The sequence below is a fragment of the Flavobacterium sp. W22_SRS_FK3 genome (assembly GCF_052113665.1).
Classification (GTDB): domain Bacteria; phylum Bacteroidota; class Bacteroidia; order Flavobacteriales; family Flavobacteriaceae; genus Flavobacterium.
On the sequence record NZ_JBGQOF010000025.1, the window covers coordinates 1 to 46,670 of the forward strand.

34 protein-coding genes, 1 tRNA gene and 1 pseudogene are annotated in these 46,670 nt (G+C 31.0%); 17 read left to right on the top strand and 19 right to left on the bottom strand.

The window, feature by feature from the left end; translation table 11 throughout:
• The 5 genes from ACEN2I_RS17620 to ACEN2I_RS17640 form a co-directional block, all read left to right on the top strand.
• Positions 1-1,214, top strand: a 1,214-nt coding sequence (locus ACEN2I_RS17620; protein ID WP_441767417.1) for a gliding motility-associated C-terminal domain-containing protein, incomplete at its 5' end; no start/stop codon positions are given.
• A gap of 93 nt (positions 1,215-1,307) precedes the next feature.
• Positions 1,308-1,472, top strand: a complete 165-nt coding sequence (locus ACEN2I_RS17625) for a hypothetical protein (protein WP_441767418.1) — start codon at positions 1,308-1,310, stop codon at positions 1,470-1,472.
• A gap of 171 nt (positions 1,473-1,643) precedes the next feature.
• A complete protein-coding gene (locus tag ACEN2I_RS17630) occupies positions 1,644-2,048 on the top strand; it encodes a hypothetical protein (RefSeq protein WP_441767419.1) in 405 nt (134 codons plus the stop codon).
• A 571-nt stretch (positions 2,049-2,619) separates the two neighbouring features.
• Positions 2,620-4,338 carry a tetratricopeptide repeat protein gene (locus tag ACEN2I_RS17635; RefSeq protein ID WP_441767420.1) on the top strand — a complete coding sequence of 573 codons (1,719 nt, stop codon included), beginning with the start codon at positions 2,620-2,622 and terminating at the stop codon, positions 4,336-4,338.
• 335 nt (positions 4,339-4,673) lie between these two features.
• The gene (locus ACEN2I_RS17640; protein WP_441767421.1) at positions 4,674-5,273 is read left to right on the top strand and encodes a TetR/AcrR family transcriptional regulator; all 600 of its coding nucleotides are present in this window, start codon (positions 4,674-4,676) and stop codon (positions 5,271-5,273) included.
• Positions 5,274-5,673: 400 nt separating this feature from the next.
• On the opposite strand, the gene ACEN2I_RS17645 is transcribed toward ACEN2I_RS17640, so the two are convergent.
• Complete coding sequence (locus tag ACEN2I_RS17645) at positions 5,674-7,590, bottom strand: OmpA family protein (RefSeq protein WP_441767422.1); 1,917 nt, start codon at positions 7,588-7,590, stop codon at positions 5,674-5,676.
• 1,582 nt (positions 7,591-9,172) lie between these two features.
• Here ACEN2I_RS17645 and ACEN2I_RS17650 point away from each other — a divergent pair.
• Entirely contained in the window at positions 9,173-10,099 is a 927-nt protein-coding gene (locus tag ACEN2I_RS17650) for a helix-turn-helix transcriptional regulator (protein WP_441767423.1), read from the top strand.
• Between the two features lie 587 nt (positions 10,100-10,686).
• Here the strand turns inward: ACEN2I_RS17650 and ACEN2I_RS17655 are convergent.
• Both ACEN2I_RS17655 and ACEN2I_RS17660 read right to left on the bottom strand, forming a co-directional pair.
• A complete protein-coding gene (locus ACEN2I_RS17655; RefSeq protein WP_441767424.1) occupies positions 10,687-11,427 on the bottom strand; it encodes a LytR/AlgR family response regulator transcription factor in 741 nt (246 codons plus the stop codon).
• Between the two features lie 199 nt (positions 11,428-11,626).
• Complete coding sequence (locus tag ACEN2I_RS17660; protein ID WP_441767425.1) at positions 11,627-12,583, bottom strand: PorP/SprF family type IX secretion system membrane protein; 957 nt, start codon at positions 12,581-12,583, stop codon at positions 11,627-11,629.
• Between the two features lie 1,721 nt (positions 12,584-14,304).
• On the opposite strand from ACEN2I_RS17660, the gene ACEN2I_RS17665 reads away from it, so the two are divergent.
• The 4 genes and pseudogenes from ACEN2I_RS17665 to ACEN2I_RS17680 all read left to right on the top strand — a co-directional run bounded on the left by ACEN2I_RS17665 (position 14,305) and on the right by ACEN2I_RS17680 (position 17,553).
• Positions 14,305-14,538 carry a hypothetical protein gene (locus ACEN2I_RS17665; RefSeq protein WP_441767426.1) on the top strand — a complete coding sequence of 78 codons (234 nt, stop codon included), beginning with the start codon at positions 14,305-14,307 and terminating at the stop codon, positions 14,536-14,538.
• Positions 14,539-15,130: 592 nt separating this feature from the next.
• Entirely contained in the window at positions 15,131-15,367 is a 237-nt protein-coding gene (locus ACEN2I_RS17670; protein WP_441767427.1) for a Pvc16 family protein, read from the top strand.
• A 728-nt stretch (positions 15,368-16,095) separates the two neighbouring features.
• Positions 16,096-16,404, top strand: coding sequence for a hypothetical protein (locus tag ACEN2I_RS17675; protein WP_441767428.1), 309 nt, complete (start codon positions 16,096-16,098; stop codon positions 16,402-16,404).
• A 248-nt stretch (positions 16,405-16,652) separates the two neighbouring features.
• Positions 16,653-17,553 (top strand): annotated as a pseudogene (locus ACEN2I_RS17680) (IS1595 family transposase).
• A 12-nt stretch (positions 17,554-17,565) separates the two neighbouring features.
• Here ACEN2I_RS17680 and ACEN2I_RS17685 read toward each other — a convergent pair.
• On the bottom strand, positions 17,566-17,835 hold the full coding sequence (locus ACEN2I_RS17685; protein WP_441767429.1) for a hypothetical protein: 270 nt from the start codon (positions 17,833-17,835) through the stop codon (positions 17,566-17,568).
• Positions 17,836-18,659: 824 nt separating this feature from the next.
• On the opposite strand from ACEN2I_RS17685, the gene ACEN2I_RS17690 reads away from it, so the two are divergent.
• Entirely contained in the window at positions 18,660-18,920 is a 261-nt protein-coding gene (locus ACEN2I_RS17690) for a hypothetical protein (RefSeq protein ID WP_441767430.1), read from the top strand.
• Between the two features lie 288 nt (positions 18,921-19,208).
• On the opposite strand, the gene ACEN2I_RS17695 is transcribed toward ACEN2I_RS17690, so the two are convergent.
• Positions 19,209-19,457, bottom strand: coding sequence for a hypothetical protein (locus tag ACEN2I_RS17695; RefSeq protein ID WP_441767431.1), 249 nt, complete (start codon positions 19,455-19,457; stop codon positions 19,209-19,211).
• A 791-nt stretch (positions 19,458-20,248) separates the two neighbouring features.
• The gene (locus ACEN2I_RS17700) at positions 20,249-20,701 is read right to left on the bottom strand and encodes a lipocalin family protein (protein ID WP_441767432.1); all 453 of its coding nucleotides are present in this window, start codon (positions 20,699-20,701) and stop codon (positions 20,249-20,251) included.
• Positions 20,702-21,688: 987 nt separating this feature from the next.
• Here ACEN2I_RS17700 and ACEN2I_RS17705 point away from each other — a divergent pair.
• On the top strand, positions 21,689-22,912 hold the full coding sequence (locus ACEN2I_RS17705) for a phage integrase SAM-like domain-containing protein (protein WP_441767433.1): 1,224 nt from the start codon (positions 21,689-21,691) through the stop codon (positions 22,910-22,912).
• 1,181 nt (positions 22,913-24,093) lie between these two features.
• Here ACEN2I_RS17705 and ACEN2I_RS17710 read toward each other — a convergent pair.
• From ACEN2I_RS17710 to ACEN2I_RS17745, 8 genes are all read right to left on the bottom strand, one after another.
• Positions 24,094-25,041, bottom strand: coding sequence for a HipA domain-containing protein (locus ACEN2I_RS17710; RefSeq protein WP_441767434.1), 948 nt, complete (start codon positions 25,039-25,041; stop codon positions 24,094-24,096).
• Positions 25,034-25,369, bottom strand: a complete 336-nt coding sequence (locus ACEN2I_RS17715; RefSeq protein ID WP_095384031.1) for a HipA N-terminal domain-containing protein — start codon at positions 25,367-25,369, stop codon at positions 25,034-25,036. The genes ACEN2I_RS17710 and ACEN2I_RS17715 overlap by 8 nt, the downstream gene beginning before the upstream one ends.
• Complete coding sequence (locus tag ACEN2I_RS17720) at positions 25,344-25,568, bottom strand: helix-turn-helix domain-containing protein (protein ID WP_095384033.1); 225 nt, start codon at positions 25,566-25,568, stop codon at positions 25,344-25,346. Before ACEN2I_RS17720 ends, ACEN2I_RS17715 begins: the two co-directional genes overlap by 26 nt.
• Before the next feature lie 551 nt (positions 25,569-26,119).
• Positions 26,120-26,662, bottom strand: coding sequence for a hypothetical protein (locus ACEN2I_RS17725; RefSeq protein WP_441767435.1), 543 nt, complete (start codon positions 26,660-26,662; stop codon positions 26,120-26,122).
• Positions 26,663-26,689: 27 nt separating this feature from the next.
• Positions 26,690-27,337, bottom strand: a complete 648-nt coding sequence (locus tag ACEN2I_RS17730; protein ID WP_441767436.1) for an N-acetylmuramoyl-L-alanine amidase family protein — start codon at positions 27,335-27,337, stop codon at positions 26,690-26,692.
• A 136-nt stretch (positions 27,338-27,473) separates the two neighbouring features.
• A complete protein-coding gene (locus tag ACEN2I_RS17735) occupies positions 27,474-37,037 on the bottom strand; it encodes a hypothetical protein (RefSeq protein WP_441767437.1) in 9,564 nt (3,187 codons plus the stop codon).
• Positions 37,038-37,049: 12 nt separating this feature from the next.
• The gene (locus ACEN2I_RS17740; RefSeq protein WP_441767438.1) at positions 37,050-38,447 is read right to left on the bottom strand and encodes a hypothetical protein; all 1,398 of its coding nucleotides are present in this window, start codon (positions 38,445-38,447) and stop codon (positions 37,050-37,052) included.
• Between the two features lie 374 nt (positions 38,448-38,821).
• Positions 38,822-39,262 carry a hypothetical protein gene (locus tag ACEN2I_RS17745; RefSeq protein ID WP_441767439.1) on the bottom strand — a complete coding sequence of 147 codons (441 nt, stop codon included), beginning with the start codon at positions 39,260-39,262 and terminating at the stop codon, positions 38,822-38,824.
• Between the two features lie 537 nt (positions 39,263-39,799).
• Between ACEN2I_RS17745 and ACEN2I_RS17750 the strand changes: the two genes are divergently transcribed.
• Positions 39,800-39,887: transfer RNA gene (locus tag ACEN2I_RS17750), tRNA-Ser, on the top strand.
• A 173-nt stretch (positions 39,888-40,060) separates the two neighbouring features.
• On the opposite strand, the gene ACEN2I_RS17755 is transcribed toward ACEN2I_RS17750, so the two are convergent.
• The 3 genes from ACEN2I_RS17755 to mobA form a co-directional block, all read right to left on the bottom strand.
• Positions 40,061-40,342 carry a helix-turn-helix domain-containing protein gene (locus ACEN2I_RS17755; RefSeq protein ID WP_441767440.1) on the bottom strand — a complete coding sequence of 94 codons (282 nt, stop codon included), beginning with the start codon at positions 40,340-40,342 and terminating at the stop codon, positions 40,061-40,063.
• A gap of 43 nt (positions 40,343-40,385) precedes the next feature.
• A complete protein-coding gene (locus tag ACEN2I_RS17760; RefSeq protein ID WP_441767441.1) occupies positions 40,386-40,811 on the bottom strand; it encodes a hypothetical protein in 426 nt (141 codons plus the stop codon).
• A 244-nt stretch (positions 40,812-41,055) separates the two neighbouring features.
• Positions 41,056-41,487, bottom strand: coding sequence for a conjugal transfer protein MobA (mobA, locus tag ACEN2I_RS17765; protein WP_441767442.1), 432 nt, complete (start codon positions 41,485-41,487; stop codon positions 41,056-41,058).
• 234 nt (positions 41,488-41,721) lie between these two features.
• On the opposite strand from mobA, the gene ACEN2I_RS17770 reads away from it, so the two are divergent.
• Positions 41,722-42,015, top strand: coding sequence for a DUF6922 domain-containing protein (locus ACEN2I_RS17770; RefSeq protein ID WP_441767443.1), 294 nt, complete (start codon positions 41,722-41,724; stop codon positions 42,013-42,015).
• Positions 42,016-42,719: 704 nt separating this feature from the next.
• On the opposite strand, the gene ACEN2I_RS17775 is transcribed toward ACEN2I_RS17770, so the two are convergent.
• Positions 42,720-42,950 carry a hypothetical protein gene (locus ACEN2I_RS17775; protein WP_441767444.1) on the bottom strand — a complete coding sequence of 77 codons (231 nt, stop codon included), beginning with the start codon at positions 42,948-42,950 and terminating at the stop codon, positions 42,720-42,722.
• Between the two features lie 397 nt (positions 42,951-43,347).
• Between ACEN2I_RS17775 and ACEN2I_RS17780 the strand changes: the two genes are divergently transcribed.
• Both ACEN2I_RS17780 and ACEN2I_RS17785 read left to right on the top strand, forming a co-directional pair.
• On the top strand, positions 43,348-44,868 hold the full coding sequence (locus tag ACEN2I_RS17780; protein WP_441767445.1) for a MauE/DoxX family redox-associated membrane protein: 1,521 nt from the start codon (positions 43,348-43,350) through the stop codon (positions 44,866-44,868).
• Positions 44,869-44,962: 94 nt separating this feature from the next.
• Positions 44,963-45,232: a hypothetical protein gene (locus ACEN2I_RS17785; RefSeq protein ID WP_441767446.1), complete on the top strand. Its 270-nt coding sequence runs from the start codon at positions 44,963-44,965 to the stop codon at positions 45,230-45,232.
• 52 nt (positions 45,233-45,284) lie between these two features.
• On the opposite strand, the gene ACEN2I_RS17790 is transcribed toward ACEN2I_RS17785, so the two are convergent.
• Complete coding sequence (locus tag ACEN2I_RS17790) at positions 45,285-45,770, bottom strand: alpha/beta hydrolase family protein (protein WP_441767448.1); 486 nt, start codon at positions 45,768-45,770, stop codon at positions 45,285-45,287.
• A 450-nt stretch (positions 45,771-46,220) separates the two neighbouring features.
• Between ACEN2I_RS17790 and ACEN2I_RS17795 the strand changes: the two genes are divergently transcribed.
• Entirely contained in the window at positions 46,221-46,535 is a 315-nt protein-coding gene (locus ACEN2I_RS17795; protein WP_441767447.1) for a DUF3892 domain-containing protein, read from the top strand.
• The last annotated feature ends 135 nt before the right edge of the window (positions 46,536-46,670 follow it).

Below are 46,670 nucleotides of genomic sequence, written 5' to 3' on the forward strand. Positions count from 1 at the left end.
CCTACACCCTTACCAATATGGATACGGGAGTTGTTGTGGCTCAGGATGCCAGTAAGGGAACTATAGAAGGCCTGTCTCTTCCAGAGGGTAGTTATGAGCTTGTAGCCTCTCTTGGTGCATGTATCTCTGAAGCCTCTGAGTTCGATATCGTGGTGCCAGTTGTACCGGCAGAAGAACCTATTACTACTACTGTAGCTGCGGGTTGTGATGGCACAGGAGGTTCGTTTACGATTACCAACTTTAAAGATACTTTGATCTATAAATTAGATGGAGTAGAGATTGCTGACGCATCGGGATCTATCCCTGCTTCAGTAGGCATTCATGCCCTTGAGGTGTTTAATGTTTCGGGATGTAGCAGCAGTGCTACGGTTACTATCGTTCAGGATGTAGCCCCTGTATCTCCTGTTGTGGCTGTTAACCAGCCTGTATGTGGAGAGACAACCGGCACTGTAGCTATCAATGGAGCTGATGCGTCTAATTTCACCTACACCCTTACCAATATGGATACGGGAGTTGTTGTGGCTCAGGATGCCAGTAAGGGAAGCATAGGAAGTATAGGAACTATAGAAGGTTTGTCTCTTCCAGCGGGTCATTATGAGCTTGTAGCCTCTCTTGGCGCATGTAGCTCGGAAGCCTTTGAGTTCGAGATAGTGGTATATCCAACTCCACCACAATTTTCTTCTAATATTCCATCACAAATAACAACATCCTGTGATAAAATTCCTGAAGTAATTCAGCCTGATCTTGAAATTGAACAAGAAGATGTTATATTTACATTTGAGGAGAGAGAAATCAGTAATAATGATTGTTCTCAAATACTTGAACGTATTTGGACGGTTAGTGATCGTTGTGGCAACACAGACTCTTTTACTCAAATTGTTAATGTATATTGTAAGCTAGAAATATTCAATGGCCTATCCGTAAATGGAGATAATTTTAATGAAAAATTCATTTTAAAAGGCATAGAATGTTATCCTGGTAACAATGTTAAAATTTTTAATAGATGGGGCATTTTAGTTTTTGAGATAGATGATTATGACAATGTAGATAAGAGTTTTAAAGGTATTTCGGAAGGAAGATTAACTATTAAACAAAATGAGAAGTTGCCATCGGGAACGTACTTTTATATTATTAAATATCCATTAATAATTGATTCAATATCTAATAAAAAAGAAATAATAGAACAATCTGGGTATATTTATTTAAAAGACTGATTCATAAATTAAGACTATTAAAATTCTGATTAAAATAGCGAGGATGTTTCCTCGCTATTTTTTTATAGTCCAAAAAGAAAAAAGAAAGCAATAATGGCACGTAAAAAATTGCGAACCATCGGTAATCGTGTTGTTCGAGAGCTGGAACGCAAGCTGCCTGAAGAAATTTTGAAACAATACGAAACGGAATTTAGTAATTACAAAAAAGTGCTCACACAGCAAAGAAATAGCAAGGATAAAATTTATAGTTTACACTAGCCTCAAACAGCTTGTATTGCAATAGGTAAAGCCCATAAAGCTTAAGAGTTTGGAACAAAAGTAGCCGTAACAAGAGGTCGAAATACAGGTATAATTACCTCAATCAAACGCTTTTCGGGCAACTCTCACGATAGTAAAACACTTGAAGAGTCATTAGCACAAAGCTAGCGAGTGAGAGAACTAATTGACGGAACCAGACCAACAATAGCAAGTACGGACAGGGGATTTAGAGGCCTTACACAAGTTAACAACACTCTAATAGAAATACCCAAAAACACAAAAGAAAAATCAAGATACAAACAAGAAGTTGCCGGAAAAAGACTTAGAGCAAGAGCAGCAATAGAACCAACGATAGCATATTTAAAGAGAAACCACGCTTTACGATTAAATTTTCTTAAAGGCGTGGCTGGAGATATTCATAATGCACTTTTATCAGGCATTGGGTATAATATAAAAATGAGATTTAATCAAATCAAAGCACAAATTGTTTTTTGGCTCAATTTTTTAATTCTATTTTTTGCAAATGTATTTTTTAAAATAAATCTAAAAACTGAAAAAGCGGGTTTTAAGGAGTAACTAAATAGATAGAACTAAAAATGAATAACTCAATTGATTTATTTTTACTTTATCCTTATTTTAGGAATAATCAAACCAATATTTGTTTCCTTACTATGTCCTATACATGATTTATAATCGATTTATATATTAAATAATAGACACGGACAAGTATACATAAGGTTACAGTATATAAATTTGTAGGGCACCATTTGATCAAAAATGATTTTTAATTCAAAAACAAGTAGAATTCTAAACTATTTGAAGAATGTTTTCTTGTATCCATAAATGACGAACGGGATCAAAAGCCAAATTGTTTATTATTTAATTTTTGTAAAGAGCGATTATAAGTGATTGTCTATTAATTTTTTGAAAAAAATAGTCCACCTTATGTCTTGATTATTTGATTTTTTGTACTCTTTTTGTCTACTAGCGCTCAAGAAAATTCTTCCGCCATCAATCTACCTTTGTTCCCTTAAGAATTCTATCCTTATCTAATCCAATAAGGTCTTTTTTAATTTAACATATGGTGAACTCTACTTTTTTAATTACAAAAAATCTCGGATTAATGAAGCTGGGATTGTGTTTAATAATGATAATTACAATTAGAATCGATTCTGCTTATTCTAGCAAAATTCTTCAAATCAATTTATATGATACAATTAAGGAAATTGATGAGATGAATGCTGATTCCTATTTCTTAGTAGAAAGGAACCCATTTAAGTCCGTAGAATTAGCGATCAAAGCCTTGGAAATTTCGAGAAAATTTAATTATAAAATTGGGGAAGCAATGGCGTATAAGAATTTAGGATATTCAGATTATAAGAAAAAAGATTACGTACAAGCTATAACCTATTATCTTTTATCTATTAGAAGTTTTCATTATTTGAAAGATGATAAACAAGTCGCTTCACTTAAGGTAAAATTGGGAAATTGTTTTGTTAAAATCAAAGAATTTAAAAATGCCAAAAAATATTATAATGAAGCATTTGATTTTTTTTTAAAAAATAATTTAACAACTGGTTTAATAGATGTGAATTTAAAGCAAGCAGAACTTTTCATAGAAGAAAATAAATTGGAGGAAGCTTCGAATAAAATTAATTCAGCTTTAAAGTTGGGCAATGAACTGAAACAGGAAAAAAAAGCAGATGAAATTAACAAGGTTTTTTCTAAATTTTATCTAAAGAAGAATAAAAAGGAAAAAGCTTTAGATTTTATCGATCAATCTATTTCTATAGCTAGTGAAAACAATTTAATAGCTCATACCATTAATAGCTTATTGATTAAAGCCGAAATTTTAATGGAGAGTAAAGATTTTATCAAATCAGAAGAGACTCTTCGGAATGCTCTCAATTTAGCTAAAAAAAATGAATTTAAATTTGATATTGTTGAAATTTATAATTTATTATGGAAATTGAAAATACTTTTAAATAAACCTTCATTGGCACTGACATTTTATAATAGGTATAAAGAATTTATTGATTCTAATTTTGAGAATATGAAATATAGCAACAGTAATTCTTTTGAAGGTTTACAAAGTGAAGAACCCAGAATTACATTATTTAACAATTTAAGTTTATTGTTGAATATTCTTCTTCTGATATTTCTCTTATTAACTACTTTTTTGTTTAAGGGTAAGGCTAATCGTGTTAGCGAGAGTTCAGTTGTTAATAAAGATGTTATAGATTACAAAGTTTCTCTTCCTGAAAATGATTTAACGCCCAAAAATTCACATAATAAAAATTTGTTGAAACAAATTGAATCTAAAGAACAAGAAGTAGCATCATATCAATTTACGATATCTCAAAAAGATAGACTCATTGCTACGCTTGAAGAGAAATATATGGAAAAAGAGAAGAAACTTATTAAGGAGCTGGAATTTAAAAATAAACAATTAACATCATTTAAATTTTGTTACGATAATAAAAATGAAATAATAGAACAGATCCTTAATAAATTGGAAAAAGTTAAAAAAGTACCTAGTTCTGAAAAAAACGAAATATTATCTCAGCTAAATAAATCTATAAAAAAAAATCTTGCTGCGGATAAAAACTGGGAATATTTTCGTGAGTTTTTTCAAGAATCTCAAGTTGGCTTTCATTCAAAGCTTATGTCAAAACATAAAGACCTAAGACCAAATGATTTGAAGATTTGTTCTTTAATTCGCTTAAACCTTACTATTAAAGAAATGGCTGATATTCTTGCCATTTCTCCAGGTAGTTTGAAAACCGCAAGATATAGGCTACGAAAGAAAATGAATTTGGATAGTGAACAAAATATATTAGATTACTTAATTAGTATCGAATCTTGATTCATTAATTAATCGTTAAAGTCCAAATGAAAGTTTAATACCAATGTGATGATAGTAGATTTTTTTTAAGCTAACAGGCCCTCAGGACAAAGATTTTTTATTTAATATCAACAAGACTAATAATATTAAGCGTCATGATTTTGGACTAGATTGCAATTCATGCAATCACAATGGAGGAGAGGCTTAGGAAAAGATATTAAATTTATTACTAATCTGCAGTTTAGCATGTTGGTTTTTTGAAGGTGTAAGTTAATGTAAATTATTACAAAATAATGGAAACTATTTTTCAAGGAAAGTTTTCGTCTTGTGTTTTTAATCCAATTTGAATATTTAAAATGAAAGAAAAAATAGTAACCAAAGCAAGTAATCTGTTTTTAAGACTTGGTTTTAAAAGTGTTACTATGGATGATATTGCCGGTGAAATGTGTATTTCTAAAAAAACCATCTACAAATATTTTTGCAATAAGGAGGTCTTAATTGAAGAAAGCACTACAATGGCCCATAAACAACTTCATGAAGTTATTGATACCATTGTAGCCAAAAATTACAATGCGATTCATGAAAATTTTGAAATCAGGGAGATGTTTCGTGACATGTTCAAAAATAATACTGACACTTCTCCTATTTGTCAACTCAAAAAACATTATCCAGAGATTTACCAGAATGCGCTATCACATGAGATTGATCAATGTTGCCTCTATTTTAGAGAAAATATAGTAAAAGGAATTAATCAGGAATTATATCGAAAAGATTTAAATATTGATATCTATGTGAAATTTTATTATACCCTGATATTTCACATTCATGAAACTACTGTTTCTGAAAAAGGAGCTCAACAAGTAGAGTTGGAAGCACTCGAATATCATATAAGAGCTATGGCAACAGCAAAAGGAATACTGGAATTAGAAAAACAACTTAAAAAAATTAGTGCTTAATCATCCAATCTATAATTTATGAAAACAATAACTCTTGCCCCTAGTGCACTTGATAAGACAGGATAAAGTTGCGCAAACCTATTAAAAAAAAACAGTAAATTCTAGTTCCTAGCAACAATTTAAACGCGCAACCCTATATCAGTTAAATACAGGTTATATACTACAAAATATTAAAAGCAGTACCAGTATAGGCAAAAACAAGTATTGGTTTATATTGATAAAAATAAGACAATTCAAATGAAAGATTTGGAAGAAGATTTTTATCCAATTACTCAAGAAACACACTTAACTAGAATAGGAACTTATTAGGATAAATAAACAGCAATAATAGTTTTTTTGTCATTAATGGAGTTTGTAATCCATAATAAATGTTTAAAATACATTGTAAGGGGATAGGATTTTATCTTTTAACAATAAACTCACTTCTTCTATTTTCTTCATGTTTAGCATCAGTACATTTAATACCATTGGTACAATCATTAACCAATTGAGTTTCTCCATAACCCTTCGCGCTTAAGTTTTCTTTTAGGATGCCTCTTTTAACTAAATATTTTAAGGTTGATTTTGCACGCCTATTGGATAGTGCGATGTTGTAGGAATCACTTGCTTGACTATCCGTATGGGAGCGGATGTCAACTTTAAGACTAGGATTTTTTTTCAGAAATACTACCAGTTTCTCTAATTCTACCTGCGCATCACGTCTAATAAAAGATTTATCTAAATCAAAATGTATGATAATATTTAGCGTCTTGGCTAGATCATCACCTTCCTTGATTTTTTTTATTATTTGCTCTAATTCAAAATTATGCTCTCGTAGTCGTACTTCTCTTTTTGAATAAGCATTATCGCTACTGTATGTTATTTTTCTAGCTTCTAAAAAATAAGCTTCACTATATTGCACCTCTGCTTCATAATACCCTAAGCTGTCGGTCTGCAATACAAATAATTCTTCATTGTTTGAATCGAGTACTTTAACAGTGGCATTAGGTATTGGTTCCTTGGTACTCCGATCTGATACAACTCCAAAAACTTTACTCTTTAAAAGCTCTTTAATATCTTTTGTTTCAATAAAACTGTAAATATCATCGTACCCATACCCCCCCAATCGATTAGAACTGATATATCCTTTATTCTTATCAATTATAAAGGCAATATCATCATAGGAAGAGTTGATCGGTTTTCCAACGTTTAATAAATTGGTATAAGTTTTATTTTCATCTATTTTAGCATAAAAGACATCATATCCACCGAGTCCGTAGTGTCCATCAGAAGAGAAATAAAGCTCATTGTCAGAGGTAATAAAGGGAAAGGATTCTCGTCCTTTCGTATTAATTTCTTCGCCTAGATTATGTACCTCTCCAAGGGAGCCATCAGGTGCTATAGTAACATTATATAAATCTGTTAAGCCTATAGATTCAGGTCTGTCTGATGCAAAATATAAAATAGTATCATCATTATTCAAGGCCGGATGGGCGGTAGAAAAGTTATCGCTATTGATTGATAGATCTTCTACATCTTTCCATTTACCATTCACAAGATGTGCCCTATATATTTTTAGATGGACATGTTGGTTTTTGGTTCGCTTGGTCTTTGGAGTTATATTACTTCGGGTAAAATACATTGTTTTACCATCTTTAGTAAACACAGCAGTAGACTCATGTAGATTGGTATTAACATCTCCCTTTAACTTGACAGGGTCTATAAGTGTCCCGTCCTCATTTTTAGTAGCTTCATAAAGATCTAAAAAAGACAAGCCATCCCATTCGCTTTTTCGTTTATATACTGTTGTAGTGTCTTTTGTGGAAGCAAATACAATTTTATCGTCATAAAAAGCACTGCCAAAATCTATCCCTGGAGTGTTAATAGCTAAGGATTGTATTGTAAAACGACCAGAATTTTGCTCTATAATAGCTAAATAATCGTCTGCACTTTTGAACCTCGTATTTATTAGACCAGATTTATTAGCATATTTATCAAACCATTGTTGTGATTCTTTGTCCCTGCCTATTGCTTTAAGTGATTGAGAATATCGTAAATAGTAGATACTCTCGCTTAAAGATCCAACAAATGAGAATAATTGGCCATACCAAATTGTTGCCTCCTGATAATTGGCATTAAAATAATAACTATTGCCTAGTTTTTTAAAAAGTTCTTCTGATTTAAAACCCGATTTAGCAACATCCAAATAAATTTCTGTTGCATCGATATAAGCCAATTGCTCATATTTTTGATTAGCCTTGTCTAACTTTCGTTCTTGAGCAAAACCACTGAAGGTTAATAGGCGGGTAATTATGAATAGTAGAAAAAGTGTTTTCATAATGTTATATCATAAGTAAGTTAAAAGAATCTTTGATTAGCTTTTTTTCTTGAGTTAGTTTTTAATTTCAAAGTCCAGGAATATCTCTTGTACCTCAGAATTATAATTTTATGGTTTCGTATTATCGTAATCTAAAGCAATATTAAAATCATTAATCTTGAGTTATCTGAAAGTAGCAAACCCAATTTATGTAGCATCCAATGCGTATCCTATAGTTTAAAGTTAGTTTGTCAAATTGCATCACATTCATTGAGAAGGCTTGTTGTGTAAAGCTTAGTCAGGATGCTAAAATGAACATAATCGATGTTTTTTTTCTTGTGCTCTACTAGTTTTTATTTTACTGGTTTTTAAATGCAATGGTATAAAATACATAATAAATTAATCGTTATTGAAGGTTACAAAAAGTAGCAATACTGTATCAATAGGTAACAGCATGATAAATAATAGACGGAACTTACTTGGTTTTGGATCCTCTAAATGAAGTTTTTGTTTCTTTTTAGAAAAATATTATGGGCATTGGCTGTAGTAGTTTTATAGTGCTTGTCGAAGCCTAAATAGATGTCTGATTTATCTCCAGGTTTCTAATCATCGCTTTTGTGCTTTCCTTAAAGAGTTATAAAAACCTTAACCAGTTTGATGATTCAAAAATCGTTTCGCAAGTTCGATAAAGATTGTAGCTCATTGGATAATAAATCTTCCTTTTTTATGAAATTTAATAGAGATCGACATTTAGTTCACATCTTTAAGTCACTTGATGAAATTTTTCATGTAGATGAATTTTGTAGGAAATGGAGATTATAAACAAGAAGGAGTCAGATAATAAAAAGAAAGGGGATATGCAAATAAAAACGGCACATTAAGTTAAGCTGCATTTTTGTAATTAATTTGATTGTTAAATGCTTGAATGTTATTATAATTTAAAGAACAATATCTTCTTTTTCGATTGCACCAAATCTCGACATATATTCAATATTTCGGTTTTTAATCGCCATTTTCCAATCTCCAAGGTACTCATTACAATACTCAAATTTGTTGAAATAAGTTCCTTTTGCGTGGTCGTTTTTAGTCGCTTTTATTTATTTCGTCGATGCGTTGATATTTGATAATATTACTAAATTTTGAATCCTTATAATTTGAAATTAAGACCTACAAGAAGTAGGGTAATTTTATCAAAAAGTTACATCAAAAAAAACAATAGTTTTTTGAATTTTGCGCACTAGGATTCAATTTTAGTTGTTAGCGCCTGTTTTTATTGGGCAAAAAGCAAAATGTATCCCTAATGTCCCCCTATCTATAATAGGTGTCCTCCTTATGTATCCTCCCTTTTTTTTATCAAAATTGAAGCTGCTTGTAATTTTGAAAAACAAATTTTAAGTGTGCCTTTTTAAAACGCAATGCATTCTGGATTCAATAGAAATGAAACAATTTGCATTACAAATATTATATTATAGCGCACTTAAATAATGTTGTTTTGAAAATAGTTTTCAGAATTTATTAATCCTTTAAATAAAATATTATGAAGATGAAAATTACATTGTTGACAATGAATTGTCTATTTATGAAAGTGTTTAAAAGTATGTTTTTGGCTAAAAAGAAATTTGAGGCCATCTGTTTATTTTTAATGATGTTATGGTCTCCGTTTCTCATTGGGCAAATGCAATTAGAAACAAAAATTGATAATCAAAATAACCAGCAAGCTTTATATACTAAAATAAAGAATGTAATGCTTAATAGGATAGAGCAAAGATCGGAAAATGAATTTAGAAAAATCAAATGGCTGCTATTACAAGAAGTGAATTTTATAAATGATTTAGTTTTCCAGCATGATTTATATGCGGATAATGGGAGGTCAATAAAATTCAACAGTAATAAAGATTCGTTTGTGAATTTTCAGGAGAAACAAAATAATACTAGTAAAGCTGGCTTTTTTTTATTCATTTTGGCATTTATAATTATTTGTTGTTTTTATTATTGTAATAAGTTTTATAAATTATATATAATAAAAGTAGAAAAAGAAAAAGAAATGAAATCCAGGTTGCAGGATTTGGAAAACCAATTAGGTTATAAAGACAAGCAAATAAGTTCTTATTTTTTTAATTTTCAACAAAAAAATAGTTGTATTAATCAACTTTTAACTCTTTTAAATGATATAGAAAAAGCTTTGCCTTCAGAGAAGAAAGATATTGTAAAAGAACTAAAAACGAGTGCGAAGAAAAGTATTGCAGTTGAAAAGAAATGGGAAGAATTTCATTCTTATTTCGAAGAAGCTCAGTTTGGTATTCATTCCGAATTAATGTCAAGACACCCTAATTTAAGGTCTAATGATCTCAAGATATGTTCTTTACTTAGATTGAATTTGACAATTAAAGAATCAGCGGATATTTTAGGGATTTCTACAGGGAGCTTGAAGACTTCCAGGTACCGACTTCGTAAAAAATTAGGCATTGTAGACAAAGAGAATTTAATTAGCTATTTGATTAGTTTAGAAAAAAAACAATCTGCCGCCTAAAAGTGTGTAAGCTTTAAAAAGACACTATCCTAAAAAGTGTGTAAGTTTAAAAATAACGGGGTTTGACTTTTTAATTAAAGTTGAACCCTTTTTTCAAATATAGTTAAGAACTGATTAAAGTATTATACCTCAATTATGGATAAACATTGTCTGTTTTTTTTGAGAGCTATTAGGTTTGTTTTTTGAAAACGTATGATTATTGTAAATTAAAAGAGGCTGACCTATTTTCGGTAAGCCTCTTTACAGTAGAATTAATTTTAGTAAGATTCATCAAGAAAAGCTTCTACCGGATTAAAACTATTGTTTTTTACAGATTTATGTTTGGGTTAACCTTTGATTTTGTTATACTTATAAAAGATTGATCTTTGGTGATTTGTATATAGTGCACTTGTGATTTTTGGAGTAGATATAAAGGTACGGGCATAATTTTGTCTTATCAAAAATCTCTGCATAGGTGGTATTGTTTGCAGGAAGGTTAGGATTTACCGTAAAAAATCTAAACTCGGTTATCGGCTTTTTTTAACTTTTGAATCATACGGGTAATGCTCCTACGAAAAAAACTTCAGGGCTACTTCTTGGTGCAATATTTACATATTGCTGATATTTAGGCTTTTGTTTAGAAAATCCATTCTTCTTTTTGACACGGGTATTAATTTATTGTTTTCCATCTCACAATAATAGCCATCAGATTTGTTGATCTGTAAAAGTTTATTAAGATTGATAATGTATTTATGGTGTATCCTGCAAAAGACTTGTGGATCTAGTAATTTTTGAAATTCTCCCAAATTACGAGTAGCTAATTTTAAAGTCCCTGTTGCCAAATGTACTATAGTATACTTGCCATCAGCTTGTAGAAATACGATGTCTTTTATTTTTATGAATTCAATTTTTTTCATCGACGATATGGTAATAAAGTCGTTGAATCTGTTTTTATTTTCAATTTCATTTGATATACCATTTTTAAAGCTAGCCAGGGATTGTATTGCTTTTAAAATTGCAATCAAAAGGATACTGCCATCTACAGGAAATACTAAATACTCAATGATATTATATTTATAAAATTTTATTGCATTCTCTTGGTTGGAACTAATTATAATTACCTTAGTATTGTCGGAATTATTCTTTTGCAAAAAGGATAATGATTCTTGAATTTTTTCATCAATATTTAGGATAATTATATCATGTTTTTTTGTTGTGTATTTCAGGTCTACTAAAGCTAATGTATCACAATATTCTACATGGAACACCTCTTGTGGGATCTTTTCAAACAAACTGTAGTTTTTATTTTGTTTGTGGTTTTTATCTGCTATTAAAATCGATAAATTCATATTCTTTAAGTTTATACTTTTTTTATTTGCTATTTGTAAGGGGTATTAGCTTTTGGATGTTATAAATAAGCCGTTGATTATGTAGCCATATAGAAAAGATATTTAATACTACGAAATTCAAAACGTGTTTCATTGCAAATTAAATTATAGTGTCGGAACTTATTATGCATCTAAGAGTAATGCTAAATTTTCTTTGATTTTAAAAGAATCTTGGACTAACAATTTTTTTGGCTTTATTAGCCAATTCAATGCGTAAGAATATTTCATGAGATCCCGAATTGTATTTAGAAAGAGCAGTAGTTTCATAATCGTACCCATATCCAATCATTAGATTGTCAGTGACTTGAAAAGCAGCTAATAAGCTTCCGGCGGCATCAAGCCTGTGCGCTAATCCTAATGTTAGTTTGTTGAAAAATCCGACATTTATTGACAAATCAAAAGAAATGGGAGAGCCAGGTACTATTTTTGTTAAAAGAGCTGGTTTTAATTTTATGGTATTGTTTACATCAAAAACATATCCTGCTATTCCATAAAAGTGGGCTCTTTCCGTGACTGTTGATGAAGCTATGCCTTCTTGGTAGTGTGTGGTGCTAATGAAATTAGGTGTAGAAATACCTAAATACCATTTGTTACTGTTATGTAGATATAATCCGACACCTATTAACGGGGATAATCTATTTTTAATATTTATTGAGTAAGAGGGGTCGTTTGGATTGAATATATTTAGTTTTGAGTAGTCTATACTTAGTAAATTTATTCCTGCTTTGATTCCAAAGGATAGTCTGGATTTGGTACTTACATTTATAGTATATGATAAATCGAAGGCTATGTTGCTTTCTGAGGAAGGCCCTATTTTATCACTTATAATATCTAAACCAATTCCTACTGCTGTTATGCCTAAAGGAGAGTTTATTGAAAAATTTAATGTTTCCGGAGCTCCTTCTAAACCGACCCACTGGTTTCTGTATAATCCATAAAAACTTAATATTCCCCGATTTCCTGCGTAGGCAGCGTTAACGGTTTGCGTGTTGTACATATACTGCGTATATTGAGACTCTTGTTGTGCAAAGGCTATAAAGGATGGAAAACCTAATAATATTGCTAATAATTTGTTTTTAAACATTCGTTTTCGAGATTGAGTGTTAATTTTTTTCATTGGCGTTATTTCTTAGTAGTTAGTTGTACAATAGTAGTAAATAAGCTATGTTCAACTGAATTTTAACCGATTACAAAAAGAGGCAAGTCGGCAACAATAAGTCACATAGTAAATATACGAGCAACCTGTATTGTCTTTTTTTTTAAATGTTACTTGTGTCCTCTGATTTTTAATAATCAGTCCCATTTTTTATTATATGGGCAGTATTGTGTGTTAAGCAAAGTATTATAAATAGCTGTTTGGTTTCTTTTACAAATCCTTTTAATAAAATAAATCCAGCTATAATTTAATTTCTGTACATCTAAGCCTTTCAGATCTGTTGACTATTATTTCTCAAAATCATTAATACCGGTTTTTTGAAGAACATATGAGTGATAGTATGCGTAGAGTTACCCATAAATAGGCCGTATATGGGCTTTAAAAATATACAATATTGAAAAAAAAAGTGACCAGGTGATAAATTTCAAGGAGTTGCCATTGTAATCATGCAATTTAATCTTAGACTAAAATAATGTCCAGGTATGCTACAAGTGGTATTTCCGGGTTGATGTAATGAGTTTTTGTTTTAGAGTATACTGTTTGCAATTTTAAATCCTTAGAAGAGGGTAAATACAAAGCCAATTGTCATAACTATCTCTACTAAAAATCATGAAACTTTACTTTTGTGCTTTTAGGCGCTTTGATTCTCGCAATGATGGAGAACTTTAATTTTTTTTAAATGTAATCTTGAGGCTGCACGGTTTTAAATTATTGGAAGTGTAGGGGGGTGTTGCTTGAAAACTGCACTGAATTATTATTTGTTTGAATGTAATTATTCATTTGTTTCTTTAATCCATACAGTTATGCTTTGAATTACGGCACTTGCTTAAACAGGGCTTATCTATTAGTATGTTTAAGTTAGTTTTGATAAAAAAATATTTCTTAAGAATTGGGATAAGTTAATATGATGAATTTTGAAATTATTATTTACAATCTTAAAGTAGTTCTTCATTAAAACATTACCACTTTTTATTGCATAGTGGCTAAGTTTTTTATTAAGACAGATCTGTGGTAATTTAATTTTTTTTGCGTAACATAAAGTTAGTTAATAGGGTAGTTTTTCTAACAGTAGTCAAATCAAAAATTAATTGATTGAATATTGAGACATCTATATGGAAATGATGTTCTGTCGTATAAAGTGTTTTTTTAAATTTTAAAAAAAATGAAAACGGTTATAGATAATAGGGTACTGGTTTTTCAAGTACTAACAAGGACAAAATGCCAGTCTTTTTGTAATCTTGATGATCTGAATTTGGTAATAGCAGGATTGATAAAATCTGATGAGACTTATACGATTTATCATTTTTTCCATGGTAAACAACAAAGGATAAAAAAAAAGGAGTTAAGTGCGTTGTTTAACAGTGCGGGAATTAAGCAAACATTTTCTTATTAGATAGAAAGTTTGAGCTAACCTAAAGAGATATGGGAGATATGGCATAGGATGATGCTATCAAATTTAAAAAAACAGCTATCAAACCAGATTTGAGAGTAATAAAATGATTAGTTAAAAGATAAATTGAAATTTTAAATTAGGCGTAAGCGATTCTTTGGCGTTTTGCTTACCATTTTACAGCAATAGTTATGCTTGCGTAATCTTAATAGGTAAATTTTAGGATAATTTGTAATTATATATTTATCACGTAGAGTAAGTTAGTTTTTAGACATGTAAATAATACAATATTATGATTTTTAAAGCTTTATCTATAAAAAAACCATGTAAGATGGTTAGCAAAGGAAATATAGAAAAAAATAGTAATTTTTTTAAGAAATTTACTATTTTTTTTTATGATTTTGTTGAAAAACATATAGTAACATCCTGTGATTTGGAATCAGAAGTGTTAGAGAATGGTGATTTAGAACCATATGGTAATATAGATTTATCCAATGTGGATAGGAAAAAACACTTAAAAAAGTGAAGAAGTAAATATTATCGAATCATTTATACTTGCAAAGGGGTATGGAATGTATTGGAGATCGGAATTCGTGTAACTTACATTTCAAGAGCTATCACAGAATATAAAAAAGCGGACTTCGAAGATTATTTAAGCGTTTATATAATAAATAATTGTCTTTCAATACTTAAGGATAGACCATATTATATGTGTAAGCTTGGAGCTGTCGCCAAACAATGTGGTTTTAATCTCTTTCTCTTTAGGTTTAATTCCTCGAAGCTCAGCTTCGAATTAAAAAGGAAATTTTCAACTTATATCTCGGTGGCTTTGCCCCGGGGTACTTTATTGGTCTCAGATCGGGGTTTAAAACCCTGAAATTCATTGCAGTATTTTAGTAGTGCGAAAAAATGTAATCTTCTACTTTTAATATTGTTTAATAGATTTTCAAAATAGAGAGGCTTTCAGTTTCGTCAAACAAAAACCTCTGCATTTTGAGTCCAGAGTGGTTTAGTAATGTAAGTTCATTTAAAAAGGTTTAAAAAAACTAACGCATTTCTTTAGTCGATTACTACATAAGAAAATATAAATAAGGAAATTTAAAATAGTAAAATACTGATTGCTGGTAGCGGTTTTTCCTGAAATCAGGATTGAATTATTGGTATTGTTTGTTGCAAAATTCAATGATTATACACAGTCTCTTAAGTTTCTTTCTTATGTAATTAAGTTTTTTCAGGCTAATCGGGTCTTTGATCCAAGGAATTCGCCTGAGCTTTATGGAGAGAATATAGAGAAATTAATTGTAGAGCTTGTTACGCTGCCTCTTGAAGAACAAAATCAAGTATGGCATTCTTAAATACCTCTTATTAACCCTCTGTTTTATATAAAGTTCGCTTGTTATCATTTACACATGATATAAATGTAATTCATAAGATCAAAATGTAAAGGATTTGCAAATAGTTATAACTAATAGATTGGGTATATGATATACAATTTTTTTTCAAATAGAATTAGTTCATCCCTGTTTTTCTGGTGATACTACTTATCTTATTATTATGCCGGATGTTAAAACAGCAAAAAAATTGATTAACCAATTTTTTGTTGTTAAAAACGAGCTAAACAGAGTTCAGGTTATGATTGGAGGTAATCGGGATGATACGATTTTTGAAATAGTAGCAAGGAATCATACATTCGTTTTTCATGTGTTTCCGGTAATACTTCTGAAGCTGACATTGTGATGAACAACAATGATTATGTTTTTATGTTCATAGAACATGAAAACACACAGTTTAATATTGGAACTAGGTTTAGTGGAAGGAATACTGGCAGTAATAGAATAAAGGTTCCCTTAAGTCGATTAGCAAAAATAAATGGAGTTACCTTATTGCTGAGTGATTTAGTAAAGGAGACTGTCAATGGGTATTTTGCTGAATTTTCTGAAAAAAAGATATTCAGACATGGTGGTAACAAAAAATATAATCGCTGGAATAAAAAACAGGCTAATCAACTTCATAGATGATAAAGTTTTAAATTATATTATTGATAGTTTGAAAGTACTTTTAGCAAGGAAATAACCAACAGTTTGTGGGAATATATGGTAAGATATTTGGTGCAACCACAATTAATGGTACCAAGATGATACCCAATGCAATACAAGGTAAAATTGTAGATTCTCCTCTTACAATAGAGAGTATTAAAATTTTAAAAGATCAAGATCTTAAGAAGAAAGAAGACTTGATAAATCTAGGGGTAAAATACTTTAAATATCAAACAAATTTATTTGGAGATATTATATCTGAAACAGATCGAGTTCAGACTGACTATGATTATTTTCAAGATTATGGTTTTTCTGATCCTACATTTTATAACGATGCTGATGATTATATGATTTAGTTTTAAATTAATTAGTTTTTTTACATTAAGTTAACAATCACTTAAGTTACTAAACTAATCAATATCTGGAATTAATGGAGCTCAATAACATTTAAAAAGAGCAAAAATGGATTTATGAGTTGGTGATGTTGTAAAAAATTTCTTAAACATTTTTGTTTCATATTAGATTTAAAATTAGAGAGAAATAAAATCAGTAAAATAAATAATTTGAGTTAGTCATTTAGTTTATATCTTTAAAATCAGTCATTATGGAAGTGTTTGAAGGGCTAAGCATACTAAAGTTTATAAAAGAATTGCCGGATGATGAAGCTTGCAAAGCTTATTTAGCAAAGGTAAAATGTAAAGATGGCTTTGTTTGTATGAAGTGTGGTCATACAAAAAGGATTTAAAAAATCGGAATATATTACCAATCTTATAGCTGTCAATATGTGGAAAGCACCACTGCAAATACGTTGTTTCATAAGGTAAAATTTGGTTTGCACAAAGCTTTTTGTGTAGTATTTTAAATGACAACGAGTAGCAAAAATGTATCAAGTATTCAAATGGGAAAACGTTTTGATATTCGTCAAGGCACTGCTTGGTATTTTATGCAAAAAGTACGTAAAGCGATGCAAAGCAGCCAGAAATATCCTTTGGCAGAACTGGTGCATGTAGATGAATTTACTATGGGTGGAAAAGAAGAAGCAAAACAACGAAGGAGTTATGAATCTAAAAAGAAAAAGGCAGTAATAGCAGTAGAATTAAAGTAAAAGTATCAATAAAAAGAGTCTATGTGAAGTCTATCGATGACTATTCTTCAAAATCATTAACACCAATTTTTGAAGAGCATATAAGTAAAACTGCCAAAATAGTTACCGATAAATGGAGAGGATATGAACCTCTAAAAAGCTTTATAATATTGAACAAAAATTAAGTGATAAAGGGAAAAAATTTAAAGAGTTACATATTGTAATTATGCAATTAAAATCTTGGATCAGGACAATACCAACTCATGTTAGCAAATGGCATATTCAAGCTTATTTTGATGAGTTTTGTTGTAGGGATAAACCGTTCTCATTTAAAACAACTATTTTACATAAATTCATACAAAAAATGGTAAATACCAAACACATATCTCAAAAAGACATAAAACAGATAGTAAGTGTGTAGCTCAATAAATAATTATGAAAATAGTAAATAATCGATTTCAAGCAGAAAATCAGGAAGAAAAAAATATTCAATTGGAAACAGACAATAGAGCAGGAATAATAAAGCCTGAATATTATGAGCAGCAATGAGTGCTGCGTTCTCAGTCTTATCATTCAAAACTCCAGAGAGCAAAAGCGTGCCTATATTGTTATTGGGAGAGAAGGCGAAATATTTCAGTTGGTCGATTTTAATAGAAATCATGTTTTGCATGCAAAACACAAGCATCGAGATGAAATAGTACATTGGCACACTTTTACAGAAAAACAATTAGCGCCCGTGCTAGGGTATCCAAACCTTTAATATCAAAGTGTAATGTAAAGGGAATGTCGGGATCCCATGATATTGCTGCGCACAGAAAACAAGTCTCGGGGCCAGGTTTAAGGCCTATGGAATCTTTGTAGCAAATGTTTTGAGCAGGAATTATGATTCAGGAAGTTTTTATATTGTAAACACCAATAATGTAAACATTATAAAAGGATCTGGAATTAATTTTGAGAGTAGGGGACAATTCGGAAAAAAATGCAAAGGTTGAATATCTGGAGTCAAAAAATGGCTAGTTTCATGTTTTTATTATTGACGAAGAGATAACAATACAAAGAAAATAGATATTAGCTATATTCAAGTTTATTAAACCAAAAACTATAATTATGGAATATGCTTTAAAAATTTATCATATAGTATTCATTAATTTATAAAACAGAACGCTATGTTTCATTGGCAGTCAGTATTATAACCGTATTAATTTTATTAACTTTTTTTGGCTATCAAATATTTAATCCAAATAACAATGAGGAAAGTTCAAAAATATTAAATTAATTTGTTGGTATAGGTTCGACAAGTATTATTACCATTGCTATTGGGTATATCTATAAATTTATGGATAAGGATATGGAAGCGGCAAAAACATTTTATAATTAACGAAAAAAAAAGATAATAATGAAACCAATTGAAACTAAAAGCAAAAATGAGAAATTAATTTTTTTGGGTTATATATTATTAACAATGTTTTTTTTTGTTTAGTGTATTACTTTCAATATCAAAATAAACTACTTACTGCAAAAGAAGTATTGTTAACAGAAAAAGAGAAGAAATATGAATTTGAAAATATAAAATATGAAAATGTTGTAAAAGAGAGAGACCAAGTAATTAAATTAGTGCCTATTATTGTTAAAAATAATGTTGATTCCATTAGGGCTGAAACAAAAAAGATGATTAAGATGGATACCCATAAAGGGGCTATTGAAAATTCAATGGTTTTTATACAAGTCCAAAATAATGAGACAAAGATAAAATTGCAAAAGCAAAATTTTATCTCAATTCTGAGTTAATATGGTTACAAAGTAGAGAATAATTATACTATAGTAGAAAAAAATAGTGTTGCTAGTTCAATTCGATATTTTAATAAGGTAGACCAAATTTTAGCGGAAAATTTGATAGCAGATATTATAAAAGGCTTCCCGGAAATTGTCTTGCGGGCAGAATATATAAAATCGGAAAATGTTCCTGTTGGGCAAATTTGGATTAAATAAGTGTAAATAGCACTGAAAAAGTATATCCTGTCAATTTAACCATATAATCTTTTTTCTGCTGTATAAATGGTTGCCGCTTTACAGAATTTATTTTTTGATGGACCATTCCATTCTTTGAAGTCTCTCAGAAAGAAATATCAAAGACCCAAGCAAGGTATTTTCATCAGGAAGCTTACCTGTTACGAGTTCTTTGAAAGAAGTCATGTAAACTTTCTTCAGCTGGTTCCAGACAAAGGAAGTCTTGCTGAATATAAGGGCATCTTTCGGATGTTCATACAGCCAGTTTTTGTTATTAGCAATAGCCTTGTCATCATCCTTGACCACCTGCAGCAGCATAGCATCAAACTCTGTGGAAGCGACAAAATTTGTATTTCTTCTTGCAGCAAAAGTTGATGCAGGTCATAAGTATGGCGTACCCTTCATTGCCGGTAGTTTAATATATTCTGCAATAAGGCTAAGCACATCTTTATAGTACTGTCTAAATAGTATTGAAAATAGCAAGTCCGATACCTTTTTTCAAACGGACTAAAAGGCAGTCAAGATAGTGCCCACCGTATGCTGCATGTGCATAATGGCCTGCTTCGCCTGCCCTGTGTAAGTCAGTATAAATTTGACTGTATACTAACTAATTATATAGGAGATAACTCAAATAATAACTTTGTATTTAGAATTTAGAAAAAGGCAATTAAATTAATTGTGTAAGATCTTTAAACAAAAAGTAATTTCGAGACATTAGCCAAATGTAAAATTGGTTTAGTATTAGGGAATTTTTGGAAAACCTACTTATAGAAATAGTTATTTTGAAAGTTTTGCGAGACGTAACCTTACTTGATACAAGCAAACTAGAATCACAAATAATCATCATTTTTAAAATCTAAAAAAAGCTCCAGATTTTCACTGGAACTTTTGTCCTATTAACGGCTTAAACGGAACAATTATCGAACCATTTTACAGCTGGTATAAAAATTAGATCGTTTTAAGATTATATTGTTTGCAAATTCTTAGGCAGCTAAATTTAATTTTGACACTGTCTAAAAAGTGTATAACTTAATAATATTTTATCACCACTTTTTGTTTAATTTAAAATCAATGTAAGTTTATGATTTTTTATAAAAATAATACAATTTTTATTGTCTACTTAAAGTAGCTGTTGTTATATTTTTAATCGCGATACCACCCGAGGTATATTCATCAATAAAAGTTAAGACAAGGGTCTCATTTGTTAAAGTAAAAGTGGATGCATCCATATCTGCATCTTCATCTTCATCATATTTAATTGATAAAACATTATCTTTTATCGTAAACGTCCCTGAATCCGTTGAAGATTCACCATTCGATGAAACTTCATAATATGAAAATGTACCATCTTTCTTAAATGTTAATATTGTGTAATTGTTGGCATCTACATTATTGCTTTGTATTCCTTGAGAAACTCCATCGTTAAATTTTTCACGCATAATCGAAGTTGTCTTCCAAAACCCTACAATTGATGGGCTTTCACTATCATCTTTACTACAAGAGGTAAATAAAGTACTTATAACCATTAAGGTTGTTAAAATAATTGCTTTTGTTGTTTTCATTTTGTTCATGTTTAAAGAATTTAAATTTGTTTTATTGTGTGACTTTATTATTTTAATTACCTAATAGAAATACATTTACTTTTATGTAATTCTTTTGTTATGCTAAATATTCTAATCAATTTTTGTGTATTATTCTTTAGCATAGAATTTTAAAATTGCTTTCAGGATTTTTAAATTATAATTTGTACTCGATTCATGTTACATGATTTTATAAATTATTTTTTCTGTTTTACTGTTTCTAATTGATTTCATAGCTGTTTCCTGTATTATTTACAGGAATATTTATTTTAAACTTAAAAAAGTTAGAGATCCACTCATTTCGGTTCTTAAATAAGATGCAAAATTATACTAGATGAAGATTTGAGCAATTAAAATGCAATAGACAAAAAGTAACTAAATATAATTTTGGAAAGAAATTAGGTAGACAAATTACTAATAAACAAAGCAAAAAACATTTTCTCTACAAATTGGGACTGCCTCATAAAAACTATGGAAAGTTCAATCCAAAATATAGTTAACCTAATAAACGACTTGTCAAAATAGATGCTATATATATTAGGATTAAATGATTATCTAAACTTATCATTTAAACAGATATTCATTTCCTTTACTTTTTAGTGATTCTATAAGGCGAAGTTGTCCCTATAGGCAACCCTCTTTTAATAAATATTGTAGCCATTGTGTTGACTATGAATGATATAATAACAACGAAGCCTCTTTCTCCGCCAGTAGAGGTTTCAAATGAAACTTTAAAAATCAAAAGCCTTTAAACACTAGTGTTTAAAGGCTTTTTCGTTTTTACACACTTTTCAAAAAGCACATGTTTTATCAAAAAGTAGTCACCCAATGAGTACCCACTTTTTTTTGGGTCACTTTTTACAAAATTGGTGAACAAAATAAAAAGAATTCCCCGGGAATTCCCTGGTATCAATGGGCTCTCTTAAAATTTTTAATTCAATTTGATTATTAATTTTAAAACTAGATAACATGTTAAAAACAATTTTCTTGCTAAAATCCGAGAGGGTTAACCGAGACGGAGAATCCTCTATTATTCTAAGACTTTCCTATAAAAACAAAAGGATTACAATCGCCTCGGGAAAATTCATCTCGAAAGAAAGATGGATTCAGACAAACCATCTGAAAAATACACTGAAGGCAGAAAAAGAAAAGGTAATCAAAAGTTCTCTTGATCTCATGCAGCTGAATGCCGAAAAGAAGTTTACAGAACTCTTCAGAATTGACCCTGACGTTGATCTGGAATTGCTAAAAGCTGAACTTACAGGAAAAGTCAAAATCGGCCAGCCTCAAGGTCCTTCCATAATTGAAATTATGGAAACATACAATATATTCTTCACCAAAAGAGTTAATTCTGGAGAACGCGCAGCGGCTTCATTGCAGAAGTACAAAAGAGCGAGGGATTTACTTTTGGATTTCATCACCAGTACCTACAAAAAGGAAGATATGCCCGCATCTGAAATATCAAGCTCCTTTGTCTTTAAACTGGAGCAGTTCCTTAAATACGAGAGCAGTTTCAAAGACCAGACAGGCATCAAAAACAATTCGGTGGTAAAATATATGAAAATGTATAAAACCGCCTGCAATTACGCCATTAAAATGGACTTGATCATTAAAAATCCATTCAACGTTTATGACGGAAGGCTAAGTGTGAAAGATGCTGTTTTCCTAACCCAGCTGGAACTGAATACGATCGAGAATAAAATATTTTCAACGCCCCGTCTGGAAAAGGTCAAGGATATATTTCTTTTCAGCTGTTATACAGGATATGCGCCCGTCGATGCAATGGATCTGTCCGAAAGAAACTTATCTGAAGATTCAAATGGGAACTTATGGATTATGACCAGCAGAGCTAAAACTGCTATTAGAGCCAATGTTCCGGTACTGCCTACCGTTGAGAAAATTATTTCTAAATACAAAAATCAGCAGAAAGGTCTTATCCCGAAAATTTCCAATCAGAAAATGAATGCCTATCTAAAGGAAATTGCTGATGTCTGCGGCATAAACAAACACCTTACCTGGTATGTTGCCAGACATACTTTTGCAACCACAGTTACTTTAGGAAATGGAGTAAGACTGGAAAACGTATCAGCCATGATGGGCCATACCAATACCAAGCAGACACAGCACTATGCAAAGGTTTTAGATGTTAATATAATGGAAGATATGGAAAAACTTAAATCTAAGTTTAAGTGATATTTTATTAAAAACAGTCTTCTATTTCGAAACCTCTTTTCGCTCGTAGTTACCTTTAAAAATCTGATTATTTATTTTTCAAGTATGACCGAATTACGGTGAGTCACATCGAAAAAGAAAACTTAAGTAAAAGCATGAGATCAAACTCTAGATTCGAATCACAGACATCTCTTATATCGCATATTGCGATATGCAATATGCGATATAAATAATTTGTTTATCAATAAAATATAACTAACTAACATCTCCAATTGCGTCCGCATTGCGGACGCAATTAAACTAGACAGAAGATAAACATTTTAATATCTCTTCTTAATCAAGAAAAAAAAAGAGCTTTATATTGTCAAAAGCATTAAAAAACAACCGGACATTGCGCCAGCTGGAATGCAAGATAAGCACCAGTTTAGAAGCATCTTTTAATAAGCAATGATAAAGAAAGTGATTGACAACTCATAATCTAGTGTATTCCTTTTTTTTTTATTTTAGAATGCGACTAGTTATTTATTGCTAAAACCTTCATAGATAATCGGAATTTTTCCGATTATAGTATAAAAAATTAACAGTAATGGACTTAAAATATTCCAAATAATCTTTAGTATAATCCGCGTAAACCTTCACATTTACAAGCCTTTACAATTGTGTCCACACTGCGGACACAATTGAGCGGGACAAAGTATAATCTTTGCTATTAATTGATAATAAACAAAAAAATAGATTTCTATAATACTGAAAGCGTTAAAAATAATTACACATTATGCCCATTTGAACGGCATATGAAAAAGGAATTGACGATAAGAAAAATCAAGATATAGGAGATAGTAAAAATAATAATTCTAAAAGAAAACAATTACTATAAATAATCCTAAAGATCATATAGCATTAACTTCTGAAAAATAAAAACATCTAATAATGTTTGTTATTATGAACATAAACGCTATTCTTGTTCATAATAATGAACATTTAACGAGATGAACAGAAAAAACAAACCATTTTTCTTAAGCAGATTATCTTAGAAAAAGAGGCGCCACCTGTATCGAAAGCACCAGTAACACTGGCTGTTATGTCAAAAATGAAAGGGTACTAACAGGGCTATCTTAAAATTAGTGGGTTAACTAACCTCTGTAAATGTAAAAAAAATCGAGAAAATTGCTGAGAAGCTTCAAAAAAGCAGGGTGCAACTTTTAAATTTCAGTAAATAAATTAGTGCGTTTTTTTATCAGATCCTTATACTGCAATTTTAAATCTTCGTCTAAAAAAGAAATGCTAACAAGTTCGATGGCTTTTGGAAGCCAGATGCTGAATCTTCGATAAACATTATTGACCTGCCTTGGATTTAATTTTAAAAAACTGCCCAGCCTGTCAAAATACACTTTGTTGAAATTTTTCTTTTTGCCTCCAAACATCAAGGCGGTATCTTCGTCATCTTTTGGCAATATTATTTTAACATTCAAAAGGTCATACGCGGGTGATAGTATCCAGCCAAATTCTGAATGCCACATTGAAAAATTTTTCAAATGCATATCATTGTTTCCTATGATAAAATTAAAAATTGCCAGTTCAAAAAATCGAACTTTATCGAGCAGTGAATTTACAGATAATTCACCGATAGTTTGTCCGAGAATTTCCATTGATCCCTTGTATTTATCACCTAATTCCAAAATTTGCAAAAAATCAATCATATGAATTTTTGAACCGTCATTTTTCCGATCAATCCGTTTTGTAATATAACATAACTCGCCTGATATAAGCCGAATCATATTCGAAGGAACTGTATCTATTTTATACAGTTCTGCAAGTTTCATTGAAAGATGCTCATTTTCAGGCATCTGTTTGTATTGGAGATTTTGAGGTTTTAAGATATAATTTCCGTCTAATGCATCTAGTATGGTCAAACGTCCATCATGTCCGTTTTCCAGAAATGTTTTAATCCATCCTAATGATAATTTAGGTTGAACTCCAGGAACGGATATCGAAAGTTCAACTGCTTCTTTGGCCAATTTTTCCATATCCTCCAGTCTGTATGGCAGGACAGGAGGCCGGCTGGTACCATAGAATCCTATGCTGCATTTTGAATGATAATCAACTTGATCCTCATCAAGTTCCAGGTAACAATATAGGCATTTATTCATTTTCATTTTCATTTAAGGGATGAACGCTGACTGCTCCAATAGCATTTTGACAGCACGCCAGCAGAAGCGCCATACGATCATTTTTGTTTATTTTCCAGCTTTCAGCCGCTATATTTAAAAGCCAGCCTTCGGGAATTAGTCCATCAAAAAAAGGAAATAGTCTTTTGCTTTTATAAGGGCGTACGCGGACCGGCATATCAAAAGTTATAAAAAGGCCTGGAAAGTTTGCTATATAATCCTCATTATATGTAAATTCATATTCTCCGTCAGCAGATTCGCTTAAAATTCCAGTTGGAATTGAATTATACTTTATTAGTGCCTGGCGCATAATTATTTTCTGTTATTGGTCCGAGAATATGCCCGAACATTTTTAAGACCTGGTTTACTTTTGATAAACTTAAATTTTCTTTTCCCTGCTCTATCTTTCGAATAACGGTTAATGCTACACCAGTTTTCAAAGCAAACTCTTCCTGAGTAAGACCAGCTTGTTTTCGTCTTTTCTTAACGAATTCTGCAATTAAATCCATTTTATATGTTTTTGAATATAAAACTAATCAAAAATTTTCAATTATATGCTTTTGGATATAAAAATTTACAAAACTCTAAAAATATATGTTTTTGCATATAAAATTAATCGATTGTTGCCTATTATATGCATTAAGATATAAATAATGTTAATTTAATTTTAAATGAGGAAGAAAAGTAATAATTATCGTTTTGTCGTTCTAAGTTTATGAGACAATTCGTAGAGTTATTTTTATTGCATAATGCAATCTTTTTTAGCGTACCGACCAGTAAGTTTTCGAGGATACCTTCATAAATCAAAAGATTCCATCTGGCTTTTTGATTTTATAATTTTTTGATCCAGTTTGTTAATTTTTATAAAATCAAAAAGCCAGATAAAGCATAGCGAAGTTAGGCATTTTTTTTTAAAATGTCAACTGTTTGCAAAACACTACCTTTTATAGGGTTTAAATTTGTAATCTGTTTATCGTGTTTGAAACTTCCGGAATTTTTGGCAGTTTCAGATTTATGTTGCGGAGTCTGAAGTTCTATAATAGAATATTTTCCTAGCAAACTACTTAAGAACTGTGCTTACTTTATTGAATGCATAAGGTATTACTCCAATACCAAGAGTTAATAAAATTGTTAAAAGTTTATCTAAATCTGGTGTATTTTTTGAGTCTTCAAAATAATTCCACATGAAGAATGTAGTAATTACACAAGCTAAACCTACCGATATTAATCCGCTTAGAAAAGCCAAAAAGCGACTTATACTTGTATTAGCTTTCGGTGTATCTGGATCATTATTATTTATAGCGTTTAATCCTTTTTGCAAAGCTTGTTGATTTTCAAAAGAAGCAGTTGAAATAGCCACAAATTGCTTTGTTCTTTCTACTTCTATCTGGATATTCGCCTCTTTATCTAAAAGCAAATCTTTTAGGGAAACATTATCTTTTCTTAATTTCATAAATACCAAGAATAAGATAACCAAAAAAAGTATAATGGGTGAAAAAGCAATCCACTTTTCTGGTGCTGTTATTGTTGGGATTGAAGCCTGACCATAAATATTAACAGATGTAAAAAGTGATGGCAACGATAATAAAATAAATGATTTCATAGTTAAAGTTTTTAATTAAAATATTTTTTAGATATCTATATCTTCTTCTTTTGTTAAGCTTGAGATTTTTTGGACTTTATAAATGGTAATACTACTTTGTCTGTTGATGTAATTATTAATCGCAATTGCCAATGCACTAGCAATTGATTTTTTGTAATTCATATCTCTTAATCGTTGAGCGTCTTTTGTCTCCGTAATAAAACTAATTTCGGCTAGTACGCAAGTTGTTTTAGAGAGATGATAAGTAGGATTCAATACTCCTAATTGCATTGCTTTCACTCCCCTATCCTTGTATTTTGTTACTGATACAAGTCTCTGTTGTATAAAAGATGCTAAAAGAGCAGAATCTTTATTTGCTTCTAAATGGACATATGTTTCTGTACCCTGTGTAGTAGTATCGTTCCAACCATTAAAATGTATTGATATAAAAACATCAGCATTAGTTGACTTTGCTAAATTTGCACGATCTCTCAGAGACAAATTGATATCTGATTCTCTAGTTAGAAAAGTTTGGTGTTTTTTTAGTTGTAATTCAATTACTAAAAGTTTACAAATTTCAAGGGTCAAGTTTTTTTCAAGGTCACCTAAAGCAGAAACTGCATGATTCGCATCAGAGCCTCCAATATTTTCCGTACCACCATGACCAGGATCTATGACAATAATTCCAGTTTTCATAATTATCTTTTATTGTTAGTTTTATTTTGAGATTGTAAAAGAGCATGATACAAATGAATTTGTTAATTCTCTGTGCTTCCTTTATTTACTAAAATACCAGCAAAAAGTAATGTTAGGGTTAATTGGTTTTCCATAATTATTTTTTTGATTTAAATATTGTTTCCGCATAAAAAATTGGCAAGTCTCCGTTCGTAACTGAACTATTATAAATTGTATAGGTAAATGCAAAATATCCGTTAGTCTTATCAAAAGCAGAAAATATAGCATCTGGATTTTCAATGGAATTACCATTACTTTCAATTTGCCTTATTGGAATAACTGGAAGTGACTTGGCGTTATCTTTTGGAAAATTTGCATCAATATCAATAAGATATTTGGCAGTAGTCTTGTAAGGGAGCTGCGTATTAATAAACACTTGTTTTTCGAAAGTATCCGATTGCGCGATTCCAAGAGGTTTATTATATTTTATTAATGGTGTTGCAGGAGTACTCGGTTCAACTGAATCTGTTTCATAATGAAATTTTGTATTTTTTACATCGAAATTTCTCTGAACTTTTATTATTGGTAAGACGGAAAATAATTTTTGCTCCCTATTAAAAATATTGAATCCATTTATCGTAAATTGAAATTCAGCTTTGATTTGCTTTTCAATATCAACCTTTTGGTGCTTAATAGCTAGTTTTAGACCATTTTCAAGATTTACGTCTTCTTGCCAAGAAGTTTCCCCATTTTCATTCTTAGTCACTTTTATAGAGAACTGATTGATAGTAGATTCATCTTTAGTTTCATTAAAAGAATTTTGTTTACTACTTTCAAAAAAGACATGAGTATCATTTACAAAGTCTTTCCACTCAAACTCTTTATCGTTTATTGAAGCCCAATATGCAATCAAACCCTCAAGAGTTTTATTATTATCTAAATTATTGAACTTATTGATGCTATTTTTAATTATTAATTTAACATCTATTCTATCATTGTTCTCACAATTATCCTCAACATAAAGCTTATATTCCCATTCTCCTGCCTTAGGTAATTTTGTACCAGAGTTAATACCCCAAGCATACCCCATATCTGCTTCTAAATTAGATTGTTCTGCCTCATGTTTAATTATGATAGGTTTAAGCGGGAATTCGCGGATAATTTTAGGCCATTTTTCAACTTTATATTCCTTAATTTTTGGATCAATCGGATCGATTAATTGTATCCATGTTGATTTTTCGATTTCACTTTCAACTTTATTATCTTTTATTTTTTGAATATCCTTTTCAATATGGGTTATCTGAGGTTTAATGGAGAAATTTATATCTCCTTCCATAGATTGTTCCTGATCAAAAAAGATATTCCATTTTTTGTCTTTATTAATTTTAGAAGAAATGATATTATAATTTTTAACCGTCTCTACGCTTATTGAAAGTCTGTAGTTTGATGGGATTTCTAGCCCATCAACTTCTAAAGTAACAGCTCCATCATATGCATAAAAATTAGTAAGTTTATTAAGGACAATTTCTTTGAAATCGGTAATCGAGTTTGTTTCACCACCATTAATTGAAGCATCCATAACCTCATCAACTTTATTACTAAGCACATCTATAGCAATTTTCTTTTTGGCAGCAATAAGTTTTTCAAAAAGATCTTTAGGATTTTCAGCGGTTGGATTGTTAGTATTAAGTTTTGATGAAATAGAATCCTTATTTAACAATTCATCTATTTTTTCCAACACTATTCTGAAACTTTTATCCAAGTCAATGTTGGTAAACTCTTTTGTAATATCCTTATGAAAATAACTTCCAGACCAAAGCTTATTACTAATCGGCTTAATCCCTAAATAGGATCTCTCGGCTTTAATTTTATCGCTATTTAGATAATCAGAATTAACTCTTAATTTTCTAAGTGCTTTATTATTAATCAAATGTATTACTTTGTCTAAATTTTTGTCAACAGAAATGGCCAAAGAATAGCGATTTAATTTAGGATCATTATTTTCTTGGGTTTTATTTTTCACAACCATATTTAAAGCTTTCAGATTCGAAGTTCCATCGGTACCATTCGAAGCCTGAATTTTAGTTGTAACAGCTTCCACTAAGCTATATTCCCAAATAGATGCCTTTGAGTTTAAATCTTCGAATGTATGTTCAATCTCAGAAGTTGTATAAATACTGTCATGGGCTTTATGAATTATATTTTCTTCTTTTCTAGTTAAACTGATTTCAAAACTGAATGCATTTTCAATTTCATTCTCTTTTAGACCTTCAGTTTTTACTACAAATTCACTTGGCTTAGTAGATACGTCTTTCACTGGCATTTCCCCATTACAAACTGATTTAACATCCTTAATAAGTAACAATATTTTATTTTTTATCTCCTCCTTATCTTCTTTTTTATTTGCTTCTCTTTCTGTTATTAAAAGTTCTGTATTGTCATCCGTTAACTGCGCTACAACATTATAAAGTGTAGTAAGAATCCCTTTAGCAGCCTGTGATATTTTATCTTGATCTTCTGCCACAATATTCGTATCGCCAAACTGATATCGGTATTTATTCTCTCCATTGCCATCTCTTGGTATAGCTGCCAGATCAAGAATTTGTCTTATATCATAATACCCTTTTAATTTCCAATATAATGTATCTGTCTTTTCTGTAAAACTATCAAGCCAATATGAGAACTTAATTAGTGGCCAAGCCTCAACCGGTATAAGCTTGTCGAAGTAATAATGCTTGTAATTTATTTCACTTAAATCAATACTAGTTCTAAAACCATAAATATCTCGAACGCCCAATTTTAATTGGTAGTGTTTGCCAACAGTTGCATACCTGTTAAGATTATTTATGTCATGATCATCAACTTTTATTTTTAATGGTGAAATATGAGAATAAACAACTTTATCCTTTTTAATGATTTTTCTTTTGCCATTTGCATCTTTTGTAATGTTTTTAGGCATAATAGGAAGAACTTTATCCATGCTTAATATCTCAACATCAGGATCAGAACCTGTTGCTGATTTTATCAGGCCAAATTCAAGTGGAAGATATTGCTGATATTTCGGTTGTGTCGACTGTTTTTTTAAGAGTTCAAAACCAAAATCGTGTGCAGGCATTGTTGGATAATATTCTAACACATCTTCGTCATCTTGTTGTAATTGCTCAATATAGAGGTATAATTTATTGTCATTTAAAAATGTAAATAAGTCCTCTTTCACTATATTGTTTTCCTCAATAATTTCAATAGTATCAATATTGTCGATTTTCAACGAATTGAAGAAATAAGGAACTTCTTTTGTCTGCGTTTCAAATGACATTACAACCTCTTTTAGATCTTTCATAAGCACGGACGAATTTTCAAATACTAAATAGTAGCCACCAGTATTGGTTGTGAGCGCCTCCCATACCAATCTAATAAAATTCTGTTTTCCAGGATCCGAAGGATTATTGGAATCTTCAACAAATAGTTTGCGATTTTCTGGTTCGTCCAATTTATTTAAGCTCTCAATGTTGAAAATAGGGGGAGCCGTTCTCGGCGATAAATTGGTTTTGATGATTGTGGTACCAGTCTCTGTCAACTTAATTAATTTAGACTGACCCTCGCTCTCAATTTTGCCATAAAAAGATATATTCGAGATACTAAATCCTTCATCTTTAAGCAAAGTAATAAGTGTTAAATCATCTGCTAGGACATTAGTTAATTCAAGAACAAATTTGCCTGCTTCCGCTGATGATGATTTTACCTGAATTTCTATATTTAAGCATTTTGCAAATTCAAGTTTCTTTTTATCGGCTAAGAATGAAGAAGCTGTCACTTCATCCTTTTGAGATTTACCTGAAGTGTTTTCATATTGTGCGGCAGTTAGCTCAAATTTATAATTTGAAGAATTATTAATACCATTTTTAAATAGTTTTTTTGGTATCTCATAAAATCTATTTACTTCCTCTTTATCACCTACCTTACTAAAAATCTTTTTATGGTTTGATTGAACGGCCAGTGTTACATTAATAAGTTTGTAAGGTCGTATAAACTTTACTGGTTCAAACTCATTTTTCAATGTATTAAAATCGGTATTTTCTAAACCATTTATGAAATTCCAAATCTCTTTAACCGCTTCTTGTTTTCCGTCTCCTTCTTTACCAAGAATGTTATTGGTTATATCATAGTTTTTAGCTCCATTCTCAATCGAGATTTCCACATGTTCCCATGCACCAGCATCGGGATTTATAATTGGTGTAACAACTTTGAATTGTCCAATAAGTTCATTTATAGATATCGTTCCCTTGTTTATATCTCTAGGTAATCTCAAACCACTATTGTAGAAATAGTTGAGTTGACCTATGATTGCTTCAATATGATCATTTGTTGAAATTGGGGGACCGTCATTAAAGACTAAATCTCCATTAATGATATTAACAGTTGGATTATATTCTTCACCATTTTTCTCCTTAGGATTAGCTTGAGAATATGCTTTTTCAAGCGTGAGCAATGCTGCTAACTTAAAAAACTCAGGAATGACAAAATTTTCCCTTAAATCAATATTTGTTGCAAGCAATTTTTTATCGTCTTCTTTTCTTTCAATGAATTGAGTTTTGTAATCATTGAAATATTCCTCCAAATAATGAATGTATTCTGCAGATTTTTCAATATTATTAATTGGAATTGTTACCTCACTTGAAAGAAGTCCTTTTATTTTTATTTCAAATCCGTCTTTTATTTCATTATTATTAACCTTAATGTTTTTTGAAATTGGAGCAGGAATAGCTATGTATGGGCATTTATTTTCATCAGGATCTGACAATAAATTAATGCAATCTTCATAGCCGATAGATTTTTTAAATTCTTCTAACTCATCATCATCATTATACTTTTTTAAGAGAAACTCTTTTTCAAGTATGCTTTTCATTGTTTCCCAATCCTCATTTGTACGATCAATAAATTTAGGACAATAATTTGGAACCGTAATATTAACTTCAATACCTTCTAATTTGCCTATTAAAAGTATTTCTCTAAGTGTTTCGTATTTTAACTGATTGGTTCCAAGTACCTCTTTTATCTTTGTGATTAGATCATTGATAAAAGGTTGAATAATTTTATTCTTAAAGATATTTTCTCTTGAAGGTTTTAATTTTCTATCATCTCCCATCTTTACCCCAAAAAATGGGATATAAAAGTTACTAACAAGTATAGTCTCTTCTTTTCCTGTTAAAGTTTCTTTTCGTCGTGTAAAAGTTGGAATGAAAACCATGGGCATTTCATTCAATGATTCGAGTGCCCAATTAGGATCAAACTTACTTCTATCTATTAATTTAAGTTGTTGTTTTGCAGTAAGTTTGCTTGACGAATCGCTACCTCCAATTATATACTCAAATCTTACATAAGCGTTGAATTTAAATCGAACAACCAAACACCATTTTTTTCTAAAGAATTTTACGCAGAATAATGTCACTCTTATCGAAACGATAACCTCCCCTTCAACATACACTTTGACAGGTTGGATACCCTCATTCCATGTGCGCACAACATGCCCACTGCTATCTATATCGGTAACTTTTTCGCCTAAATAGATGAGCAGTAAACCAAACTCCGCTCTTACTGAAATTCGTACTGCTGCTTTTACTATTTTAAAATCAACATATCCAACAATTTCTGCTATTGCACCCACACGACCCAATACGGCAAAATGGTCTGGAAATAATGCTTGTAAACCATTGTCTTTTTTGAAAGCAAAAGCCCCTTCTAAAATTCCATAGACGCTTAAAGATGCTCCAATGTATAATATGCCTTTATTTAAGTAAGCACCTAAGCCTACCCGCATTGCAAAACCTGCTTGGATAATGTTTACCTCTTTTAATTTGATTGCACCAAATAAAGTTAGAGATGGTACATTTGATTTCTTCAAATAAAAGCCGAACCAACCTACAAAAGGAGGAGCTGTGTTTAACTGAATAAAGCCGGATCTTGACCAGTCGTTACTGTTTTTAGGAAAACCAACATCAGCTTTCCAGTCGCCGTTGGTATAAATTTCAATACCAATATTAGGTAATTGGAGAGATGCTCCACCTATATCCTGATTCCGAATATCATCTGGTAATTGAATTTCTGTAGAATAACACCCCAAATTATCTGATAATTTTTTGTAGAGGATATCAATGTGAAATCCTTTAAGAACTTCACCTTGAAAACCGAGATATAATCCGTAAAGTTTAGGATCATTAAAAATAAACTTCAAGTCTATTATTTTTGCCCATTCTTTCGAAATTAATGACATTACATCTTCGGAAGCAATAAACCAATTTCTTTCAGGTTGGTAACCAATTACTTCAGGGGTTAAAGAGCATTCTGGAACATCTTTCAAGTCAGCTTTAAAAAAATCTTTTGATTTTTCAATTGCAATCTGAGTAGAAGACGTTTCAAGACTTATTGGAGGACCCGATCTTTGTCCCAATCCTAACAAAAGTTTATTAGTTGTGCTATTATCACTAAGATTGATTAGCCAAGCGATTTTTTTAGGACTATCTTTTCTGAAATCTGAAATTATAACACCATCAAACGTGGTGTTTTCTTTCGGAATTTGTGTTCCGAAAACTGTAAGTTTGGCATCATTTAATCGCAAAAAATAAGCCGTACAATCTTCTTTTTTACCAGTGTTATCAGGATTAAATTTACCATAAGATAACTCTTCTACATCTAGTTTAAGCGCTCCAAATAAATCTAAGTGTAAGCCTTTATTACTTGGTCCATTCAATTTAAAACCAATAACATATCCGCCTTTTGGAGTCCATCCAATAAGTAGTTGTGCTTTTAGATTTTTTAAAGCACCTAAGTTACCTAATGTACCTAAATCAAAATCAAATACAAATGAAAATAATGTGCTTTTGAGTCCAAGCTTTATTTCGGGAAATTTGAAATTCGGAAATTTGAAAAAATCGAAGTCACCTTTTGGAAATTGAAAATCAAATTTACCATCCGGTAATTTAATTTTTTCAAATTCAAATGCTTTAAAATAACTAAACTTAATTGGAAAACTACTTAAAAACCCTTTACCCTCAAAAGAAATATTTGGTATAATTGACCAATTATTTGTATCAAAATTAATTTTCGGCAAACTAATTTTAGAGAAATCAAATTTTAAACCTATATTATTTATATATAAACGATCTACAGAGAAAAGTTCTTTAAATAGTTCTGAAAATTTAATCTCTGAATCAATATTAAATCTAAACTTATCATTTCCATTATTTTCAGAATCGTTAAGCTCAATGTTGAATCCTATTTTGGAAACTTTAATTTCTGTAATTAAATCATTTTCAGGAAGAGTAATAGTTATTAACGAATCTGTTTGAAAAGATATTTCTCCTGCTCCTGCAGAATTTTTCTGATAGGTTCCGTTTAGTCGGATTAAATTACTTTTTTCTACTGGGGCTGTAGGAATACCTGCATTTTGTAATTTAATTTTATTGATCTTAACAGAATCCTTAAATAAATTTGGTACTTGTAGAAAAGCAAAAGAGTCAAAAAGTTTAATAGATGAATTTGCAAAACTGACTTTCAATTTTGACAAGACAAATTTATAAGAATCATCGCCATCTTTAAAATGGTCTTTAATAGTTATGTAGTCTTTTGCATTCTCAAATGGATTGTAATCAATTAAACCAAAAAAGGAAGTAGATTTGATTTTAATTTTGCTATTGCCATTGTCAATTTCTGTTTTATTTATTGGAAAAGCTGCATATTGAAATTTTAATTTCGTTACTAAGTCAATTTTAGGTTGGTCACTATTACCCTCTTCGAAATTCTCTTTAAAAACCTTTTGAGATGAAGACACTCCTTTAAATATTTTGGGCAAGTTTTCAGAATCAGAAATGGGAATATTAAGAATTAGAATACCATTCCAATCTTTATCATCTAGAATTGATTTTTCAAAATAATCATCTTTAAATTTTTTATTATCATCAATTGCAGACTTAATAGCATCTAAATTGTAGTTTAGTAAGCCTTCGTTTGTCCAACGTTTTGAATCATTAACTAAAGTTGATAATTTCTCTTTGTGGAATTTAAAAATAATAATAGACTCTGAGTCTATGGGAGTAGTTGAAGAATATGAACTCATTAGATCTACCACAAACTCTAACTTTGGATCTAATTCTTTATTGATAGCAAACTTTGCATTAATTTTTACATCAGTAACCTTTTTACAATACTCTTTAAAAAGAGCGGGAGTTAAAACAAAAAATACCTGATCTTTTCTAAGTGACAGATCTAAGTCAGTATCAATGTTTTCAAGTGAAAATTGGAAGCCATTTTCGTTAGAGATAAATTCATAACCATTAGAAGTTTTCTGAAATCCTTGAGGTGTAATATAATCTACTGGGCTATTTACGTATTCTATTTCCTCTGCTGATTTGTTGGCTTTTTTAGCTTTTGCCTCTTTATGGGCTTTTAATCTTATTTTTTTGAAAACTTCTTCGAGTTCAAAAAGTTCTGGATTGTCTTTAAAAGAAAGCGTTGGGATTATAGGGAAAGGCTTATTTGTTATATTTCCAAAAGGAATAGAAGCATAATCTATTTCTTTCATATCTATTTCATTCAAACTTTCTTCCTTCGGACTTTCATTTTTAAAAATTGGGGATTTTTCGGAGTCGAGGTTGAAGGATTGGTATTTGATGGTTGGTTTTGTTGATATTGAATTTAAGCTCGGTTCTAAGTCATTTTCAGCATTATTAACTTTTACTTTTACATCCTTTTGGAAATTCAATATTAATCTTGGACTATCCAAATTTAAAGATTCTGTTCCACTGGATCCAATTTTAAAATTTGTTTCACTTGATTTAAAAGCAACTTCACCATACGGCATAAAGTGATAAAATGGACCTTCGGAAGGAAGATCGCCATCTTTATATTTTGTAAAACCAACCACAGCTTTTAAAGGACTATCTAAAATGGTTTGGTTAGCAAGTTTATCTATAATATTAGCGTTTATCGCCTTATTTTTTAATTCAAATCGTGTCAGAAATTGATTTGATTCGGAATGATTAATAACACTCTTTTGAGGATAAGGGAAGTAGAAAACTTCTATTTCACTTTCGTTGTCGTATTGTTTTTTGTCAAAATAATGAGTTGATAAAACATTGAAGGATGAAGTAATATTTTGAGTCACAGGTTGGATAACCTTTTTTTTTCGTTCATTTTTAAAAGATAAACAACCGCAATCAATTTTACTCAATAGAATTCTTGCTTCTTTAAATGTTAAATATTTAGCATCACAAATTAGTTCAATCTCTCCTTTTGATTGTAAAAAAATATTGTTATTTATATATTTGATTGTGGGTTTATTCCCATTTGTATTAAAATCTAAACTGTTATTAAATCTATAATTAGAAAACTCACCTACTAAATTTCCAGAATTACTAGTGAATTTAAATTCCGGTTTATTAATTAATCTGATGGTATTATCAGCACCAAAATTTTCAATCCATTTAATCCCTTTCTCAAACGAGTGTCCAACGTCATTACTAAGTGGAATATTTGAATTACTCAGTATAATATCTGTGTATTCCTCGTACGAAAAAATAATCACAAAATTTTTATTGAAATTGACATCAATAAGTTGAGAAATTTTAATAGACAAATCAGTGAATTCTTTTATAAATAGGAGAATATTTTTATTTCCGTCAATATAATAGAATTGTTTAAATTCTTTGTGTTGCTGAAATTCCATATGCTAATCGATTTAATAAATTATTTTATCCCCTGGAAGAAAGACAATATTTGAATCAGAAGATTTCTTAATTTTTATATATTTTCCATTAAAACTTCTATATATTGAAAATTGATTTCCGAAGTTATATTGTTGATTTAATATTGAAGTATTACTTCCTAATTTAATTGTAACTGGGAAATTATTATAATAAATGATAATTACAGGTGTAATCAAAGTTCTTGAATATTTATCATAATCCTTATCCTCATAATCATCACTATCATTTTTATAGTTGTATCCTTGGCTATTATAGGCAGCTTTAACATTAGTTTTTTCATTAGCGCCTTTAAGTAGTAAATCGAGATTATCATTTAATAATAGAATTGAATTTCCTGAGTATCTATCTTTTTGGTCTCCCTTTCTTGAATCATCGGTTCCACGATTTGAGTAATTAGAATTCTGTTTCATGTAATCTTGAAATAAGACAACAAAATGTTTGTTTTTAGAATTTTCAGATAATTGTAGATCTCCGGAATTATTTAGCAATATTGTTGTGGGGTCCATTTGCTGATTAGGATCCTTTCCAATAAAACTATTGGAAGGCATTGTGTTATTACTAAATTGAACAAATGGCAATTGATAAATTTTCCCCGATTCATCACGATAAAAATTAATATTGGTTTTAGTAACTAAAGTATAATACCAATGTTCACCTGGCGGTTTTGGGAAATTAGACCACGATAATGAGCTTATTTCTACATCTAGCGATATTTTAGGATTTAGTAACAACATAGAGTATTCTTTTGTAACCTCCCATCCATACCTTGCCAAAGAAGCCTCTTGTGGTACGGGAATGTGTTCAAAGACTTTTTCGACTATATTTTGAGAAATACTGGTAGGCCATCTATATTCAGTTTCTTTTTCTGAAATTTTAATCAGTAAGTCTTTAGCAAGCTTTTTAAAATTTTCAGATGTTTGTTTTTCATTTTCTGTAATTATTAACGAATCGCAATCAATCTGAATTAAATAACCCGATTTTTGGTTATTTATAGGAGCGCATTTGAAGAACTCGGAAGTAAGGGTATAAGAACTTAGATTAGAAAATTCAACTTTCTCATCTTTTTCTTTTGCTTTTCTCTTAAGTTGACTACATTCTTTTATAAAATAATCATCATCCCCAGACCAAGATATAGTTTTATTTAATGCTGAAATCGAGTTTACGTATTTATCCGAGAGCCCACAAAATAGTATATAGTAATAGCGATCGTAACCGTATTTCTTTTCACCATTTTCCTTGAAACCCCAATAGGTATGAGGTGGGACGATAAATTCTCCAATATCTTTTGATTTTATTATTTTATAACTCGTGTCGCAAGATTGAAAAAACATTACTGAACATAAAAAGCAAATTAAAATAGTTTTCCTCATATTATTATATTTTATATTATTCTTTCATTTGTATTGCTGTCGTAGGTTGTTATTTAGTCTATTCTTGGGAATTGAATAAGAGTAAAAAAATTTCCTAGAAATAATAAACTTAAAATTTTCCTTCGGTTTGATTATAGAGAAAAACACACCCATTTATAACCATCTGCAAAGTCACAATTTTTGGCAGTGCAAATTATATTATTGCAGATATCTTAATAAGTACCATTTTTCCACAATGAATCAGTGCCGTTCCTGATTCACTGAAAAGTACATTACTTCTTTTCAAAGAGAATATCACATTATATTTCCTAAAAATCATTTTATGAAAAGTATAAGAATCCAAAAAAAATATTCTTTTAAGGCTGCCTATAAAATCATACAAAAACTAAAATTGCTATGAAGAAAAATAATACTCCTAATCCAAATGAAATTTCGCTTATGATTAATGAAATTCTAGAGAGCTTCAATGTTTTGTGCAGGCCGACTCTTTGTACAACAAGCTTCGAAGGATTAATATTATTTTGTGCCCTTAAAACACTGACATACCAGCTCATGGCATCAGTTGCAAAATATCTATGGCACAAAGCTGCTCCGGAACAAATTACAAAACCAGCTAACGCAGTTATTAAAAAAAATTTATTTTGAAATACATTCTGGTTGCATTCTCCCTTAATAACAGTGAGAATAAGCGTACCAAATCCGCCAATTGCTAATAACGAAAGACGAAGTAATTCACTTGAGAACTTTATATAATTCTCCGAAATCATAAAGTCTGACTTATACTTTGATTCTTCAATGTCATAAATTGTTTTCATAACTGAATATTTATTTAATCTTTGACTGCGCAAACCAATTCAGATTTTCTTTTCTTAACCAGCATACTAAAGTCAATAAAAACAAATCAAATATAAAAAACATAAAAACATAACTATCAGGTATTTATACCTGATTTTAAACTTTAAATTATTAAAATCATCCATTGTTTATAAAACCAAATCCTGTAATTACGCTGCCTCATATCCTGCCAAAATTTTCTAAAAAAGTATTCGTCTTTCAAGATAGCAGAGTCGTCGCACAGCGCATAATGGAAAAGTAAGCCCAGATTTACATTGGTGAATTTGGATTCAAACTGCAAAGCTAAAGCTACCAACTAGGGCAGACTGTAAATCTACCATGGGAAATTAGTAAGTTTGAACGCTTCTCTAAACACAAAGAGAATTACAATGTTTTCGTTTTTTTTTTTATAAGCATCCTGGTTATTAGTTCGCACATAAATAATATCAAAAAAATTTTCACAATCGAAAAAACATTTTATCCTTGCACCCGCAGTCAGAAAATGATTGTGTCTTATTGGAGGAATGGCAGAGCGGTCGAATGCGGCAGTCTTGAAAACTGTTGACTGTAACAGGTCCGGGGGTTAGAATCCCTCTTCCTCCGCCAAATAAAGTCCGAAAAGTGACTTTTAAAAAATTAAAAGCCTTTAAACATCAGTTTTTAAAGGCTTTTTCATTTGGAATGGTATCGAACCCTGCTTGAAAAAATGGTTACTTTTTTGGTTACCTAATCTATTTTGTGCTGCTTTTTTAAATCTGGGTAACTGGATAAATGCTGGGTTATGATTCGTTGCTTCTCAGTATTTTATCGATCTTCCCGCTGTCATATAAAAATATATCTCCAAGCTTAGTGTAGGGCAGAATTCCGGTCTGCCTGTATTTTATAATAGTGTTATTGGACAGCCCAAACATCTTTTTTAAATCTTCATTACGGTAATATTCAGGTCTCAAGACTTTTCCTTGGCTGATTTTTGAATCAATTGTTTCCAGTCTTAAAAGTACAGGCTCTATTAATTGTTCTACTCTCATAACAAAAGAGAGCTTTCTTTCTTTCTTCATCATTGGTGAGTTTTTTACTTATTATTAATTTTTTCTCCTTTCCATTCTACCAGCTCTCCAGCCTTCTCTTGCGCTCCTGGATTACTGCAATAAATTCATTTAAAAATTTAATCTGTTTTACCTTATAGACATAGCCTTTACATTCGGAAAACTGTCTGCTGATCGACTTAATTTTTGACTGTCCTCCGTCATCGCCGGCATATGTGAAATTATTTTCGAGGAAAAGCTGAAACTTACTTCTATTATTTTTTTCATCTGCATTATCAAAAAACAAAAGACCTTCATCCATTAAGATATAAAAGAGCTGGGCAAAGTTAATTTTACTGTAACAGGATTTACATTTTTCTTTTGAAAAACCAGATTTCACTTTGTTGTCCATGTCAGTTTCGCTGACTAGATTTTCTAATAATCGTAACCTTTCATCAAATTTCAATATAACAGTAAAGAACTCTATTTGCTTACCCCTTTTCATTGCTTCTAAAATTTAGTCATCATTCTTTAAATATGAACTGTGTCGTTTATTTGTATTCCTTATCAGGACATACAAAGGATTTCTACACTAATGCCAAATAACATTGATGTAATTAAGACACCAATCTCATTAAAGTAGTAAAGCGAATTTAAAAAGTAAAAGAATATCTCAGCTTTTTATTGTTTTCAAAGGAATATAATGACTTTATTTGGCATCGTTAGAAAATATAAAAACATTGGCAATTCTATTTTTTCAGGTGCTTTTCTTCAAATTCCTCAGTGAGTAATATGATTTTTTGGGATAAAACGGCAAATTCTGCGGTCTGTTTTTCCAGTTTGTACAGATATGCCGAAGCTTTCTTTTCGGAAAATTTTTGATATAAAATCTTTACCACTTGATTGTAATTTATCCCGACCGCTCTAAACTGGCTGTAGAAAGAGGTCAGGCGCATATAATAATCTATTTTCGCCTTATCAATCTTGACTGTTTTTATCCCTTTTTGAAAAACACACGCTGTAATAAAGTGCGCCATTACATGCATTCCTGATGTTTCAAAAAGAGTGAGGAAGCGTGCATTTTCTTCATCATTAAGACTGATAGAATAGCGGTGGACTGCTGGATCTATTTTGGAAGGTCTGCCTCCTTTATTCCGATTCTTTTTTTCTTCATTTTCCATGATTAATTGTATTACTTAAAACCAATATATCTGATAATCGGCAATTAAACTCCAATTTGGAAGTATTTGGAAGTACTTGGAAGCATTTGGCTTATTTGTTCCTGGCCCAGTTTTAAAGCTTTAACATGGGATATAAAAGGCGTGCATTTAAGAGGTAGGAATTTGAATAAGAAGCTTAAAAATCGTATTTTTGCTATATAGCGGTAGTTAAAAAAAAATAACAGAGTTCCTAATATGGATCGGGTCTTTTTTTGGGATTTCGATATAGATGCTATGGACTTTGAGAAAGCCTGCAAAACTATTATTGCCCGTATCATAGAACGTGGAGGACAGGATGAAATAGATGAAATCCTGCGTTTTTATGGACATGAAAAAGTTATCAGAACTATTCTTGATGAAATCTATTTCCTTCCGAATTATGCCATTGACCGTGCTTTAAAATTCTTTCCCGAACTCCAAAAGGAAGAAATGTATTGCTATCTCAACCGCAAAGACAAAACCTATCACTGGATTTTATTCTGCTTCTGAAATTCATTTAAACACGATATTTTTTTATTTATATTTTTATCCAAAGAAAATAAAAAAAAGAAACCGAAGGTAGGACGGGCTTATCAGTCTTGCAAAAAGACTTCGGCATAATGTCTTGCTCGTTCCTCACAAGCCACCCTTCGGGATTTATTCCGATTCCTTTTGGCCTGTCTGTATCCCGTCCTGTGAGATTGCTTTCTTTTTCTTTTTTCCGTTTTTCTGTTTTCTTTGGAAAAGATAATTTTGTTGGTATTGTGCAGGTTTCACTTCTCTTTTTAAAGTTTGCCTGAAATAAAATCGCAAAGTTTCCGGAAAAACCATAAAACTATAAAAGCATATTTACATTTTTATGCTTTTAAAAGCACTTATACAAATAGGTAAATTCCTGTAGGCTTGCACACTTGCATATCTGAATGCCTGCAAGCCTGCAAGCCAACATACTAGCCTGCTTGCATTCCTGCAAACTTGCATATTTGTATACTTGAATGCCTGCATTTTATCATGCTTGCTTACTTGCACACCTGCATACTTGAATCCCTGCATCTGCCCATGCCTGCTTACTTTTACTCATCCAAACTTGTTAGTACAACACATAAGTTAATTATAGCGTAAATATCTTCCAGCAGTCTACCGGTTTCACCAAAAACTGCTGTATGATCAGGCTGTCTTGTAAGCCTCTATACTTTGCATATTTCTAAAATAAATTAACTAACCGCTGGAAAAAAAAGGGCATCAAGCCCTTTCATTAAATCTATCTCTAAAAATGGTTTCGGAGGAAACCAGCAAGTTGTGTTTTGAGCTGCTTGAAATACTTTCTGCATCTCAAAACCACTTGCCCTGCCGGGGGCTGGAAAACGCCTCCGAAGTCGGCGTTTATTAGTTATATCCATAGCTTTCATCTTCCGGATTTGTTTTTTTATAAGTTTATTATTCAATTAGTTATAAAATTTGAACATACTTTCAGATTCTCAATATCTGATATTCAATAAAGCTATTTATAGGCTTCTGATATTATAAATAAGCACTTTTTTTTTCCAGCAATTAGTCTGGAATTTGCCAGCCTTTTATTTACGTTTAGATTTGAGAAGAGTGTAAAATTGATCGCATTTGATAAATTTTCGGATTGTTTTTCGCAATAATTAGTCGGAGTAATTCATATCATTCTGCACGTATTAAAACTGATAAAAAGAGGATCATTAAAGAGAAGACCTTATAGATTGTCAATTATAGTATGAATTTAATCCCTTATTGACAAGTCGTTATTCCAAATCGATAACAGTATAAAAAATTAATTTACAGAACTTTACACTGTAAATTTTTAATTACATCGCCATGAAATTTAGCCCACAGCATAAGTATATTTTTATAGAAGCAGTTTCCTTTCTATACATCCTGCTATTTGTATATGCGGCAATTAGTAAATTACTCGATTTTGAAAATTTTCAGGTTCAATTAGGACAGTCACCGCTGGTTAGTTCCTTTGCAGGAATTGTATCATGGGTTGTGCCAATTATAGAACTGCTGATTGCTGGATTACTGCTGTTTTCTTCAACGCGGTTCTTGGCGATGTGGGCCGCATTCAGCTTAATGACCATTTTTACCGCATACATTTTCATTATTTTAAGTTACAGCCCATTTGTTCCGTGTTCCTGTGGAGGAATTTTAGAAAAAATGGGATGGCAGGAGCATTTTATTTTTAATTTTGTTTTCATGATCCTGGCCGCAGCAGGTATTCTAATACTGGCCGGTATGGTGCCAAAAGTGCATCTTATTTCAAAACCTGCTGCACTGGCCAGTGCCTTCTCTGTGACTACATTATTTAGCATTGGTCTTGTTGCTTTGCTCTTTATACTATCAGAAGACATAATTCATCACCGCAATAATTTTGTACGGAGATTTCCCAAACACCCGACTACTGGCAAAAAAACAATCCTGCTTCCACACGCAGCCTATTATATTGCCGGTTATGATAAAGGACAGATTTATTTAGGCAATCGGACTGAACCGCTGGCAGTGACTATTTTTGATACGAGTCTTGTTGAAAAAAAGACAATTCATATCAATCTTCCAAAATATAATTTTCCTTATACTGTACCGCGTCTTGTTGTAAAGACCCCCAATTTTTATTTTAGCGACGGGAGCGGGCCCTGCATTTTTATTGGAGATACTGTCTCCTGGAAAGCAGAGCTTAAGATGTATGGAAAAGCATATTTTTCTATCCTAAAACCAATTGATAATAACAAAGCAGTTATCAGGGCCATAGATTCTAAAACAAAAAACAATACGCTGGGACTCTTTACTTTTAATAACAACACAGCATTAAAACTTAACGGCGGGCTGCTGCAGAAACAGGTAGACGGTGTATTTGATACTGACGGATCATTGCTTTATAATTCCCAGCTGGATAAGATAATTTATACGTATGCCTACAGAAATGAATTTCTGATAATTGATTCTAAGATTGGAAGTCATACTTCTGGGCATACCATTGATACGACTTCGCGAGCGCAGGTTTCGGTAGCCAGCATTAAGTCAAAAAACATCAAGACTCTGGCCAGACAGCCTAAATTAGTGAATAAACTCACTGCAACTTTCGGCAATTATCTTTTTGTCAATGCAGCACTCATTGGAAAATACGAACCTGAAATTATGTGGAAACAGGCTTCTATAATAGATGTATATAATCTCAAGGAAAACACCTATGCATTTAGTTTTTATGTTTACAATATAGAGGGACGGACAATGGATGAATTTGTGGTTTTAAACGACAGGATTGTTTCCCTCAATGGAAGACATCTCAAAATTGAAAAATTAAAAACCAATTATTACAAGCCTTTTTACCCATCAAGATAAGATCAGCATTTATGCTTTTAAAATAAACTGTACAGTCCAGGGGAAGGTCGAAAACCTGAAAAAGAGTAGACCGTTAACATTAAATTTTAATATTATGAATACTAAAGTTTTAAGACCAGCGCTTTCACTATCCGCAATCGCATTTGCTGTATTTGGGGCCTTTGCATTTTCATCTGTGCCTGAAAAAGGTAAACTGATAGATGTTTATGGGCATAACCCCTTAGAGGATTGTGATGTTACAACAGTACAATGCAGCACAGTGGATAATCCTAATGTTTGTAGAGTTAGTTCAGGAGGACAACAATTGTTCGACATGAGCAGTCCGACTGAGTGTAATGTTGAGTTATACAGAAAAATCAATTAATCTAATTTTAAAAAAGCAGGAGTTTTTTATCTCCTGCTTTATTTATTTGGTTTTAAGGGATGCCGTTTGTAAGCGCCTCCTTATGTTCTTTCAGATAATAATAAAACCAGTTTTTAGTTTTTATTGTCAGGTCTTTTTGGAGTTCAGGGGTAGTAATGGTGTGAGCCTCATTCTCATAAAGAATCAGTACATTCCTTTTTCCAAGCCTTCGAAGTGCCATATGAAATTCGGCAGACTGTGTCCAGAAAATATTCTTGTCTTTTTTCCCAGCCCAGCTTAGAAGGGGTGTTGTACAATTTGCTGCATTTGGCAGTGGCGCATCCATCTCGTAGGCTTTCCAATTTTCAAAAGGCGAGAAAGTCATTCTTCCCTGCTGCGATTCGAACCGCCATGCATTAGAACGTGGTATGCTGGATGAATGCACAAAATAACCGCTTATAGTATTCATGCGTCCCGAACCGCAGACAGCTGCAGCAAAAGCATCGGTCTGAGTAATTACAAATGCCGTCTCATAACCTCCAAAAGAATGGCCTATAATTCCGGGAGAGTTTAAAAAATAAGAGAGGCGTCACAATATATACTATTCAAAAATTTTGCACAATGCTAAATATAACATTAAAAGATTTTTTCGATGATGAAACTTTTAATTAAAATACAAAGATGCTTCGGCATCTTTTTTTTTTTGTAAAAAACACAATGAATGTTAATTAAGAAAATTCCTGTATTTGAATCATGGAATGTTATTAAATAATTTTTGTCATAATAATGCCCCCAATATCATTGTATATTTTTAATAAAGTATCCTGAACTAGAAAAGGTAATAGATACAATAATAGTCAAAAAATAGAAAGATGCTTTATATGGCATCTTTTTTTATGTTCATTTAAAAACTAAAAACAGGTAATTATACTCGGCTTTGCTATCAATTAAAAAACTAATTTTCAGGAATTATTATTAATTTACATTTTAGTAATTAAAAAAAGTTATTATGGCAAAATACAAAATATCTGGAATTTGGAAGGATGCAAACAATGTTATTACTGATTATGCTTTTCATACGGAAGGAGAAACCACAATTTCGAGAGCTATTAAAAAAAGCAAAGCACAGGCGATAGCTCTTTTAGAAATATACGGTAACAGTGCCGTCACATGGTTGTGGGATTATTCTAATGCGAAATGGAAAGTTGGTGAAACAGTACAGGTTGTAAATGGAAGTAATGGAAAGTATTTAAGGTCAAATCCAGATAATAAATTAACAGACAATTTGGAGCATTTAATTGACTTTGATTGGATTGCACCATAATTTATTTTTTATGTAATAAACGTAATTAAAGATGCTGTGTTAGCATCTTTTTTTTTTGTTGTCTCGTCCTAAAAAAACGATACTGATTATTAGATAAAAATAATTAATTAAACAGTTGCAAGAACGTTCTTGCAA

What these genes read in the sequence shown, in the direction of transcription:
- ACEN2I_RS17740 (WP_441767438.1), bottom strand. Translation starts at nt 38,447, where the DNA reads ATGAGGAAAACTATTTTAATTTGCTTTTTATGTTCAGTAATGTTTTTT.
- ACEN2I_RS17705 (WP_441767433.1), top strand. Translation starts at nt 21,689, where the DNA reads ATGTTAAAAACAATTTTCTTGCTAAAATCCGAGAGGGTTAACCGAGAC.
- ACEN2I_RS17755 (WP_441767440.1), bottom strand. Translation starts at nt 40,342, where the DNA reads ATGATGAAGAAAGAAAGAAAGCTCTCTTTTGTTATGAGAGTAGAACAA.
- ACEN2I_RS17780 (WP_441767445.1), top strand. Translation starts at nt 43,348, where the DNA reads ATGAAATTTAGCCCACAGCATAAGTATATTTTTATAGAAGCAGTTTCC.
- ACEN2I_RS17795 (WP_441767447.1), top strand. Translation starts at nt 46,221, where the DNA reads ATGGCAAAATACAAAATATCTGGAATTTGGAAGGATGCAAACAATGTT.
- ACEN2I_RS17720 (WP_095384033.1), bottom strand. Translation starts at nt 25,568, where the DNA reads ATGGATTTAATTGCAGAATTCGTTAAGAAAAGACGAAAACAAGCTGGT.
- ACEN2I_RS17735 (WP_441767437.1), bottom strand. Translation starts at nt 37,037, where the DNA reads ATGGAATTTCAGCAACACAAAGAATTTAAACAATTCTATTATATTGAC.
- ACEN2I_RS17640 (WP_441767421.1), top strand. Translation starts at nt 4,674, where the DNA reads ATGAAAGAAAAAATAGTAACCAAAGCAAGTAATCTGTTTTTAAGACTT.
- ACEN2I_RS17725 (WP_441767435.1), bottom strand. Translation starts at nt 26,662, where the DNA reads ATGAAATCATTTATTTTATTATCGTTGCCATCACTTTTTACATCTGTT.
- ACEN2I_RS17785 (WP_441767446.1), top strand. Translation starts at nt 44,963, where the DNA reads ATGAATACTAAAGTTTTAAGACCAGCGCTTTCACTATCCGCAATCGCA.
- ACEN2I_RS17685 (WP_441767429.1), bottom strand. Translation starts at nt 17,835, where the DNA reads ATGTACTATTTCATCTCGATGCTTGTGTTTTGCATGCAAAACATGATT.
- ACEN2I_RS17655 (WP_441767424.1), bottom strand. Translation starts at nt 11,427, where the DNA reads ATGAATTTATCGATTTTAATAGCAGATAAAAACCACAAACAAAATAAA.
- ACEN2I_RS17730 (WP_441767436.1), bottom strand. Translation starts at nt 27,337, where the DNA reads ATGAAAACTGGAATTATTGTCATAGATCCTGGTCATGGTGGTACGGAA.
- ACEN2I_RS17635 (WP_441767420.1), top strand. Translation starts at nt 2,620, where the DNA reads ATGATAATTACAATTAGAATCGATTCTGCTTATTCTAGCAAAATTCTT.
- ACEN2I_RS17770 (WP_441767443.1), top strand. Translation starts at nt 41,722, where the DNA reads ATGGATCGGGTCTTTTTTTGGGATTTCGATATAGATGCTATGGACTTT.
- ACEN2I_RS17715 (WP_095384031.1), bottom strand. Translation starts at nt 25,369, where the DNA reads ATGCGCCAGGCACTAATAAAGTATAATTCAATTCCAACTGGAATTTTA.
- ACEN2I_RS17700 (WP_441767432.1), bottom strand. Translation starts at nt 20,701, where the DNA reads ATGAAAACAACAAAAGCAATTATTTTAACAACCTTAATGGTTATAAGT.
- ACEN2I_RS17695 (WP_441767431.1), bottom strand. Translation starts at nt 19,457, where the DNA reads ATGCTGCTGCAGGTGGTCAAGGATGATGACAAGGCTATTGCTAATAAC.
- ACEN2I_RS17660 (WP_441767425.1), bottom strand. Translation starts at nt 12,583, where the DNA reads ATGAAAAAAATTAACACTCAATCTCGAAAACGAATGTTTAAAAACAAA.
- ACEN2I_RS17710 (WP_441767434.1), bottom strand. Translation starts at nt 25,041, where the DNA reads ATGAATAAATGCCTATATTGTTACCTGGAACTTGATGAGGATCAAGTT.
- ACEN2I_RS17625 (WP_441767418.1), top strand. Translation starts at nt 1,308, where the DNA reads ATGGCACGTAAAAAATTGCGAACCATCGGTAATCGTGTTGTTCGAGAG.
- ACEN2I_RS17665 (WP_441767426.1), top strand. Translation starts at nt 14,305, where the DNA reads ATGATTTTTAAAGCTTTATCTATAAAAAAACCATGTAAGATGGTTAGC.
- ACEN2I_RS17645 (WP_441767422.1), bottom strand. Translation starts at nt 7,590, where the DNA reads ATGAAAACACTTTTTCTACTATTCATAATTACCCGCCTATTAACCTTC.
- ACEN2I_RS17745 (WP_441767439.1), bottom strand. Translation starts at nt 39,262, where the DNA reads ATGAAAACAATTTATGACATTGAAGAATCAAAGTATAAGTCAGACTTT.
- mobA (WP_441767442.1), bottom strand. Translation starts at nt 41,487, where the DNA reads ATGGAAAATGAAGAAAAAAAGAATCGGAATAAAGGAGGCAGACCTTCC.
- ACEN2I_RS17760 (WP_441767441.1), bottom strand. Translation starts at nt 40,811, where the DNA reads ATGAAAAGGGGTAAGCAAATAGAGTTCTTTACTGTTATATTGAAATTT.